Here is a 57,671-nt window from a genome sequence, read left to right as displayed (position 1 = left end):
AGGTGCAGCACGTCGTAGAAGAATTCGTCCTCGTTGTCCCATAGCCCCGTGTTGCATCCTTCGTCGCAACTGACGGCTTCCGAGATATACAGAAAGTGCTCGAAAAACTTCACCGCGATCTCGACGTATGCATCGTTCGTCATCGCGAGTTCGAGTCCGATCTGCATCAGGTCGAGCGCATACGAGGCCATCCATGCGGTGCCGTCGGCCTGATCGATGCGGCCGCCCGTCGGCAGCGGCGAAGAGCGGTCGAAGATGCCGATGTTGTCGAGCCCGAGAAAACCGCCCTGAAAGATGTTGCGGTCGTCGGCGTCCTTGCGGTTGACCCACCACGAGAAATTCAACAGCAACTTGTGGAACATCACTTCGAGAAACGCGTGATCGCCGACGCCCGTCAACTCGCGGTCGAGTTCATACACGCGCCACGTCGCCCACGCATGGACGGGCGGATTCGCATCGCCGAACGCCCACTCGTACGCGGGCAACTGGCCGTTCGGATGCATGTAGCGCTCTTTCACGAGCAGCAGCAATTGTTTCTTCGCGAAGTCGGGGTCGATCATCGCGAACGCGGCGGCATGAAACGCGAGATCCCACGATGCGTACCACGGATACTCCCACTTGTCGGGCATCGACACGATGTCGCCATTGCACATGTGCCGCCAGTCCGCATTGCGGCCATGCCTGCGCGGTTTCGGCGGCGTCGGCTGGCCGGGGTCGCCGTCGTGCCAGCGCGTCACGTCGAACTGATAGTACTGCTTGGTCCACAACATGCCCGCCAATGCCTGACGCTGCACGAGCCGCGCATCGGCGTCGTCGATGTCGTGCTGAAGCGCCGCATAGAACTCGTCGGCCTCTGCTTGCCGGCGCGCGAAGAGGGCGTCCATGTCGAGCGGCACGGTGTCGCGCACCGCTTCGGGACGCCAGCGCAGGTACAGCACCGAGCGCTCGAAAGGCTCGAATTGCAGATACACGTGTGCCGCGGCGCGCGTGCCCTTGTCGCGTCGGATGGCCTGTTCGTCGCCCGCGACGAGATAGTCGTTGAAGCCGTCCTTGTACGGTCCCGCGCCATCGATGCCGAAGATGCGCCGCACATTCGTTTCGTTCTCGCAGAAGAGCCATTCGACGGGCTGCTGCGCCGAAGCCGTGACGATCATCGTGCCGATCGATGGGTTGTGCGCGACGACGCGCGCGCCTGCGTCCTTATCCGGTTGCAGCGCGAGCGACGGCTTGCCGGATTTGCTGGACCACGCCCATCTGTTCCGAGCCCAGAACTGCGGCAGCACATGAAGCGTCGCGTGCCGCGATGCGCGATTCTCGACGGTCACGCGCATCACGATATCGTCGGGCGTGTGCTTCGCGTACTCGACGAATACGTCGAAGTAGCGGTTATCGTCGAACACGCCCGTATCGAGGATTTCGTATTCGGGCTGATCGGCGCCGCGCCGCGCGTTTTCGTCGATCAGATCCTGGTACGGGTACGCGTCGTGAGGATACTTGTACAGCATCTTCATGTACGAATGCGTCGGCGTGCCGTCGAGATAGAAGTAAAGCTCCTTCACGTCTTCGCCGTGATTGCCTTGCGCGTTCGTCAATCCGAACAGGCGTTCCTTGATGATGGGATCGTGCCCGTTCCACAGCGCGAGCGAGATGCACCAGTCGAGCGGGTCGTTGCCGAATCCCGCGATGCCATCCTCGCCCCAGCGGTACATGCGGCTGCGCGCGTGATCGTGCGGAAAGTAGTCCCACGCGGTGCCGTATTCGCTGTAGTCTTCGCGGACCGTACCCCATTGACGCTCGCTCAGATACGGTCCCCAGCGGCGCCACCCGTCGAGGTCCGGACCGTGTAGACGCGAGCCTTCCTTCGATTGCAGCAGATTGATTGCGCGTAGCGGTGGCATGGAACCTCCCGGCCCGAAATCGACCCTGCGGATAGATCGGTGCGTGAACGTCTGTGCTTTTCCATCGCGAGCGGCGTGTGTGGCAGGCATCTTCAGAGGCGCGCAACGGACCGCCGCCGGACGGCAACCTTGATGATAGGCGTCCCGCGCCTGCATGGCGACCCAACGGTCGGCCTTGTACGGCATACTTGAGCGAATTTCACCGAGCGGAGAACGTCGACAGCGGGCACGCCTAAAGAGCGACGCCCAATGGTGGGCGGTGAGATGGCGGGCTATCGCTCGCTGTCACGCGGGCCGCACGTATGGGAGCATGTCGCTAATGACGACTTCAGCGCACGTAAGCCGAACGTCGAGGCCGACATTCGGCAACAAATCCAGCTTGAGCAAGCCGCCTGGAACCAGCGCCAGCGACATTTCCATGATCGTCGCCTCTTCGAGCATCGCATTCACGTCAATCTCTGACGTGCGAACGTCCAGGCAATCAATCACGACGATGCGATCGGGGCGACCGTCAACAGGCGGCGGTCCATATCGGTTGTGGAGTACTTCGAGGCACACATCCACTACATCGCGCGTTTGCATACCGGGTAGCTGGTGACCGTCCACGCCTTCGCGACTCTCGCGCGTCCTTCGCATACAGAAAGAGCGCACCGCCGAATCGTGAAAGGATGAATAGCCGCCAAGGACCATTGCCAAGGTCTCGCCGTTGGTTGCCAGGTCCCACCCCCAAGTCTTTTCCGGGCTGTTCATCGCGTTCTACTCACTCACAGTTGATTGGTGACATCGGAGGGTGTGTATTGTCCCGCTTCCCATTGAAGAAGTTATGGCCATGCGGCTCGCCGTGGCTGGCGTGGAACTGCGCACAAAGGTTGCCTTCCGAATCGAAGTAGTCCACGTCCAATCCATTCGGATTGACGAGATAGCCCCCTGGCTCGTTGCCCGTCATGCCAACGCCCCGCGCTGCCAAATCATCAATGTTCCCGCTCACTTCGTCTGGGACGTACACGAATGGCTGCGCATCAGCGAGATCGATTGTGGCCGTGTCGGTGAACCCAGCAAGCGGTGTCGCAATGCTGCCATCCGGTAGAACATCGCCGGGATTGGCCGCCCAGATAGCGGGCCCATCTTCGGCGAGAAGGCGCGGCAGTGTACGTGAGACATATGAGCCCGCACGCGCGATTCGAGCTGTGCCCTTGAAAAGCTGGGACGGCGTGAATGTGACCGAACGCGGCTTCGGGTTTCCGTTTCCGCCGCTGCCCGCGCCCGTATAACGCGGCGGGTCGGGTATCGCCACGATATCGCCCGTCTCGATTGCGCGCTTGACCTTGAACACGACATCGGACGACGATGCATCAGCAATTCCGAGAAGGTTACAAAGCTGCTGCATCAACCTATCGTCACGCGTCCACTTGAACGCGTCGGACAGGAACGCTTTCGCGGAATCGGCGGCGCGCCGCTTGTCGGTGTCTCGCAAAAACGCATCGCGACGGAGGCGCAATGTCAACGAGCGATCGGCCAGCCTGATTTCATTACCCACCTTTCCTCCATGCGACAGGACAGAGCGGGTATACCTAGCACAGTGTCACAGCCTGTTTGCAAATCATCGTCAAGGCAGGACGTCCATGCATAGTGTTCAGGAAGCTTACCGAGCCGGAGGGCGGATTCCCGGGGAAAAGCGATTTCCGTGCTCTGTCACAGACCGCATTCGAAACGAAGCTGATCGAAACACACGCATTAAAGGTGAAACTCACCGGCTCAGAGACAAGTACGAGGGAGCGCGAGCGCCGACGCAACGAAGCCGTGTAAATGCAACCAGCTAACCGGCTACGAAACACCGGCGAATCCGGCAAGTCCGCAAATGAGAAATGCGTTCGGACAGGCGCTTTGGTTTACGATGGGTAAGTTGGGTGGTAATGATCGTGTTCGGAGAACGTCGATATGGCTGCAGACCTCGCACACTCCTGGTTGACCTTCAGCGCGCCCGTCGCAGCAGCCCGAGCGGCTCGCCGTCCGCTCGTGGCGCTGGAATCGACGATCATCGCGCACGGCATGCCGTACCCAGAGAACGTGCGCACTGCGCGCGAAGTCGAGGCCCTGATCCGCGAACTGGGCGCCGAGCCCGCGACGATTGCCGTGATGGACGGACGAATCCGCATCGGCCTTTCAGACGACGAGCTGGAACGGCTCGGCCGCTCGGACGGCGTGCACAAGGTCAGCCGCCGCGATCTGCCCGCCGTGCTCGCGAGCGGCGAAACGGGCGCGACGACGGTTGCGGGCACGATGATCTGCGCGGCGCTCGCGGGCATCGAAGTATTCGTCACGGGCGGCATCGGCGGCGTGCATCGCGGCGCCTCCGAGACCTTCGACATTTCCGCCGATCTGCAAGAACTGGCGAAGACCTCGGTGGCGGTGGTATGCGCGGGTGCGAAGTCGATCCTCGACATCGGACTCACGCTCGAATATCTGGAAACGCACGGCGTGCCCGTGCTCAGTTGCGAGCAGGACAATTTCGCGGCGTTCTACACGCGCGACAGCGGCTTTCGCGCGGACTACAGGCTCGACGATGCGCATGAGCAGGCACGCTTCATCCGCACGAAATGGGACCTGGGGCTGGCGGGCGGCGTCGTGTTGAGCACGCCCGTGCCGGAAGCGGCGGCGATGCCGTCCGAAGAGATCGACGCAATCACACGCCAGGCGCTTGCGGATGCCGCCACACAGGGCATTAGCGGCAAGGCCGTGACGCCTTTTCTGCTGGCTCGCATCAAGGCGCTGACGGGCGGGCGCAGCCTCGCGACGAACATCGCGCTCGTGAAGCACAACGCGGAAGTGGGAGCGAGGCTGGCGTTGGCGCTGTCGCGAGCGGACCAGGGCCCGCCTGCATAGTCACCGTTGCCGCGAGCGACCTTCACCTTCGTATCGTCCGCGCGGCCATCTACGCGCGTCTTGCTCGCGCAATGGTTTTGCCCGCCCGCACAATGCCATCGCCGTTCAGCTTCTTTTCACCGCATCACAGTGTCGATGCACAGGCGCGGTATCCGTGAATGACGGACTGGGCACGCGCATTGCTCAGCAACGTCGGCGGATGCGTGACAAAAAAGGTCCGTGCAGAACCCGGACATGAGCCGTGCCGGATCGACCGTGTGTCGAACGCCGCGCAGCCGGTTTTCATTAGTGGCCTTATATGGCGATTGCCGCGACGCGAGCGGATAATCGTCGGACAGCCCCGGATGGTGGACAGCGGGGCTTGCTTGATTGTGGGGTGGACACATGAAAGCTCACGGTCGCAAAAGCCTGATTTGCGCGGTGCTGATCGCCGTACTGTATGTTGGTTGCAGCGGCGGCGGGGGTGGAGACAGCACCAGCTCTGGCAGCGGTTCGGGATCGGGCACCGCGGGAAATCCGCCGGCGACCGCGGCTCCAACGGTGGATGTCGTCACCTATCACAACGACATCGCGCGCACGGGCACGCAATTGCACGAAACGAAGCTGACACCCGCGAACGTGAATTCGTCCACTTTCGGTAAGATCAACAACTTGCCCGTCGATGGCAAGGTCGACGCCGAGCCGCTCTATCTGGCGAACGTAACGATTGCGGGCGGCACGCGCAACGTGCTGTATGTCGCGACAGAGAACGACAGCGTCTATGCGTTCGACGCCGATACGGGCGCGCAGCTTTGGAAAGTCTCGGCGCTCAGCAACGGCGAAACGCCGAGCGATGCCCTTAACTGCTTCCAGATTTCGCCGATCATCGGCATCACTTCGACACCCGTGATCGATCGCGGGCGCGGGCCGAATGGCGCGATGTATCTGGTGGCGATGTCGAAGGATGCGTCGGGCAACTATCACCAGCGCATTCACGCGCTCGACCTCACGACGGGCGCCGAGCTGTTCGGCGGTCCGGCGACGATCAGTGCGTCGTCCCCCGGCAGCGGCCCGAACAGTTCGGGCAGCACGCTCACGTTCGATCCGAAGCAGTACGCGGAGCGCCAGTCATTGCTGCTGCTGAACGGCAATGTCTACACGGGCTGGACGTCCCACTGCGATATCCCGCCGTATAACGGCTGGGTGATCTCCTATAGCGCGGACACGCTGCAGCAAACGGGCGTGCTGAACCTCACGCCGAACGGCGCGGGAGGCGCGATCTGGATGAGCGGCGCGGGCATGGCGTCGGACGGGCAGTCGATCTATTTCCTCGACGGCAACGGCACGTTCGATACGACGCTCGACGCGAATGGTTTCCCGGTGAACGGCAACTTCGGCAACGCGTTCATCAAGCTGGGCGCGGCCAATCCCCCGAAGGTCATGGACTATTTCGTCATGTCGAACACCTTGACGGAATCGCAAGCCGACGAGGACCTGGGCTCGGGCGGCGCGCTCGTGTTGCCGGATCTGACCGACGCGAGCGGTGCTGTCCGTCACCTCGCGCTCGGGGCCGGCAAGGACGCGATCATCTATGTGGTCAATCGCGATTCGATGGGCAAGTTCAACCCGAGCGCCAACAATCTTTTTCAGCAGATCAGCGGACAACTGACGGGACCTGAGTTCGGCATGCCCGCGTATTTCAACAATACGGTTTACTTCGGCTCGGTCGGCGACAGCATCAAGGCCTTCGGCGTGAGCGGCACAGGGCTGACGGCGACTCCGACCAGCCGCACGCCGACGAGCTTCAGCATGCCCGGCGCGACGCCGAGCATTTCCGCGAACGGCAATGCAAACGGAATCGTGTGGGCGCTCGAGAACGGTGATATCGCCGTGCTGCATGCGTACGACGCGACGAATCTCGCGGTCGAGCTGTACAACAGCAACCAGGCCGCGGGCGCGCGCGATCAGTTCGGCGCGGGCAACAAGTTCATCACGCCGATGATCGCGAACGGCAAGGTGTATGTGGGCACGCAAAACAGCGTGGCAGTGTTCGGATTGCTAGGCGGGGGCTGAACGGTCGCGATGACCACGGGCATCACGCGCTTTCGCGCACGACCAGTTCGAAGCCGAGATCGACGACGGGCGACGCGACCGGCTCGTTGCCGATCATCGACAGCAGCAGGCTGGACGCGATGCGTCCGACTTCCGCTCGCGGCGTGCGTACGGTGGTCAGGCGCGGCACGCAATCCGCGGCGCCCGCCAGATCGTTGAAGCCGACTATCGCCACGCGCTCCGGAATCGCGATGCCTTGCCGTCGGGCTTCGAACAGCGCGCCTTGCGCGAGGTCGTCATTGCCGAAGAAGATGCCGTCCACGTCCGGGCGCCGTTGCAGCAACTGGCGGAACAGATCGCATCCGAGCCCGATCGACGACGGCGACGGCGTGAGCACTTCGAGGTCGGGGTCGTACAGGCCCTTGCGCTGCAGCGTCTCGCGAAAGCCCTCTCCGCGCTGCATCATCCGCGAGTCGAGCTGCGCGGCGACAAACGCATTGTGGCGACAGCCGCGCGCAATCAGATGCTCCGCGACCGCTTCGCCGGCGCGGGCCTGCGAAAAGCCGACGCAATGCACGCCCTCGGCCTCTTCGAGTTCCATGATGTGCACGCAAGGCACGCCGCTCGCGTCGATCAGGCGGCGCGCGCTCTCGGTCCGGTCGAAGCCGGTGACGATCAGGCCGCTTGGCGGCGACGCGAGGTAGTGGCGGATCAGGTCTTCCTCGGCGTTGCGCGAGTAGTGCGAATTGCCGATCAGGATTTCGTAGCCGCGCGGACGCAACGCCGTGTGGATCGATTCGAGCACGTCGACAAAGACCGCGTTCGACAGCGACGGAATCACGACGGCCACGGCATCGCTGCGGGACGACGCGAGCGCGCGGGCGGCGGGGTTGGTGACGTAGTTCAGTTCCGCCGCGGCGGCTTTGACCCGTTGCACATAATCGGGTCCGACCGAGCCCAGGCCGCGCAGTGCGCGCGACGCCGTAATCGTGCTGACGCCAGCAAGCCGGGCGACCGCTTCGAGGGTCGGCCGGCCCGTGCTTCGGGTTTTCCTGAGTGTCGATGTCGCCATAATCGATTTAGGATAGCGCTGTCTTGCGTCCCGCGCAACAGCGTTCCTTCGACGGCTTCGAGCCGCCGTGCAACGCGAGCGCCAAGGGTCACGGGACATAATTTTTGTGCGTATGAGATAGCGCTATCTCAATAGCTGAAAGGAGTCGCATATGATCGGACACGTTTCATCGCTCGTTGTCATGGGTGTCGCCGGATGCGGCAAAAGCAGCGTCGCGCAGGCGCTCGCGGCCCGTCTCGGCGGGGTGCTGATCGAAGGCGACGCGTTTCATCCGCAAGCGAACGTCGACAAGATGAAACGCGGCATTCCGCTCACCGACGAGGATCGCGCGGGCTGGCTCGACCGCCTCGCGGAAGAACTCGAACGCGTCGCGAGCCGTGGAGAGCGTGCCGTGCTCGCGTGCTCGGCGCTTAAAGAGCGCTATCGCAACCGGCTGCGCAACGCGACATCGTCGCTTGGCTTCGTGTTTCTCGACCTGCCGCAACGCGAGGCCTTGCGGCGCGTGGCGCAGCGTGACAGCCACTTCATGCCCGCGTCGCTCGTCGAAAGCCAGTTCGCCACGCTCGAGCGCCCGGTTGCCGAGCCGTTGACGTTGACGCTCGACGGGACCCGTTCGCTTCCCAGCCTCGTCACGGAGGCGGCCGCGTGGTGCGGCAGCTCGCGGTTGCACCCTGCCATTATGCAGCCTGCGTGAGATAGCGCTGTCCCAAACTTCTGCTTCGTGGCCCGGCCGACAGGGCCACAACGATAACTTTTCAAGGAGACCATGATGGCAATCGCATCAGGGCAACGCGTTCCCAACCGGCGCTGGGTCATCGGCCTGCTGCTGGGCATCGGCGTGCTCATCAATTACTTCGACCGGATCAATCTGTCGGTGGCGGCGCCGCAGATGAAAGAGGCGTTCAATCTGTCGCCGGCCGATATGGGCCTGCTGTTCAGCGCGTTCTTCTGGCCGTATGCGTTGCTGCAAGTGCCCGCTGGACTCTTTCTCGACCGCTTCGGCGTGACGCGCGTCGGCCGTTGGGGCGCGTTCCTGTGGGGCCTCGCGTCGGCCATCACCGTTTTCGCGAGCGGATTCGGCGGCGTGTTCGCGGCGCGCGCGGTGCTGGGCATCGCGGAAGCGCCTGGCTTTCCCGTCAGCTCGAAGGCCACGGGCTACTGGTTTCCGCGCAAGGAGCGCGCGCTCGCGACGGCGATTTTCGATGCAGCCGCCAAGTTCTCGAATGTGATCGGCGTGCCGCTCGTCGCCGTCGTCGTCGTGAATGCGGGGTGGCGATGGGGATTCGGCGTGACGGCGCTGCTGAGCTTTGCGTATTTCATCGCGTTCCTCGTCATCTATCGCGATCCGAGCAAGGACAGCAAGCTCTCTCCCGCTGAACTCGACTACATCCAGAAGGGTGGCGCGACGCCCGAAGGCACCTCGGGCGCAAGCGTGTTCGGCATGCTCGGCTACCTGCTGACGAAGACCAAGGTCTGGGGCCTGACGATCGGCTTTGCCGCCTACGGCTACTCGTTCTATCTGTTCCTGACCTGGCTGCCGGGTTATCTCGTCCAGACCATGCACATGAGCATCCTCAAGTCGGCGGGCTTCGCGGCGATTCCGTGGGCCGTGGCGACGGTGACGGACCTGGTCGTCGGCGGCTGGCTGATCGACCATCTGATCGCGCGCGGCAAGGACGAAACGCGCGTGCGCAAGGCGGTGCTGGTGACGGGCATGCTGTTCGGCCTCGCTGTCTTCGGCGCGACGCAGACGACGAATCCCGGATGGGCGATCTTGTGGATCTCGATTGCGCTCGGCGGTCTTGCGGCGGCTGCGCCCGTCGGCTGGTCGCTTCCGTCGCTGATTGCGCCGAAGGGCGGCGTCGGCACCGTTGGCGGCATCATGAACTTCGCCAACAACCTGATGGGCGTGGCCGCGCCCATCGTCACGGGCTTCATCGTCGGCGCGACGAACTCCTTCGCCAACGCGTTCCTCGTGGCGGGCGTCATCCTGGCCGTCGGCATCGTGTCGTTCGTGTTCGTGATGGGGCGCATCGAAGCGATTCCCGAACCGGACGATACCGACGAAGCGACGGGCCGCACCGCGACGAAAACGTCGACGCCGGCGGGTTGAGCCGCGCGACGCAGCGACGCAGCGGCGCGAAATTACATCGGTTTGAAAGCCTGATCGACTGGCAGGCACAGAACAACGAATCAATAACAGCCTCGATGAGGCATCTGGAGAAAAACGCAATGAAAAAGAACCGTCAACGGCGCCTCGCAGGTCTGGCGGCAGTTGCTTCCGTTGCTACGGCAGCGCATGCACCCGCGTTCGCGCAAAGCAGCGTGACGCTGTACGGCATCGTCGATAACGGCATCGGTTATCAGTCGAGCTCGACGACGCTCGGTTCGACATCGGGCGGCCACTCGGCGTTCAAGATGATCACGGGCGTGTGGGCAGGCAGCCGCTTCGGCCTGAAGGGCGCGGAGGACCTGGGCGGCGGCACGAAGGCCATCTTCACGCTGGAAGAGGGCTTCAGCGCGAACAGCGGCGCGATGTCGACGACCAACCTGATGTTCAGCCGCCAGGCGTTTGTCGGCGTGACGAACGGCACGTATGGCACGCTGACGGCGGGCCGTCAATATGCGTCGTACTACCAGCTGCTGTCGCCGTATAGCCCGACGACGTGGCTCACGGGCTTCTACGGCGCGCACCCGGGCGACGTGGATGGCCTCGACACGATCTATCGCGCGAACAACACGCTGCTGTACATGTCGCCGCAACTCTATGGCTTCAAGTTCAGCGGCTCGTATTCGCTGGCGGGCGTGCCGGGCAGCGTGAACCAGGGCTCGACGTGGAGCACGGCGATCCAGTATGCGCAGGGTCCTGTCGGTATTGCAGTCGGCTTCTCGCGCATCAACAACTCGACGGTCGGCGGCGGCGCATTCGGCACGGACTCGACGACGTCGAACGCAGGCGCGCAGACGGGCGTCTCGGCTGTGACGAACGGCTATCGCACGGCGCAGGCGCAACAGCGCTTCGCAGTCGGCGCGGGTTATACGTTCAACAGCCAGTTCGACATCACGGCGACGTACACGAACGTGCAGTACATCCCGGGCGCCGGCTCGTCGTTCCGCGACGAGGCGATCTGGAACACGGGCGGCATCGTGCTGCACTGGAAGCCGACGGCCGCATGGGACTTCGCGACGGGCTACAGCTACACGCGCGCGACGAAGGCCAACGGCATCACCAGCAGCGCGCAGTACCAGCAGTTCAACCTGTCCGAGTACTACTCACTGTCGAAGCGCACGGGCCTGTATGCACTGGAGGCGTATCAGCGCGCGAACGGCCAGACGCTCGGCAATAACGGCGCAGGCAACATCATCAACGCGACGGCGACGCTCGGCGACGGCTTCAACTCGACGCCTTCGTCATCGCGCAGCATGGTCGGCGTGGGCGTGGGTATCGTGCATCGGTTCTGATGCCGCTCGTCGCATTCGAAGCAGCACAAGCAAAGTAGTACGGAGCGCCGCGCTTGCGGCGCTTTGCATTTCACGCACGCATCATTCGATGTCAGAAGCAGGACCCACACTCCCGACTCGTCAACGATGCTCTGGACGCCCGGCGCCAAGTGATTCGAGAAGCGGCCTGAGCGCATCGAGTTCCGAGCCGAAGCCGCTCCAGTCTCCTGCTTTTAGCCGTTCGAGCGCGTGGTTATAGTGCGCGAGCGCTTCGCGGGCGCGCTCGTCCGCCGTGCCCGGAGGCTGCGCTGCCGTTGGCGAGGTTTGCTCGAAGAGCGCTGCGAGGGCTTGCGCGAGGGTCTCCTGCATCACGACACGGTCCCCGTACGCGGCGATGATCCGCTTCAGTTCGGGCAACTGCCCCGACGCTGCGCGCAGATAGAGCGGCGACACATAGAGTATCGAATTCTCGATCGGCACGACGACGAGATGCCCGCGAATGACGCGCGAGCCCATCTGGTTCCACAGCGAAATCTGCTGCGAGATCTCGGTGTTCTGCTGGATGCGCGCCTCGATCTGGAACGGCCCGTACACCAGCTTGTCTTTCGGGAACGTGTAGACGATCAGCTTGCCGTACTCGGGCGGATCGCAACGCGCCGCAAGCCAGGCAATCATGTTTTCGCGCTGACTGGGCACCATCGGCAGCAGCAGGACGAACTCGGCGCGTGCCTCGCCGGGCAGCCGCATGATCATGTAGTACGGCGCCATCCGCGCGCCCTGGGCGTTGCCCGCATCGATACCGCCAGGCTCGCGCGGAAATTGCCACAGGTCCTCGCGGTTGTAAAAGACCTCCGGCGCTTCCATATGGTAGGTGCGATAAAGCTGCGCCTGAATCAGAAAGAGATCTTCCGGGTAGCGGATATGCTGCCGCAGGTCTTGCGGCATCGCATCGAGTGGCTTGAAGAGTCCGGGAAAGATGCGCTGCCAGGTCCGCAAGATGGGATCGGCAGGATCGCTGACATAGAAATCGACCGTGCCGTTATAGGCATCCACGACCACCTTGACCGCATTGCGGATGTAGTTGGTGCCATCGCCGGTGGCAGGCTGCGAGTACGGATACCAGCGGCTGACCGTGTACGCATCCAGTATCCAGAAGAGCCGCCCGCCGCTCACGACGATATACGGATCGTGATCCAGGCTCAGGAACGGCGCGATCGTGCGCACCCGGTCCAGAATGTTGCGGTGGAAAAGAATCCGGCTCGTGTCCGTGATGTAGCTGGTCAGCAGAATGTTGGGATCGGCGAACTGCCACGCAAAGAGGAAGCGTCGCGCGTTGCTGCCGATGCCGACTCCGTCGCGACCGCTATAAGCCGCGTACACGTTTTCCTTCCCGTGGGGGAAGTCGAATTCCGGCACGCTGCCTTTCACGATCACATAGTCCTGCTCGCCTTGACCGAAATAGAGGCGCGGCTCGCGAACCGCCAGGCCGCCATTGGCAACGGGCGGAATGTCCTGCAGATAGAACGACGGCAATCCTTCGGCCGATTTCTCGGTGACGGGCGACATCACAACGCCATTGCCATGCGTGAACAGCAGATGCAGGTTCACCCAGGTCTGCGCATTGGTTGAAAGCATCGACGTTTCGAGTTCGCGCGCGGAGAGCATCACCTGTCTGTAGCCGGCGTCGAGCCGGTAGCGGTCGATGTCCACGGAAAGAAACCGGTAGTACGTCCTGATCTCCTGCAACTGCGCATAGGTATCCATCAACGGCTGCACATCCCACAGGCGGATGTTATCGATGGTTGGGCGATTGGCCTGCAGTTCGGCCGGATTCAATCCCTGTTCAGCGGCAAAAGGCCTCGCCGTGATTTGCGTGAGACCGTAGGCCTGCCGGGTCAGCGCGATATTGTGCTTGATATAGGGCGTCTCCAGCGTGAGTTCGCTCGGCTTGACATAGAACCGTTGATAAAGCGCCGGATAGATCACGGCGAATACGAACGAGCCGCCGAACACCAGCAGCGCCGATGCCACGGCAATACGATAGCTGCGCCTTCGCATGTTGGCCCATGAAGCGATGGATGCGGCGGCGGCAAGACCCATGAGCAGCCACAGCACCGGCAACCCGACGTGGATGTCGGTATAGCCCGCGCCGACGACGACGCCGTTGTCGTCATAGAGCAGCAGAAACCGGTCGAGCCAATAAGACCCGGCCTTTGCCGCAAAGAACAGCGCGAGCAGCGCTGAGCCATGCATCGCGGCGGCTCGCGAGAGGCCGCGTGGCGGCTGTTCTACCGCGATGTCGCCGCGCACGCCATAGATCACTCCCGCAACGATGGCGCTGCAAAAGAGCACGCGCAGCAGCCAGTTCTTGAACGCCACATAGACGGGCAGCGAGAAGACATAGAAGCCGATGTCGTTGCCGAAGATGGGATCGCGTTCGCCAAACGGCACCTGACGAAGATAGCGAAGCACGAGGTCCCAGTTCGAGGCTTCGAAGGCTGCGAGCAGCAGCCCGAGCAGCGCGGCGGCGCCGATGATAGCCCAGTGCCAGCCGATGCGCGGCATGACGCGGCCGGTACGTTCGTCGACGATCTCCAGCGTCGCCGACGAGGGATCGAACCGCCTTGCATAACGATGCGCGAGCAGCCCGGATAGTCCGATCGCTGCTGACGAGACGACGAACACGGCGGCGAACAGGAGCACTCTGGCGTCGAGGACCGTCCAGAAGACGCGGGCGTAGCCGATCGAAGCAAACCACATCCAGTCGACCAGAACACGCGTGAGGCGCCCGATGACGATCAGGCCGACGATGACAGCGGCAACGGTGATCGCGGCGCGTCGGATGCGCACGCGGGAGCTCACTTGCGAGGGCATCGTCCCTCCTTTGCCGGCTTATATGTACGACCAGTGCGCGACCCGCTCGATCGGACAGTTGCTCGCCGTTGACGACCACCCATCGCTGCGCGTCGCGCACGATCAGATTGTAGACCGCCCATTACGCAGCCGCTGCGCGCGATGCGAAGCCGTCGCAAAGCAGTGCAGCATGCGCGGCGGCACTTGTCCCGTTGTTAGGGACATGCGCATATGTTCTGGCGTTCCGGCGGGAATCTTGACAGTGCTGACGTGAATGCGGACCGCGCTTTTTTCGCTTTGCACCATCGTGGCCGCAGCGCCGCCCTAATCGTAACTACCGATGTAGTACGTCGAATGCCGATGGTACTGTTGTGCGCGCACCCTTAATAGCTGCAACGTGTCTGGCAGATGTCGCTCCCCGATCGTAAAGAATTGGAGAACAGAACATGTCCAAGAACAAGATGTGGCGGGACCTGTATCGCGTCATCGCGACGGGTACGGCGGTAGCAGGACTTGGCCTCGCGGCCACGGCGTATGCAGCAGCGGACCCGATCAAGATCGGGGTCATCAGCGAGGAGTCCGCGGTGGCGGGCGCTTCGATCAGCAAGTCCGCGCAACTCGCGGCGGACGAGATCAACGCCCACGGCGGCGTCGACGGCAGACCCATCCAGATCATCGCCTACGACGATCACTCGTCGGCCTCCGACGGCGTGCGCGCATTCCAGCGCGCCGCGAATCAGGACAAGGTGGTGGCCGTGATCGGCAGCTACATCAGCGAGGTGGCGCTCGCGATGGAGCCCTGGTCCGCGCGTCTGAAGATGCCGTTCATCACGCCGGGCGCGGCGAGCAACGACATCTCGAAGCAGGTCCACAACGACTACGATCACTACAAGTACACCTTCCACGGCTGGATGACGTCGGCGTTCATCGCGCAGTCGATCTGCGATTTCTCGCACGACGTACTGGTCGGCCAGTTCAAGATGAAGACGACGGTCGTGATGAGCGAGGACGCCGCGTGGACCAAGCCGCTCGACGATCGTTACCTCGAATGCCTGCCGAAGGCGGGGCTTCAGGTGCTCGATCACATCCGCTTCAATCCTGACACGTCAGACTTCACGCCGATCTTCAACCAGATCGAGAGCAAGCATCCGGACACCATCACGACGGGCATCAGCCACGTCGGCGTGCAGCCCACGGTGCAATGGCACGACCAGCAGGTGCCCATTCCGATGACGGGACAAAGCTCGCAGGCCACGACCACGAGCTTCTGGAAGGACACCAACGGCGCGACGGAAGGGGTTATCACGGCATCGGCAGCGGCGCCCGGCGTCGCGATGACGCCGAAGACGGTGCCGTTCGTCGATGCGTATCAGAAGAAATTCGGCGTGTCGCCTGCGTATTGCGGCTTCACGAGCTATGACCTCGTCTACATCCTCGCGGATGCGATCAGGCGCAACAAAGGCTCGACCGATCCCGACAAGATGGTCGATGCGCTCGAGAAAACGGACTACGTGGGCACGATCGGCCGCTGGCAGTTCTACGGCAAGAACGATCAGTTCACTCACGCGCTGAAGTACGGGCCGGGCTACATCACGGGCATCAACCTGCAATGGCAGGACGGCAAGCAGGTGGCGATCTGGCCGAAGTCGGTGGCGAACGGCACGGTCAAGTTCCCGGCCTTCGTCAAGGTGCAGCAGGCGTCCGCGAACTAGCCGCGCGACGGTGATGCAAGCTGCGGTGCTTCGGCGCCGCAGCGACGGTTCACGCGTTCGGCGACGCAAGCGCGATCCGTCACGAAAGGTATTGCATCCGTACCTCATCGACAATCAAAGGCCGGGCATGCTGCCACTGCAGATTCTTATCGACGGCTTTGCAATCAGTTCGCTCTATGCGTTGGGCGCAATCGGCTTCACGCTGATCTTCGGCGTGTCCGGCGTGCTCAATCTCGCGCATGGCGGCGTGATGCTGGTGGCAGCGCTGATGGGCTGGGTGCTCGCGGGCGAAGCGGGCCTCGGCACGTACCTTGGTACGCTGCTCGGCGTGCTGTCGGGAATGGTGGCCGCGTACATCACGTATCTGATGGTCGTGCGACCCATCCAGCGGTCGGAGGCGATTCCGCGCGAGGAGAAGGAGATCTTCGTGCTGACGGGCACGCTGCTGTGGGGCATCATGATCCAGCAGGGCATGGCGTGGCTCTTCACCGACAACCCCGTGACGATGCGTCCGCTCATCAGGGGCGTGGCGAACATCGCGGGCGTGCGCACGCCGTTCAACGAGATCATGATCGCCGTCGTGTGCTGGGTCGTGATCGGTTTGCTCTGGCTGTTCGTGAACCGCACGCGGGTGGGCAAGGCACTGCTCGCGGCGTCGATGAACCCGCGCGGCCTGACGCTGCTCGGCTTCGAGCTTTCGCGCATCTACCTGCTCGCATGGACCATCTACGGCGTGCTGGCGGGCATCGCGGGCGTGCTGCTCGCGTCGTTCCTCGGCGTGAGCACGAACAACGTGGGACAGCTGACGGCGAGCGCTTTCTCGATCGTCGTGCTCGGCGGACTCGGCAGCGTGTCGGGCTCGCTGATGGCAGCGTACGTCGTCGGCTATCTGGAGACGATCACCGCCTATCTCGTCGCGCCCACGCTGCGGCCGTTGCCCGCGCTGATTCTGCTGGTGCTCGTCGTGTACGTCAGACCGCAAGGCTTTCTCGGACGGCGCTAACCGCACAGATCATCATGACCGCTCCTTTCCGTTCGCGCGCAGTGTGGGCCATCGTGCTCGTCGCCATCGCGGCGACGCTGCCCTGGTGGCTGTCGGGCTACATACTCGGCGTGCTCACCGTCGGGTTCTATTTCGGTGTGTTCGCGATGTCGTGGGACCTGCTGTTCGGATTCGCGGGCGAGGTCAACTTCGGTCCCACGTTCCTGATCGGCCTCGGCGCCTACACGGCTGCGATACTCGACGCGAACTGGGGCGCGCCCATTGCAGTTTGCGTTGCGGCAGGCGGGCTCGTAGCGCTGATCGGCGGGCTGCTGCTCGCGGTGCCCGCGCTGCGTTTGCGCGGACCGTACTTCGGCCTCGTCACGCTGGTCGCGGTGCTTCTGCTGCAAAACTCGATCGTGATTTTCGCGGGCGTCACGGGCGGCGAGATCGGCATGATGGTGCCCGACGTGATGTCGGTGGATGCGTCGCATAACTACTGGATCGCGGTCGTCTTCCTGATCGTCTGCGCGATCATGCTGTTCGGGCTGTCGCGTTCCGCGATCGGCCTGATCCTGCAGGCGAGCGGTCAGGACACGATCGGCGCGCAGGCGCTCGGCTTCAACGTGACCAAGCACAAGCTCGCGGCGTTCTGCATCAGCGCGGTGTTCTCCGGCGTCGCGGGCGCGATGCTCGTGTTCTACCAGGGCACCGCGTCCGTCAGCACGGTGGTGGATATCGGCATCGGCGTGCAGATCATCATCGCAGCCGTGCTGGGCGGCCGCCGCACGATACTCGGCGCCGTGCTCGGCTCGATCTTCCTGATCGTTGCGGGCGAATTTCTGCGTCCGCTCGGGCAGATCAACACTTTCGTGGTCGCCGCCGTCGCGCTCGCCGTGATTCTGTTCTTCCCGGACGGGCTGCTCGGCAACGTGCTGCGCGTGAGGGAGCGAGAATGAGCGATTCACCCCGTCTCGCCGTACGCGGGCTCACCAAGCGCTTTGGCGGGCTCGTCGCGGTGAAGGATATCGGCTTCGACATCCGGCCCGGCGAAATTCTCGGCCTGATCGGCCCGAACGGCTCGGGCAAGTCGACCGTGATGAAACTGATCATGGGCATCGAGCGGCCCAATGCGGGATCGGTGAAGGTCGACGGGGTCGAGATGGCGGGCTGGGCGCCGCACCGGATCGCGCGCGCGGGCGTGGGCATCGTGTTCCAGCACTCGCGGCCGCTGCACCGGCAAACCGTGCTCGAGCACATCAAGCTCGCGCTCTTGCCCGATTCGCTGATGAAGCTCGCCGCCGATCCACACGTCAACCGGCGCGCGCGGGAGATCGCCGAGCGCGTTGGCCTCGGGGCCGTGATGCAGCGTCACCCGGCGACGCTGCCTTTCGCCGACCTGCGTCGCATGGAGATGGCGAAGGCGATCGCGCGCGATCCGAAAGTCGTGCTCGTCGACGAGCCGTTCGCGGGTCTGACGGCAGCGGAATCGGTGGCGTTCTCCGAGCTGATTCGAGGCTTTCGCGCCGAAGGGCGCGCGGTGCTGCTCGTCGATCACAACGTGAAGAGCCTCTCTGCGCTTGCCGACCGTGTGCTCGCGATGTACCTCGGCGAGCACGTCGCCGAGGGCACGGCCGACGAGGTCATGCAGAACGAAACCGTGCGCCGCGTCTATCTGGGCGGCAAGATCGAGACGCGCGAGAGGCCGCCCGGCGACATGAGCGCGAGGCCGCAGGTGCTTCAGGTCGAGAACGTCGGCGTGCTGTACGGCAAGGCGCGCGCGCTCGACAGCGTGAGCCTTCATGTGCACGAGGGCGAGTTCGTGTCGGTCGTGGGGCTCAACGGCGCGGGCAAGACCACGCTCTTCAACGCGATCTCGGGGCTCGTGCCTTATCAGGGGACGATCCGTTTCGGCGGACAGGAGCTGAAAGGGATGAGCGGCGCGGCGATCGCGCGCGCGGGCGTCGTGCAATGCCCGGAGACGCGCGAGCTGTTCGGCGACATGACGGTGCGCGAGAACCTCGACCTGGGCGGCTACCATCTCGCCGACGCGGTACGCGCGGAACAGCTCGCGTGGCTCTTCGATCTGTTTCCGATCCTCAAGTCGCGCCAGGGACAAACGGCCCGCACGCTGTCGGGCGGCGAGCAGCAGATGCTTGCCATCGCGCGTGCGCTGATGATGCAGCCGAAGTTGCTGATTCTCGACGAGCCGACGCTCGGCCTCGCCCCTGTGATTCTGGAGCAGTTGTCGCGTGCGATGGAGAAGCTACAGAAGACGACGCCCATCACGGTGCTGCTCGGCGAGCAGAACGTCACGTTCGCGCTCCCTCACGCGGACCGCGTGTATGTGCTCGAGCACGCGCGCATCGTCTGGGAAGGCACGCCGTCACGCTTCGAGCGCGAAATGGGCCGTGGCTTTCTCGAAGCGGTTCCGGCCGAACCTTCGCAGATGGACGGATGCGATGCGCGGGTGAAGATCAGCGGGTGATCCGGGCCCGCGCTCGTCGGCTATGCGAGCGCGTTGAAGCAAGGCGACGAGGTGAGCGCGCCTGCGATGCTGGAACCGGAACGCTCGTCGCGAGCGGATCATATCGGCCGGTCATACGTATCCGGTCAATGCTGAAACCACTTGTTCAAACCTCGTCATCTGCGAACACGCCGTTCTCGGGTTCCGCATCGGTTTCGTCGACGCACTGCACATGCCATTGCCCGACGATGGGCGCACGATGCGCATGCCGATACCAGAGCGCGTGGCCCGATTCGCCTTCGAACGGACCTTCCGCCGAAGTCAGATCTAGCGCCGACAGCTCGCAAAATGGATGCACGCCCGCGGCGTCATAGACTCGCGTGCCGCTCTTCGAAGAGATCAGCGTCCCCCATCGTGGAACATCGATCACGGCATGTCCCTCGCGCGACCATTTACGCGTTTCGCGGTCGAGCCAGAGGATCGCATAGACGGCGGGATCGGCGCATTCGAATGTATCGAGGTGGATGGTGATTCTCATCGATGGCTCCTTCACGGGCAGGATTCAGGACTCTTGCAACGCTCGCATCATCGGGACATGACCCATTCGATTAGCGTATGTGCGTCTTGCGCGGAAAGCGGGCTGGCACGGATCACATCGAAGCCCGCCTGGTTGGCTGACAGCTTCAATCTATCGCGCGACGCATCGGGGCCCTTGAGGCAGGTCAATGGATACCGTGAGAGCAGCGCGATGGCTGGTGATCGCGAGCGTGTCAAAACACCGCGTCGGACAGCGTATGTCTGGGCGCATGCCCGACCTGCGGGCCGCGTCCGACGCGCAGCAGCAACTGCGGTAGCGCTTCGACGTACGGCAGTGCAGCAGAAGCTGATTCGAAGCATGCGACGCGGAAGGCGCGAGCTTGCAAGTTGGATCCGCGCGCAGCGACGCGACGACGGCATGGCCGTAGAACCTTGCTGCAAAACACGCATGCGCTCAACGCGCTGATCGAGGCATCATGGAGCGCACTGGCCGCACTGGCGCTTGCGCATTCGCCGGCGCGTCATGCCTGTCTCCTTCCGACGGGTCTTGTCTCGTGTCGCCTGTGCGGGACTGCGGGCGCGGCGTTTTCGATTTCGCTCCAGAAGTCGCACAGGCCGGGATGCACGGCGTCGCGCCAGCGCTCGCCCGTAAAGAGATCGTAGTGATTGCAGCGTGGAACGGTGATCTTCCCGCCCGCCCGCGCTCGCGACGTGTTGCACAGGTCGTGCGCGCAATGCGTTTGCCCTTCGCCCGCGATGTCGTCGTGATCGCCTTCTATCGTGCACAGGGGTGTATCGCGAAGCGCGTCCGTCGTCACGTGCCGTCCCGCGACCGACCACGTCTGGCGCGGCAGCAGATGTTCATGAAACACGACGCGAATAATGTCGAGGAAATAGCATTCCGCCATGTCCAGCACGGCGGCGTACTCGTTCAGCGAACGTAACGCGTTCAGCGCGCCGGGCATGTCGCCTGCGAGCCAGCTCGCCCAGTAACGGCCCTCGAGGCGCAGATGCCGTTCCGGGTGCGCGGCGTTGATGGCCGCCTGCTGCACGAAGCCCGGATACACGCGCCGTCCGGCTCCGCGATACGGCGCCGGCACGGCGTCGATCGCGTTGGTGCGAAACCAGTCGAGCGTGTGCGAACGGGCGAAGCGGTCGATGAGCGTCGGATGCAGACGCGTATCGATCGGCCCTCCCAGCAGCGCGACGCTGGCGAATGGAGCGTCCTGCGAGCTTGCGAGCAAGGCGGCCGCCGCGAGCGCCGGCACCGTCGCCTGGCAGACGGCCATGACGTGCACGGGCGTTCCGTGCGCGCGAGCGGCGCGCATGAAGCGTTCGAGCGCGAGCACGTAATCGTCGAGCGGCAGAGGGCCGGCTTCGGGCGGCACGTCGCGGGCGTCGGCCCAGTCGGTGATATAGACGTCGCGGTGTTCGAGAAGCGTTTCGATCGTTTCCCGCATCATCACGGCGTGATGACCGGCGAGCGGCGAGCAGAGCATGACGGGCCACTTTCCGGCCGGCTCCGGCCCGATGCGGTTACGCGTGAATTTGCGCAGCGTGCCGACGGGCAGCGTGTCGGCGCCGGATTCATCGACGGGAATCCGGCGACCGTCGCTCGTGACAGCATCGATCGCGAACGGCGGCGCCTGCTCGAACGCGCATGTGGATCTGAGCATCCAGTGGCGGAACGCACTCGCCGCTTCGGTGGGCATCACCCAAGGCGCTTGCACGATGGGCGCACACGCGGATTCTTCCGGCAGCCTTTCGGCCATCGCCCGGGTCAGGCGTCGTTGTGCATCGATGAGGGCGTACCACATGATCGGCTCTGTGCATCCGTCGATAGCGCAGGTAGCGTTGCATACGGCTCAAAGCTTGAGCATACATCGCGTGCAGCGTCTGGACGAGCGCGACGCCGCGACTGCTGCGCACGCGCTCGCGTGTCCGTGCGCGGCGCGCGGGTGCCATGAGCGCGCGCGGGGCGCGTGGACGGACGGCGGGTAGGGCTCGCCGGGCAGGCGGCCGAGGATGCGCGGCGTCACATCGTCGACCATCGGGAACCGTGGCAAAGCCAGCAACGTCGAAGACTTTTCGACGCGACGGGCGCTGAGCGTGAACCCCGCGATATAGCCGAATTCGCGCGCCATGCGCATGATGTCGACGTCGCAAATGCCGAATGGCCAGGCGAGCATGTCGGCGTGCGCAATCGCGTCGCCGATACGCACAAGCTCCGATGCGAAGCGGCGTGTTTTCACAACGACACTAGGATTTGCGGACCCACGTCTCGCCTTCCTTGTCATATGAACGTTTGACGGCCGCCCACGCGATCCTGTGAGCCGCCTCTTCGCGGCGCGGATCGGCGGCATGCGCTTCGAACGCGTGATTGAACGCGGCGCGATAGATATCCTGGGCATGAGAGGGAAGGTGGTCCCGGACGGAAGCCGGAAGCTCCTCGTTTGTCTGATATGGCATCGCATCTCCTGTTGGACAGGTCGTGAACACGTGACATGCCTCGACAGAAACCCTTGATGCTCTCGCTTCGCGTCTCCGCAAGACACGTCAAGCATCTCGCTGCCCGCGCCGACCCCGTTTCCGTCCGAACGGGGCACGCCAGAAGCGGCCCGCTTTTCAAATGCATTTGACAATAGACGACAAGCTAATTATCTGTCGGTGCATCAGCGTGTGCAGTCTGCGTCGCAAACTTCATTCCACATGGGCGGCCGGCTCGCCCGCGCGTCGACATCGCGGTTGTTCATGCTGTTCGCGTTTTCCGGAGTGCCATGTACAAGACTTCGATCTTTCGCGTCAGACTGCTCCTGCTTTTGCTGGTGACGCTGGCTGCACTGTCGAGCGGGGCCGTTGGACAGGGATCACCACAGACACCACCGCGAACGACTACGCCGGACAGCCTCGCCGTCGGGGTGGTCGAAGGAGGCTGGCCCCCGATTTTGATCGTGAACAACGGTCAGCTGTCCGGCGCCGCATTCGATTTCCTGAAGGCCGTACTGGACCCGTCGACGCAGGTGCGGGCGCAAATCTTTCCGGACTTCGAATCACTGAACACGGCCGTATGCGCGGGCTCTGTGGATATCGTTCTCGGCCTCCAGGGGCCAGGCAGAGCCAGACCCTGCCTGATTCTTTCCGATGCGTATTTCGATTCCGATGTGCTGGTGGTCGGGCGCGCGTCGGATGCGGCGGCAGGCAGCATGCTCCCACGTCTCGCCGGCAAGCGCATCGCCACGGAAGCAGGCTCTTACATCGAGCGGGTATCGCACGAACGCTACCCGGATTCCGTCTTCGTGCACGTGTCCAATCCGCAAGCCGGCCTGCACGCGGTGCTGCACAACGATGCCGACGTCTATATCACGCTGGCGCCCGTTGTCGAATACGCGCTGTCGCAGCCCGAGTTTGCCGGACTGGCGGAAATCAATCGCTACCGGGAAACCGAAAGCGGCATCCATTTCGGCTTTCCTCGCGAGAGGCAAACGCTGCGCGACACGCTCAACGAGCGGCTGAACGCGCTGCCTGCCGATACCCGCGAGCGTATCGTGAGCCGCTGGATGAGCACGGGGCCCATCCAGCGGGAGATCGCGGCGCCTTTCTTTCTGACCGGTGACGAGCGCGCCTATCTGCGCTCGCTGCCCCCGCTGCGCGTAGCGGTCGATACGGGTCTGGCGCCCTACGCGTATGTCGACGACAGCGGCGAGCCGCACGGCATGGCGCTGGACTATCTCCGTTATCTGGCGGACAAACTGGGGATCGCCTTCGTGCGCCAGCGCCCGCCCGACTTCGCCGCCACGGTGGATGCGCTGCAATCAGGCAGGCTGGATCTCATCGCCGTCGCGGTGCCGGGCGATTCCGCGCTGCATGGCATTCCCGTGTCGCGTCCGTATGCGACGTTCCCCGTCGTCGTCGTAGGCGCGAGAGATACGCCCGCCATCGGCCAGATGCGCGAACTCAACAGCAAGCGCGTGGCCGTCACCGAGGGCGGCGGTCTGCGCTCGCTGGTGGTATCGGCGGCTCCGCAGGCGCGCATCATTGGCGTTCCGGATATCGAAACCGGCATGAATGCCGTCGCCCAGGGAACGGCCGATGTCTACGTGGACGATCTGGCGGCCGCTGACTACATGCTGCATCGCATGCATGGCGGCAATCTTCGCGTCATCGGCTCCAATGGCGCTCCACTACAGACGGGAATCGCGATGACGCCGGCGCTGGCCGCCCGGCTCATGCCGCTTGTCAATCGCGCGCTGGCTTCGATGCCCGACACCGAGCGGCTGGCGATCCAGAACCGCTACTTCGCCGCGAACTACGTGCTCGGTCCGTCGTGGCGAGACATCGCCGCGCGGATTGCGCCCTTCGCGATCGCGATGCTGGTGGTCATGGCCGTGTTGTGGCGCTCGCGGCGACTGCTGCGTAAAGAGGCGCAGGTGCGCCGCGAAGCCGAACTCCGGTTGCTCGACGTGACGAGCCAGTTGCCGGCGACGGCCTTCCAGTTTCGACGCGAGAAGAATCGAGATCCAGGTTACACGTGGATGAGCGGAAATACCGTTGAACTGTTCGGCAAGACCAGCGCCGAACTGCAAGGCGCCGGGACCATTTTGTCGTCCATCCACCCTGATGACCGGGACCCGCTTTTAGCGGATCTTCAGGACGCCAGCGAGACCTCGATGGGCGTCAGCCGCGAGGTCCGCGTGCAGCGCCATGACGCGTTCAGATGGACGCGGCTGCACGCGGTGCCGCAGAGAGCCGGCAATGGAGATGTCGTCTGGAACGGTTATTGGAGCGATGCGGAGCAGGAGCACGAATACGCAGCCGCGCTTGCGGCAGCCCGCGATGCGGCCGAGCAGGCGTCTCGCGCGAAGAGCGACTTTCTCGCGACGATGAGCCACGAAATACGCACGCCGATGAGCGCCGTGCTGGGCCTCATCGAATTGCTGGCTCACAGCAATCTACGCCCCGATCAGACCGACAAGGTTAAGCTGATCTCGCAGGCCGCCGAATCGTTGTTGCAGATACTGAACGACATTCTGGACTACTCGAAGATCGAAGCGGGCAAGATCGTTCTCGAGCGTGCGCCCGTCGATATTCGCGAACTCTGCACGAGCAGCCTTGGCCTGCTTTTCTGGCGTGCGCAGGAAAAAGGCCTGAGGCTCGGGCTGCGCATCGACGCGGCCGTGGCGCCCGTGGTGTGGAGCGACGGCGTACGGCTGCGGCAGATTCTCTTCAATCTGCTCAGCAACGCGATCAAGTTCACCGCCGAGGGCAGCGTCCGGCTCGACGTCGAACTGACGAACGAAGCCGATGGCGTGCAAACCGTCGTGTGGCGCGTCACCGATACGGGCATCGGCGTCAGTGCGGGCCAGCAGGCGCAGTTGTTCCAGCCATTCGTGCAAGCGGAAGCGTCGACGACGCGGCGCTTCGGCGGCACGGGCCTCGGGCTGTCGATCTGCCGGCGCCTCGTGGATATGCTGGGCGGCACCATCGGCATGGAAGGCGAGGTCGGCCGTGGCACGCGGGTGGAGTTTCGTGTGCCGCTCGAAGTCTGTCAGCGGGAGTTTCAGTGCTGTCCACTTGGCGGCGTAACGGTTGGTCTGCATGTCCGCGACGCCTATGTGCTGCGCAGCCTGACGGAAGCCGTGCGCACGCTCGGAGGCGCCGTGGTGACGCTGGAGCCGAACGAGCCCCTCGGCGCCGCCGGCATGTTGCCAGCGCAGTGTCAGCTGATCATCGACGACTATCTGACGGCAGAAGGACTGCCTTCGGACGAACTTCTCGCGCACGGTCGACGCGAGGCGGCCGTTCACGAGCAGACGGGGGGCGTGCCCGTCATTCCCACGACGGCCGCGCCCAAATCGAGCGGATATCTGCGGGTGGGGGACGTCTGTTATCTGGGCGTTTATCCCGTCACGTTGCAGGGCGTTTCCGCCGTCTGCAACGCCGCGCTGCACGGCGATGCGGAATTCGGCCTGGAGTCGCCTGCATCGGCATTCACGCCGATTGCGCCGCGCAGTCGCGAAGAAGCGTTGCGCCAGCACGTTCTGATTCTGGTTGCCGAAGACAACCCGATCAACCGTCATCTGCTCCGCCAGCAGCTTGAACTCCTCGGTTGCACGTGCGATGCCGTCGAAGACGGCGCACAAGCGCTGGACGCATTGGAGTCGGCGGACTACGCGTTGTTGATCACCGACTGCCATATGCCGAAGATGGATGGCTACACGCTCGCGACGCGCATACGCGCCCGGGAACATGGCGCGCGCCGGATGCCCATTGTCGGACTGACGGCGAGCGTCGGGCGTGAAGAGCGCGGCGAATGCGTTGCCGCCGGGATGGACGAATGCCTTTACAAGCCGGCAAAGCTCAGCGATCTGGTCGCTTGCATTGCCCGGTTCGCGCCTCAGTGCCTGCCGGGTTCCGAGGCATCGGCGAGCCGCGACGGGCCCTCGCCGAATGCCGGCGTGTCCGAAGCCGATGCAGGCCCAGGTTCCGGAGCGGTTGCCGTCGAGATGGACTCAGGTTTCGCAGCCGTGACGACCGAGGCAAGCGCTCTGCCGGATCTCGACTGGTCCGCCATCAACCAGAGTTTCGGCAGCAGCGGGCGCGACGAGGCGCTAATTGCAGTCATCGTCCAGACGATGGTCTCGGACGCGCACGAACTGCAACGTCTGCTGGGCGAACCCGACACCGAGCCGGCCGCGCTGCGGCAGTGGATTCATCGCGTCGACGGCGGCGCGTCGGTGCTCCGGTACGAACCGCTGAAGCGCGCGCTGCAAACGTTCCGCGCCAGCGTCCGGACGGGCGATCCGGCGCAGTACGTCTCGGCGGGCGAACGGATGCTGCACGAGTTGCGGGAGATTGCCGATCATCTCGCGCGTCAGTGATACGGCACTGGGGAATCCTGCGTAGCGCGCGCGACGGCATAAGTGGCCGCCTGCACGCGCGAGCTGAGCTTCAGCTTACGCAGAATGTGCTGCACGTGAATCTTGACGGTTGTTTCCGCAATGTTCATCGCGCGCGCGATCTCCTTGTTCGTGCGTCCCTGTGCGACTTGCGCGAGGATTTGCTCTTCGCGCGGCGACAGATTGCGGATCGGGTCTTCATCGGACGATGCTTTTTCGTCCTTGCCTTGCAACGACTGAAACGCGGTGACGAGCTTGCTGGTCATCTCCGGGCTGACCGTCGATTCGCCTGCCATCGTTCGCACGATCGCCGTGGCCATCACATCGCTGTCGACGGTCTTCAGCAAATAGCCGCGCGCGCCGCCGCGCAGCGCGGCAGCCAGATCGCTTTCGTCCTCGCTCACGGTCAGCATCAGCGCGCGCGCCCGCGGCGCCGCTTCGAGAAGCCCCGGCAGCGCATCCACGCCGTTGACGCCGGGCAGATGATTGTCGAGCAGGATGATGTCCGGTTGCGTTTCGGCGGCGCGCCGATAGGCCTCGCCGGCATCGCCCGCCTCGGCGACCACTTCGAAGCGCGAGTCGGCTCTCAACAGCGCGATGACGCCGCGCCGGAACAGCGTGTGATCGTCGACCACGAGTACGCGGATCAATGTCGGGTCTGTCATGCTGCCAGCCTCCTGCGTTCGGGCAAGGTGAGTACGATGCGCGTTCCCGATCCGGGCATCGAGTCGATTGAAACGGCCGCGCCGATGCGCTCGGCCCGTTCGTGCATGATCCTCAAGCCGATATGGCGATCGTTTTGCACAGCGCCGCTGACGAAGCCGCAGCCGTTGTCGCGGACCGTCACGCGCCATTGCGGTTCCTGCTGCACGTCGAGCCACACTTCGGTTGCGTGAGCGTGCTTGCGTATGTTCGACAGCGCTTCCTGAACGACGTGCAGCACCTGCACCTGAACGTCGGCCGGCAGCGGCACGCCGTGTCCTTCGACGGACAGATGCGTCGCGAGCCCCGTCTGATGCCCGAACTTTTGCAACGTCGTGCGCAGCGCGGGAATGATGTCTTCGCCGCTCGTGCGCGTGCGGAAGTTCAACAACAGCTCGCGCACGTCGGACAGGCTCTCGTGAATGCCGGCATCGAGTTCGCACACCGTCCGCTCGACATGCGGCTCGTCCGCATGTTTGATCGCGCCGCGCAACAGGCCGATCTGGATCTTCATGAAGGCAAGGCTTTGCGCGATCGAGTCGTGCATTTCGCGCGCAAGCAGATTGCGCTCGGCGGCGACGGCCGCCTCGCGTTCCAGCGCACCCGCGCGCAGGCCTTCGAGCGCGACGGCAAGATGACTTCCCATCGTTTCGATCAGCACGCGGTCCTCGTCGGTCAGCGTCGCGGGGGCGTTGAAGAACAGATCCAGCTCGCCGACCATCCGGTCCTGCAATTTGACAGGCACGCCGATCACGGTGCTGAAACCGGCTTTCGAGCAGTGCCCGAGCGAGCCCGGATGGTCGGGGCGGATAGGAATCACACGTGTGCTCGCCTGCCTGTGCTGCTGGCCGCAATGGCAGCCGCCCGTCGGAATGCACTTTTCGCTTTCGGAAATCTCCGTCGGCAGGCCGTCGGACGCCACGAGCAGGTAGCGCTGATTGGCTTCGTCGGTCCATCGCACGGCCGTCGCATCGGCTTTCACCGCCAGCCGCGCCAGTCTCGCAAAGCCGCTTGCGAGTTCGTCGAACGTCGCCGCGTGCGCGGCGAACGCGCTTGCCTCGTAGAGCGTGCTGAGCCGGGCATTTTGCGCGGCGAGCCGTTCGGTCTTTTCCTCGACTTTCACCTCCAGGTTCTGGTAAAGCTCCTGGAGCGTTTCGGCCATCCGGTTAAAGCCTTCGGACAGCGTGCCGAATTCGTCGTTCGAGTCGACTTTGACGCGCGCCGTCAGATCGCCTTCCCGCACGCGCGCGAGTCCCGTCTTGAGCCGTTCGAGCGGATTGAACACGAAGATATAGGCGGAATAGAGCAGCGTGACCGCACTTGCAATCGTCAAGCCGATCATGAAAACCTGCAGCATGTTCAGGATCGCGGTCAGATAGGACACGCGCCCTTCGATGGCCGACACGAGCCGATCGATATGCTTGACGAAATCCTCGGCCTCGGTGGCCGCCTGCGCCGAGTCGGGCGCGGGGGAAGCGGTCCAGTGGCTGCGCACCACGGTCCATGCGCGCTGCACGTCAGCGAAGGCGGCCGTCGAGCCTGCGTCGTGCGGCACGAACAGTGGCCGTGCCGGATCGCCGTTGCGCAACAGCGCGACGCTTTGCTCGAACCGATCGGCTTGTGCCTTGATGTGCGCGGGATCGCCGAGCGCCAGCGTTTGCGCGAGCCGCCAGGTTTGCATGCGCATGCGGCCCGCTTCGTTGACGGCGGCCGCGCCGCCTTCGAGCTGCCAGCTTGCCCATAGCGTGTAGCCGATCGAAACGGACGCTGCAAGCAGCAGCAAACCGCCGATGATGCCTAGCTTCGCCGCGAGAGTCTGGAATTTTTTCATCGATGTCGGTGGGTTGTCCGGAACCGTCGGGACGGGAATGTGGCTGACGGTCGACATCCATAGCCTTCCGACAATGTGCCTTCGCCTGGTCGAGAGAAGTTTGATCCAGATCAAGCGTTTGCTGGTTGTGTCGTCAGACTGGTTGCGCTGGTGAGATCAGGCGGCAAAGCGGTTGGGCGTGACCTGGCGTGTCGAGCGCGCGTAACCCGGGACGGAAGTAGTCACTACGCGTGCGCGAACAGTCCGAGCGGACGATGCGTGACGGCAACCGACACGATCAGCAGATATAGCGCGAGCGCGCATCCGAAACTCACGCATTGGACGAACCGCGTGCGGCCGTGTTTCAGCGCAAACGATCCAGCCACGATATAAGCGACGAGCATGAGCAGCTTGGCGCCGAGCCATGTGTCCCGTACGGGACTCAGATGCAGCATGAGCCACAACGTGACGCCGGCTGCCAGCAGTGACGTGTCGATCACATAGCTGAGCCGGCGCCAGCCGGGACGCGTCGGCCAGGCTTGCCCGATCAGTACAGCCGCGCCGCGCGTCGCGAACAGCAGGCCGCTGCCGGTGACGAACGACACATGAGCGAGCTTCACATACGGATAAAGTTCGATCAGCGGCATGGCATGGGCAAGGGCTTCGATAGAGCAGGGTTACTGGACGAGCGGCGTTGCAGCCGCTTCGATATCGACGCCGATGATATCCGCATGCGCGGCCTCGAGGCCGACATACTGACGCACGGCTGTCGAAAACGCCAACTGTCGCAGCGTCCGCGCGACGGCTGCGCGCACCGTCTCGAAGTCTTGCAGCGCGCCGGGCTTGCGCGCGAGAACCTCCACCACGTGCAGACCAAAGCGGCTATGCACGAGCCGAGGCAACACGCCGATCTCCGTCTGGCCAAAAAGTTGTGCGGCAAATTCGGGCGCGCATTCGTCGGCGGCGAGCCACCCCAGATCGCCGCCCGTAGCGCCGCTTGGGCAATTCGACAACTCGGCCGCCGCGCGGGCGAAACGGTCATCTTTGCCTGCATCGCTGCATCGCACGTCGAGCAGACACGCTTCCGCCCGCTGACGAAGCGCGTTGACGTCCACGCCTTGCGTCACGGCGAACAGCACGTGCCGGGCGTGCACGCGTTCGCCCACCGCATAGCGGGCGGGATGCGCGGCGTAGTACCGGCGGCACGCGTCGTCGGCCGGTTCCGGCACGTGCAGCATTCGTTCGAGCAGCGCGTCGATGGCGGCCGTCGCCGCGGCGCTGGTCGCGCCGTCCGCGGATGCGGGGTCGTCCGCATCGAGCAGTCCTTGCGTGATGGCCGCCTGCCGCAACAGTTCGGTGCAGGCGCGTTGGCGCAGCGTTCCGCTGTCGAGTTCTTCGTCCGGACGATGAAGCGCGACGCCATTGATCGTTGCGACGTCCGGCAGATCGTTCTGCATGTTCGACTCCCTGAGTTCAGAGCTTGCGGGCCGACTGACCATGCGAGGGCAGGTTAAGCCGACGCGAACGCACGAGCTGGTAAGGCCGGAACACGTAGGCCACCGATGCGAACCCGCTCCACACGTGCACGAGCCGGCTGAACGGGAACAGCAGGAAGATCGTCATGCCGAGCACGATGTGCAGCCTGAACGGCCACTCGACGCCGAGCAGCCCGCTCGCATCCGGGCGGAACGTCACGATCCGCTGGGCCCAGTCGGCGAGCACGAGCATCGTGTGCGCGTCCGCGCGGTCGGCGAACGAAAAGGGCAGCGTGATCAGGCCGAGGCACAGTTGCAGCCACAGGATCACGAGGATCGCGATATCCGTGCGGCGACTGGTGAGCCGGATGCGCGGATCGGACAGGCGCCGGTGAAGGAGCAGTGTCAGTCCGACGAAGCAGATGAGTCCCGCCGTTCCGCCCGAAACGATCGCGAGCAATTGCTTGTGCTGCGCGCTGATGAACGGCTCATAGAGCGCATGCGGCGTCAGCAGGCCGACGGTGTGCCCGAACAGCAGGAACAGAATGCCGATGTGAAACAGATTGCTGCCCCAGCGTAGCTGCCCGGCCCGCAAGAGCTGCGACGAATCGCTCTTCCACGTGTACTGGTCGCGATCGAAGCGGATAAGACTGCCCAACAGGAACACGGCGAGGCACAGGTACGGATAGACGCCGAAGAAGAAGTTGTGCACGGGGTTCATGCCGATGCTCCTTGCTCAGGTTGCGCATGAGGTTGCGTATGAAGTTGCGTATGAGGTTGCATGCGAGACTGCGTTTGAAGAGGCGAGTGCGCGTTTCTGACGATGCGCACGGGTTGTGGCTCGCCGGGGCGTCGCTGGCCCTGGGACGAGCAGCCGTCGAAGGCGGCGGGCTCGCTCCATGTTTCGTCGAGGCCCGGCTCTTGCGGCAACTCGACCGCGCGCGCCGGTTCTCCCGCGAGATCGAGCAGCGCGGCCAGCACGCCCGCATAAGCGCTTTGCCGACGGATCAATGCGCTGTACAGGTTGCGCAGGATATGCGCGACTTCGCCGAGCAGGCCCTTCGCGGATTCTGGCGGCTGCGTCGATGCGTATTCGAGCAGCACGGTCAGGTGATCGGGCAGTTCATCCGACGCGAGATAAAGCCCCGCCTGCTCGTAGGTCTGGATCAGATCGATCATCGCCGGGCCGCGCTCGCGCGAGTCGCCATGCACGTGCTCGAACAGATGCAGCGCGGTGCCGCGGCCGCGATCGAACAAATCGACGTAAGCGGCCTCGGTGTCGAAGCCGTCGTCGCGCAGCAGCGTGTCGATGAGCGAGTCGATCTCGCCAAGCCGTTGCTCGCAGAGCGTGTCTTGCGCATGCAGCGCGTCGCGCATTTCGGGCAGGGCCGCTCGCAACGCCGCATCCGGATAGTCGAGCAGATGCGCGAGCACGCGCAGCGTCGTCTCGAGCGAAGGCTGACCGGTATAGATAGTGGACATCGCTCAGACCTCCACGCGAATCGGAATCGTGCGCTTCTTATCGCTTCCGAACAGGCTCGTTTCCGTCACGCCCTCCGAACAGCCATTGCCGAAGCTGAACCCGCAACCACCGCGCACATTGAACGCGTTCTCCGCATATTCGCGGTGCGATGTCGGAATCACGAAGCGGTCTTCGTAGTTCGCGATGGCCATCACGCGATACATCTCGTCGACTTCCGTGACGCTGAGCCCGACCTGCTGGAGCACCGCATGGTTTTCGCGTCCATCGACGTGGCGGCCCCGCTGCCACGCGCGCATCGCCAGCATGCGTTCGAGCGCGCGCACGACGGGCTCCGTGTCGCCGGCTGTGAGCAGGTTCGCGAGATATCGGACGGGAACGCGCAACTGGCTCACGTCCGGGATTTCGCCGTTCGCGCTCACGTGCCCGGCGTTCGCGGCGGCCGTGATGGGCGAGAGGGGCGGCACATACCAGACCATCGGCAGCGTGCGGTACTCGGGGTGCAGCGGCAGCGCGACCTGCCACTCGACGGCCATCTTGTAGACAGGGCTCGCGCGCGCCGCGTCGAGCCAGTTCTGCGGCACGCCGTCCTTGAGCGCCTGTGCGATCACGGCGGGATCATGCGGATCGAGAAAGACGCCGAGCTGCGCCTGATACAGGTCCTTGTCGTGCTCGACGCTCGCCGCCTGTTCGATGCGATCGGCGTCATACAGCAGCACGCCCAGATAGCGGATGCGCCCGACGCAGGTTTCCGAGCAGACGGTCGGCTGGCCGGCCTCGATGCGCGGATAGCAGAAGATGCATTTCTCCGCCTTGCCGCTCTTCCAGTTGTAGTAGATCTTCTTGTACGGGCAACCGCTCACGCACATGCGCCAGCCCCGGCACTTGTCCTGATCGATCAGCACGATGCCGTCCTCTTCGCGCTTGTAGATCGAGCCCGACGGGCACGACGCGACGCACGCCGGGTTCAGGCAGTGCTCGCACAGGCGCGGCAGATACATCATGAAGGTGTTTTCGAACTGGCCGTAGATGTCCTTCTGGATATCGTCGAAATTGCGGTCCTTGCTGCGCTTGCTGAATTCGCCGCCCAGAATCTCTTCCCAGTTGGGCCCCCAGACGATCTTCTCCATGCGCTGCCCGGTGATCAGGCTACGCGGTCGCGCAGTGGGCGCCGCCTTCATGTCGGGCGCGCGATGCAGATGGTCGTAGTCGAACGTGAAGGGCTCGTAGTAGTCGTCGATCTGCGGCAGATTCGGGTTCGCGAAGATCTTCATCAGCAGCTTCCACTTCGCGCCCTGACGCGGCGCGATCGAACCGTCCGCGCGGCGCTCCCAGCCGCCATTCCACTTGTCCTGGTTTTCCCATTCCTTCGGGTAGCCGATACCCGGCTTCGTCTCGACATTGTTGAACCATGCATACTCGACGCCCGGCCGGCTGGTCCACACGTTCTTGCAGGTCACGCTGCAGGTATGGCATCCGATGCACTTGTCGAGATTCAGCACCATGCCGATCTGTGCGCGTACTTTCATCATTGACTCCTTCTGTTCGTCGGCGGGTCAGGGGTTTTCGCCCCGGGTCCGGCATGCCCGCGCGAGTTCGTCATTGCGTGGGGTGTCCAGCCAGTCGACGTTCTTCATCTTGCGCACCACCACGAACTCGTCGCGGTTCGTGCCGATCGTGCCGTAGTAGTTGAAGCCGTAGCTCAGTTGCGCGTAGCCGCCGATCATGTGCGTGGGCTTCAGGACGATGCGCGTGACGGAGTTGTGGATGCCGCCCCGTACGCCCGTGATCTCCGAGCCCGGCGTGTTGATGATCTTTTCCTGCGCGTGATACATCAGCACCATGCCGGGATTCACGCGCTGGCTGACCACCGCGCGCGCCGCGATCGCGCCGTTGACGTTGAACAGCTCGATCCAGTCGTTGTCCTCGATGCTGGCGCGCCGCGCGTCGTCTTCGCTCAGCCAGACGACGGGGCCGCCGCGATTCAGCGTGAGCATCAGCAGGTTGTCGCTGTACGTGCTGTGAATGCCCCATTTCTGGTGCGGCGTGATGAAGTTCAGCACGACCTCGGGATGACCGTTCGACTTGATCTCGTGGATACCCGATGTGGCCTTCAGGTCCACGGGCGGGCGATAGCTCGAAAAGCCTTCGCCGAACGCGATCATCCACGGATGATCCTGATAGAACTGCTGCCGGCCGGTGAGCGTGCGCCATGGAATCAGTTCATGCACGTTCGTGTAGCCCGCGTTGTAGCTGACGGTCTCGCTTTCGATGCCGCTCCAGGTCGGCGAGCTGATGATCTTGCGCGGTTGCGCCTGCACGTCGCGATAGCGGATCTTTTCGTCTTCGCGATAGAGCGCGAGGTGACGATGGTCGCGTCCGGTCGCCTTCGAGAGCGCTTCCCACGCCTTCACGGCGACATGTCCGTTCGTTTCGGGCGCGAGTTGCAGGATCACTTCGCACGCGTCGATGTCGGACACGATGCGCGGCATGCCCTTCGTCGAGCCTTCTGCTTGCGTGATGCCGTTGAGCTGGCCGAGCTGCGTCACTTCCGTTTCCGTCTTCCACGCGATGCCCTTGCCGCCGTTGCCCGCCTTGTTCATCAGCGGGCCGAGCGCGGTGAAGCGCTTGTACAGGTTCGGATAGTCGCGCTCGACCACGGCGACCTGCGGCGCGGTCTTGCCCGGAATCAGTTCGCATTCGCCCTTGTGCCACTCCTTCACGTCGAACGGTTGCGCGAGTTCGGCGGGCGAGTCGTGCATCAGCGGCGTGAGCACCACGTCCTGTTCGACGCCGAGATGGCCGACGCACACTTCGCTGAAGGCCTTCGCAAATCCCTTGTAGATCTCCCAGTCCGAGCGCGACTGCCAGACGGGATCGACGGCGGCCGAAAGCGGATGGATGAACGGATGCATGTCGCTGGTATTGAGGTCGTTCTTCTCGTACCAGCTTGCGGTGGGCAGTACGATGTCCGAGTACAGGCACGTCGTGCTCATGCGAAAGTCGAGCGTTACCAGCAGATCGAGCTTGCCTTCAGGCGCTTGTCCGTGCCACTTCACTTCGGTGGGCCGGGCGTCGCTGTCGCCGAGATCCTTGCCCTGCACGCCGTTTTCCGTTCCGAGCAGGTGCTTGCAGAAATACTCGTGACCCTTGCCCGACGAGCCGAGCAGGTTCGAGCGCCACACGAACATGTTGCGCGGCCAGTTCTCCGGCGCATCCGGGTCTTCGCAGCTCATCTGCAGACTGCCGTTGCGCAGCCCGTTCGCCACATAGTCTTTCGCTTCCATGCCCGCAGCGGCGGCGTCCTTCGAGAGATGCAGCGGGTTCGTCCGCAGTTGCGGCGCGCTCGGCAGCCATCCCATGCGTTCCGCGCGCACGTTGTAGTCGATCATGCTGCCGCCGTAGACCTGCCGGTCCGCGAGCGGCGAAACGATTTCCTCCATGTCGAGCTTCTCGTAGCGCCACTGGTCCGTGTGGGCATAGAAGAAGCTCGTGCTGTTCATCTGGCGCGGTGGCCGCGCCCAGTCGAGTGCGAAGGCGAGCGCCGTCCAGCCCGTCTGCGGACGCAGCTTCTCCTGGCCGACGTAATGCGCCCAGCCGCCGCCGCTCTTGCCGATGCAGCCGCACATCATCAGCAGGTTGATGACGCCGCGGTAGTTCATGTCGGCGTGATACCAGTGATTCATCGCCGCGCCGATGATCACCATCGAGCGGCCTTGCGTCTTGTCCGCATTGCTTGCGAATTCGCGCGCGACGGTGATGATCTGATCGCGCGGCACGCCTGTGATCGACTCGGCCCAGGCGGGCGTATAGGCGGCGTTGTCGTCGTAGCCGGACGCGCCGCTGCCGAGGCCCCGGTCGATGCCGTACTGTGCGGCCTGGAGGTCGAACACGGTCGCCACCAGCGCGTCGCGGCGTTCGCCTTCCTTGCCGAGCGGCAAGCGCACGGCGGGCACGCGGACATGATTGATCTGCCCGTTGAGCGGATTGGCCGTGAAGTGCGGCGACTCGACGCCGCCGAAGTAGGGCAGCGCGACATCGACGATCTCATGCGCCCGCTCGCCGTCTTCGAGCACGGAGAGCTTGAGCTTGACCTGAGCGTCGTGACGCGCTTCCTTGTCTTCGAGATTCCATTTACCGGTGTCGTCGCCATCCTGCGCGCCCCAGCGAAAGCCGATCGAGCCGTTCGGCAGCACCGCGCGCCCCGTCGTGTCGAACGCGATCGTTTTCCATTCGGGGTTGTTGCGCTGTCCGAGCGCGCCGTTGAAATCGCTTGCGCGCAGGTAGCGATCCGGCACGAGCGTCGTGCGCCCGTCGGGCAGCGTGTGCTCCTTGAGCATCACCAGCATCGGCAGGTCGGTGTAGCGTCGCGCGTAGTCGTCGAAATAGGCGCTGCGTGTCCTGAAGTAGAACTCGTTCAGCACCACGTGGCCGAACGCCATCGCGAGCGCCGCATCCGTGCCTTGCCGCGGATGCAGCCACAGGTCGGACAGCTTCGCGACTTCGCTGTAGTCCGGCGTCACGGCGACCGTCTTCGTGCCCTTGTAGCGGACTTCGGTGAAGAAGTGAGCGTCGGGCGTGCGTGTCTGCGGAACGTTGCTGCCCCACGCGATGATGTAAGAGGAGTTGTACCAGTCAGCCGACTCGGGCACGTCGGTCTGCTCGCCCCAGACTTGCGGGCTGGCGGGCGGCAGGTCGCAATACCAGTCGTAGAAGCTCATGCACACGCCGCCGATCAGGCTCAGATAGCGGCTCCCCGCTGCGTAGCTGACCATCGACATCGCCGGAATCGGCGAGAAGCCGATCACGCGGTCGGGGCCATGCTTCTTGATCGTGTAGACGTTGGCTGCGGCGATGAGCTGATTGACTTCGTCCCACGTGCTGCGCACGAAGCCGCCCATGCCGCGCACCTTCTGGTAGTCGCGCCGGGCATCCGTGTTCTCGACGATCGACGCCCATGCGTCGACAGGATCGCGATGCTCGCTGAGCGCCTCGCGCCAGCGCTTGAGCAGCCGGCCGCGCACCATCGGGTGCTTGATGCGGTTTGCGCTGTACAGATACCACGAATACGATGCGCCGCGCGCGCAGCCGCGCGGTTCGTGGTTTGGCATGTCCCAGCGCGTGCGCGGATAGTCGGTCTGCTGCGTTTCCCACGTGACGATGCCGCCCTTCACGTAGATCTTCCACGAGCACGAGCCCGTGCAGTTCACGCCGTGCGTGCTGCGCACGATCTTGTCGTGCGACCAGCGGTTCCGGTACGCGTCTTCCCAGGTGCGGTCTTCACCTGTCGTCAGGCCGTGGCTGTCCGCGAAGCGCTCCTTGGGCAGCGCGAAGTGGCTCAGTCGGTCGAGAAAGTGGCTCATATGATTGCGCTCCGGGGTTCAACAGGGCATCGGCGCGTTGCGGCGGGCGTAGTGCCACCAGGTCAGCGCGATGCAGATCAGGTAGAAGGCGATGAAGGTGTACAGCGCGGACTGCGGGCCGCCCGTGAGGGCGATCGAGCTGCCGTAGCTCTTCGGGATGAAGAAGCCGCCATAGGCCGCGATCGCCGCCGCGAAGCCGAGCGTGGCGGCCGCTTCCGTGTTGCCTTCCTTCGTTGCGCGCTGTACCGCGTCGCGGTCGTTGGCGTCGACTTCCTTCAGCTTCGAGGACAGGAAGATCACCGGGATCATGCGGAAGGTCGAGCCGTTGCCGATGCCCGTCGTCAGGAACAGCACGAGAAAGCTCACGAAGAAACCCGAGAAGGCGCCGCCCGACGGACCCGACGGCAGGAACCAGAGGACGCCGCCGACCGCGCATGCCATCACGACGAAGTTCCACAGCGTCACGCGCGCACCGCCGAGCTTGTCTGCGAGCCAGCCGCCGAACGGCCGGACGACGGCGCCGACCAGCGGTCCGAGCCACGCATACGCGAGGGGATTCACGCCCGGGAACTGGCTCTTGATCAGCAGCGGAAAACCCGCCGCGTAGCCGATGAACGAGCCGAACGTGCCGAGATAGAGGACGCACATCAGCCAGTTGTGCTTGCGCCGGAAAATGACGGCCTGCTCGGCAAACGACGCCTTGGCCTCCGCGAGGTCGTTCATGCCGAACCACGCCGCCACTGACGCAAGCGCGATCCACGGAACCCAGATGAACGCGGCGTTCTGCGTCCAGACGTTCGAGATGTGCCCGTCCTTGACAATGCTTTGCGGATCGCCGGCGAACACGCCGAAAATCCCCGCCGTCACGACGAGCGGGCTGAGGAACTGCACCACCGACACGCCCAGGTTGCCAAGCCCGGCATTGACGCCGAGCGCCGAGCCTTTGCGCTCGCGCGGGAAGAAGAAGCTGATGTTGGCCATGCTCGAGCTGAAGTTGCCGCCGCCGAAGCCGCAGAGCAACGCAAGCGAGAGCATGGTCGGATAGCTCGTGGACGTATCCTGCACCGCGATGCCGATGCCGACCGCGGGGATCAACAGCGATGCAGTCGAAATGGCCGTCCAGCGTCGACCGCCGACGAGCGGCACCATGAACGAATAGAAAATGCGCAGCGTCGCGCCGCTGAGCGCGGGCGCGGCGGCGAGCCAGAAGAGCTGGTTGGTCGAATAGCGGAACCCGAGCGTCGGCAGGCTCACGGCCACGACGCTCCACACCTGCCAGATCGCAAACGCGAGGAAGAGGGCAGGGACCGAGATCCACAGGTTCAGCTTGGCGACGGCTTCGCCCTCGCGTTCCCAGAACGCTTTGTCCTCGGGTGTCCAGATTTCGATCACGCGGCCGCGCCGCGCCGATAACGGTCTTGAACTCATCGTGCTTCTCCTTTGATACGTCCGGCGTGCGTGGCACGACCGGACTGCAAGTCTCTCGGCACGATTGTGTTCGTCCGGCATCGGGATGAATATCCGCCGGATGGTTAGTCGGAGCGTTCCGTTGGAACTAGGAAGAAGGGCCTATGCATAGTTCTTTCGAACTATGTCGATTGCGGAGTGCACGAAGGTTGGGATGGGTCAATGCGATGGACGGGATTTTCGGGGCCAGCGTCAGGGCGAGCGTCAGGGCTGTATCCATGCGCATTTGCTGGGTCGATTATCGACAGCATCTAATGGAAATTACGCAAATACGGTGCGTCAACCGGTTGAATAATCGCGGCCGGTTTAATCGAAGCCAAATACAGGCACCCGCCATCGCAAAAATTCGAAATCCTTCTATAGGACTGAACCGTCAGAAGGCTTCAAATAACGCTCAGCCAGTCGTCACCGCAATACGGCTGGCGAGTATGCTCCGATCGGCCTTGCCGCCCCGTCCGGGGCGGCTTTTTTGTTCCGCGATTTCAGCATCGCAGCAGGCCGGAGCGTGGAGCGACGCAAATGAGCGTTTGCAATGCAAAGCAGTAGAAATCGATCGCTCATAGCGCGCGAAATCGACATTCTTCTATATTTCGATGAAGACGGTTTCTTTACAGTCTGAATAACGCGCAGACACAAGCAAACGGACGCATTTGTCGCGTCGCGCAGCGGGGTGATGTATTCCTCGCGATCTTTACGCCCATCGGCACTCAGCTACTTTTCTTCAATCAGGCCCAATGTATGTTCGCTTCCAGGCAGTTCAGCCCAACATTGCGAAAGTGGTGTGAAGGCGTGGGTGGCGCTTCGATATTTCTGCTGCCGGCCTTTTTCCTGCTGTCGCTTGCGCTGCTCGGCGTTTTGAGTCTGCATGGCAAGACGACTCGCGCGATGGTGTCGACCGCGCTCGCATTGTCTGCGTCGATGGTTATCGTGACGGGGATGCTGCTGGCCGCGAGCGAACAGCTTCGGAGGACGCAGCTCGCCAATCTGCTGCGCATGCCGATACGCGGACTGGAGCCGTCGATGCAACACGCTGCGCAGATGTCGGGCGCGAAAGCTCAGGGATGCCAGGGAGAGTCGCCGGATTGCGCGCTGTGCGCGATGGGCGGCGGCAGCCTGCGCCTTGCCTGCGAGCACCGCGGCTGTTGCGATGGCGAGAGCGCATGCAATGCCTCATTTACATCGCCAAAGAAGGGCTTTATTCACATTTCTGTTCACAATGAACAGCGCAAGTTCGATTCGCGGATTTCTCAATAAAACCAGGCATGTCTTACAATGTAAAGGGCCGTATACCCAACCCGCGGAGATTGTGATGAACCATGCTGTTCGTCTGTTCGATCTGTCGAGGCAAATACCAACGGCTCTTCATTCGGTGCGCTCATGAGCGGCACGACGCGTAACGTCCGGGTCGTGCTGGCTGACGACCACCCGATCGTCCTTTTGGCCATCTCCGACACGTTCGCCGACATACCGGGCTACACGGTAGCTGCAACGGCCCACTCGGGCGCGGAACTGGTTCGCCTGCTCGAAAAAGAACCCGCCGACCTCATCATCACCGATCTCGTGATGCAGGGCGACGAGCAGGTCGAGCTCGACGGGCTGCGTCTCGTCAGCATGCTTCGGCGCGCGCATCCGGAGATTCCGCTCGTGGTCTTTACGATGGTCACGAGCGGCGGCATGTTTCACGAACTCTGCAAGATGGGCGTTGCCGCGATCGTGAGCAAGGAAGAGCCGACCTCCGAACTTGCGCAGATCTGCATGCGGGCTTTGGTCAGCAAGGAAACGGTCATTTCGCCGAAGATCCAGCAGCGTCTCGCGCGCGAAGGCGCGCGGACGAAGGACCTCGGCCGCGAGCAGAAGCTTTCGCCGCGTGAACTCGAAGTGGTGCGCCTCTTCGCGCAAGGTCTCTCCGTGACCGAGATCGCGCGCACGTTGAGCCGCTCGGTGCCGACCGTCGCGACGCAGAAGCGCTCGGCCATGCGCAAGCTGCACGTCGAGAATCACGCTGAGCTCGTCAAATACGCAACCGAGATGGGACTTGCCTGATGGAGCGTCTCTTCGCCTCAGGGCAGGATTCGCCCCTCGAGATGCTGCGGATGCTCGAGCGCAATCTGAAGCGCGAGCGTCGCATCTTTTCCGTTGCCGTCGGATTGCTGATTGTCGCGGCGCTATCGGCGGCGATTGTCACCGGACTCACGCTGCTGAATACCTCGTTGAAGCGTGAACAGGAAGCGGCGCATCTGATGACGACCAACGTGAATGCAGCGATCGGCACCCAGCAAAGCATGTTGACGACGGGACGCCTGCTGCTCGAACTGAGCGGACAGGGTCTGCTCGGTGCACCCGTCAGGAAGAGCGACGACAGGTGCGTCGCCTGGCGGCGCGACCATAACGAAACGCGTATCCAGTTTGCCTGTGACGAAGCCGTTCAACTGCTCTCGCGCGGCAGCCGCACGCCGACGCTGCAATTCGGCCTGCTCGATGCAAGCGCGTCGTACGGATACGGCTTCTTCCCGGCAGATGCCAATGTGCGCGACCCGAATGGCGCAGACCGGCTCACGGTGCTGGCGCACTGGATAAAGGCAACCATGGCGGCGCGCGATATCGATGAACTCGATGCCGTGCGCGAGCGGCGCACGATGTGGTTCAAGGCACCGGCTTCGCTTGGCTTTCACGCTCATACGTTCATCGCGTTTTCGATTGTCGCAAAGGACGACCAGCCCTATGCGTTCGTCGCGACAAGAATCGATCTGGACCGTGTGGTTGCCGACTCGATACCGGATTCGATGGAGTCCGATGCCGCGTTGTTCGACCCGCAAGGCGAGATGCTGGCCGGCGACGCAGCCGCGAATGTCTTCTACGCGGAAAAACATCTTCGGCCGGGAGCGGCGGGCGTCTTTCGCTGGATTCCGGGGCATGGGTGGGGCGCGCGCTCGCAGCCGCTGATCTTCGACATCGGGCACATCGTGCTTTCGCTGCCTGTCTACAAGGATCTGGCAGCAAGGCGCACCGAAGCATTGGTCATTCTGGTCCTGACTCTGGCGTTGGTCGGCCTGCTGCTGGCGATGTACCGTTACTGGAATTATCGCTATCTCACGCGCACTTATGATCAGGCATGCCTCGCAGTGGAAGGCGAGATTCTCAACCACCTGCTGGTGCATTCGACGCCCGTCGGATTGTGCATCGTCCTGAAATACGACTTCCGGATCATTGCGGCGAATCAGATCGCGCGCACCGTGCTCGACCTGGGCGAAACGCCGACGCGATTGCCGCTCGGCTTGTGCGAAGCCTTCGAAAAGCGCGGCGTTTCGCCAACGTCGGTGCGTAGCGATGCAGGTATCGAACAGTTCGAATATTCGCAGCCGCGGCCCGGCGCGGACGATCTGCACCTGAAGATCGCGTTTGCGCCCGCCGTCGTCAACAAGACGGATGTGCTCTTCTGCGCAATCGCCGACATCACCGAGCAGCACGAGGTAGAAAGGCTCTTGCGCGCGGCGAAGGAAACGAGCGACAACATGGCAAAGGCCAAGCTCAATTTCTTCGCGTCGATGAGTCACGAGATCCGCACGCCGCTCGCGTCGCTCGTCGGCAATCTCGAACTGGTGGCGCTCGGCCCGCTCGCCGCCGAACAGGCCGCGCGGGTCCAGTCCATGCAGGCATCCGCGGGCGCGTTGTTGCAGGTCGTGAACGACGTCCTGGACTTCTCGAAGATGGATATCGGCGAGATGCGTCTCGCGGAAGACTGGGGTTGCATCCGCGAGCTGATTCTTCGCGTCATGATCGCGCACGCGCCGCTTGCGAACCGTCAGGGGTTGAAGCTCTTCGTCGTGATCGATCGCGCGTGTCCTGAGCGTCTGTGGTTCGATCCGATTCGCGTCTCGCAGATATTGAACAATCTGCTGGGCAATGCGCTCAAGTTCACGCACTTCGGCAAGATCGTGGTTCGCGCGGACTCGCGCGATGGAGCGCTTCAATTGAGCGTCGCGGATACGGGCGTGGGTATTCCCGACGAGTTGCGTCAAAGGCTCTTTCAGCCGTTTACGCAGGGCGAAGGGCACCGTCTCACGCAGGCGCGCGGAACAGGTCTTGGCCTTTCCATTTGCGCGCGGCTGTGCGAGCTGATGCGAGGGCGGATCGCGGTCGAAAGCATCGAAGGCGTCGGGACGCGCATCGCGGTTTCGCTGCCGTTGCGTAGCGAGGCGACGGCGGCGGGGCCGAGCGACGAACCGCTTGCGGGCCACGCGGCCATTTTGTGCCGTGCAATCGAATACCGCGAGTGGTTCGATTGCCTTTATGATCCGCGAGCCAGCTCGTTCACCTATGTCGACCCTGGCAATGGCGTGACGGAGCTCGACGGCTGCGAATATCTCATTGCGACCGATGAGTTTTCAGCAGCCGATATCGGGCGTGTCTGGCAAGACACGTCACGCGTGATCCGGATGACGCAAGACGGTCCGCTGGTCCCCGTGATTCGTGACGACGGCTCGCTCGAAGTGAGCATCTTCAGCGTGCGCGGTTTCAGGCAGGCGGTGCAGTCGCTGACGCGAGGACCGAGCGCGAGGGCGCGACTGTTCGAGCCTGCCGCGAGAGAGCACGCGGCGAGACCGCAAACGAACGAGATGCCAGCGGTTCTCGTCGCCGAAGACAACCTGCTGAATCGCGGGCTGCTGCGCGATCAGCTTCTGACGCTAGGCGCGAAAGTGATCGAAGCTGCCGACGGCGAGGAAGCGCTCGCGCTGCTCGGCAAACACCACGTCGATATCGTGCTGACGGATATGGACATGCCTGAGATGACGGGTGCCGAGCTGCTTGCCGCCATTCGTGCGAAAGAGCCGGATCTGCCCGTCTATGCGGTGAGCGCGAGCGCGAGTGCGCAGGACGTCGAGCAAGGACGCGCTCAGGGCTTTACCGACTACCTGACGAAGCCCGTTGCGCTATCGGTGCTGGCGGCCGTATTGGCACGTGCGCCCGAAACGCAGTACGACAAGGGTCCGGGCGACGATAACGACGAAGAACTGCCGCCCAGGTTTCCCCCTGTGCCCGCCGCTTACGTCCGGACGATCGTGCAGCAGACCGACCTGGATCTCGCTGCACTTCATCCGATTCGGGAGAGCCGCGACACGCAGGCGTTGCGCCACTGGGCGCATCGCGTGTCGGGCGGGCTGTCGGTGCTGGGGCCGTCGATGCTTCACGACCAGTGTCAGGAGCTTCGCGCGGCGATCCGGGAATCTGCGAACTGGTCGGAAGATGTCGAGACATTCGTATCGATCTTGCAGGCCGAGCTGACGGAACTGCGCGATCTTTATATGGCATCGCTCCACGATTAGCGGTTCGGCACGAATCATTGGGTTCACGGCAATTCAACCGATTTCTATATCGGCGGCACGTATGTCTCGCTAAAGTTCTGCTCTCGACCCACTCCATTTCCCAATGGCGATTACGCGCGGAATCTGCCGCGCGATAACGCCACACAAGCAATATGTCCCGTCCCATCTTTCGCCGACGCCGCATGGTCCGCATGCGCGTCAGTACTTTTCTTTTTCTGTCGGCGTGCGCTGTGCTTGCACTGTCATGCGCGGCCAAAGCGTTTGCCGCGTCGCGTGCGACTCACTATCCGACGCCGGAATCCGAACTGCGCAAGCTCACCATGGCGCAATCGACGAGTGACGATGCCAGAGCTTCGAATAAAGCCTACAGCGGGCGAGAGGAATGGGTGTGCGAGCCGGTTCAGGTAAGCGGAGCGTGCCGTCGCCGTGCGGGCAGTAAAACGTTGCCTCGCTGATGAGGCCTTTGTGTACAGTGCGCCCGCTCGTCCGGAGCGCCACGTCGAGGCTGAAACGCTATGCGGCGGCGAGAATCGGGATCAAGGTCTCGCCGTGCATCTTCTTCAACCGCATCAGCCGATACCCGTTCTTGTAGACGGGCTGCAGGCGGAAGCCATGTTTCTCTTCTATCTGCAACAGCACGCGTAGCTTCGATACGGTGCTGTCGATCGTGCGAGTCGGCGCCCTGAGTTCCCGGCCCCACACTACAGAGAAGATGTGCTCGCGCGACAACACCTTGTCGAGGTTCAAGAAGAACATCAACGCGAGGCGATATTGAGTGAGAGAGAGGAGCACGGGAATACCGTCGACCTTGACCATTTGCCGCGACGATTCGAATTCGTATGGCCCGACGCGAAACTCGCGCTGCGCCGTTTCTTCCGGATAAGCCCGGCGAAGCACTGCGCTTAGCCGTTCGCGGAATTCCGCGCGCCGCAATGGCAGCGCGACATAGTCATCGGCGCCGCAAGCGAGCGCGCGCACCACGCTCTGCTCGGAGACATCCGCCGACGCGAATATGACGGGCAGCCGGTCGCTTCGCACGTACCGCAATGAGCTGAGCAGGTCCGCGCCCGAGAGCGCCGATGCATGCCAGTCGAGCACCACCAGATGCACATTGGACTTGCCGAGCGCGGCCGACAGACTGAGGCCGTCAGTAAACTTCAGGCAGCAATGACCTGTTTCGATAATTGCCTGCTCGAGCAGATTCGCTTGAGCGAGGTCGCGCTGAAGAATGGCGACGCGCATGTATTCCGTCCTGACAACCTGATCGCGAGAGTCCATTAGGGGACGACTACGTCTGCATTGGCGGCTCTCAGGTCCGTCAGCCGATATCCGATCTTGTAGACCGATTGAATTTCGAATCCGCTACTGCCGTCGATTTTCAGCAGGCTCCTTATCCTCGATACGTGGCTGTCGATCGTTCGCGTCGCTTCGACGAATTCCCGTCCCCATATCGTGGCGAAAATATGGTCTCTCGACAGCAAGCGGCCGATGTTCGAAAACAGCAGTTCGGCCACGCGGAATTGCGTATCCGACAAGGTCACGCTCTCTCCCTGGAACGAGACCATAAGGCGGTTTCGATTGAATCGATAGGGGCCGAGCTGATACTCGGTGTCGTCGGTTGTCTGCGGGTAGGAACGGCGCAACAGCGCATCGACGCGAAGCCGGAACAGCGAAAGATTGACGGGCAGTCCGATGTAGTCGTCCGCGCCGAGCGTGAGCGCTCGCATTGCGCTTTCGTCCGAGTTGTCCCGGGAAGCGAATATGACGGGCATACGCGTGTCGCCCGTCGCGCGGATATTCCTCAACATGTCTGCGCCGGAAAGCCGTCCAACACGCCAGTCGAGCACCAGCAGGTCGACGGAAGAACGAGACAACATTCGCAACATGCTCAAGCCATCTTCCTGGCGCGTGCACGTATGACCTGCATCGACGAGGCTGACTTCCAGATGCTTTGCAAGAGCGGCATCGCTCTGCAATATCGCTATATGCATGAGTAGTTTTTGATTTTATTTAAACAATTCCGATGCCTCGGGCCCGCGCAACGATGCGCCTGCTAGATCGCTGACGCGGGGGGCTTTGTATTGGCCACGCCGGACGGCGCGGGTATCGGCGCGCGTATCCGCGCACCCATTTCACGATGCAAGGCGGTACAGTCCTCACCGTATAGCGTTTCGAATACGTTCTGAAACACGCCCGTATCGCGCCATGCCATGAAGCGCCGGTGACACGTCTGGTAGGGAGGATATCGACGCGGCATGCTGGCCCATGTCGCGCCGTGAACGATGACCCACAAGGCGCCGTTGAGCACGGCGCGCGTGTTCGCCAATGGCCGGCCACGCGAAGCCGGCCGGGGACGCAACTCCGGCAGCAGTCGCGAAACGCGCTCCCACTCTTCATCGGTCAGCTCGCGGAAAAAAGGCATTTGACTCTCCTTTCAAGACCGTATGAACGTTAACTGTCAGGCGAGCGGGCGCATATCGAATTCATTCGAATTTCACTCGCTGCGCAATCAGCGAAGCAGATTGAAGATCCAGAGGCTCGCCGTCACGCCGAGCACCAGACCCATCGCGCGCCCGATCAGCATGCTGTCGATATCCTGATCGAGCAGGAAGGGGCTGCGGCGATCCCGCAGCAACGTGCGCAGCAGCAGCGGGCGCGGAAACACGATGCATGCGGCCGCGCCGACGCCGATCAATATCTGCCGCGCGCCCAGGCTGCCATTCAATGCGGGAGCCGGCAACGCAGGGATCACCATCAGGATCGTGAGGGTGACGATTGCAGTGAGAAACAACCCACTGAACATCTTGTCGACAGAGTGTCCGAACATGTTTTTACTCCTTGCGTTCCGTTCTTTCGGCGATCAGCTGCAGCATGTGACCATTGATACGCGCGACGACTTCCGACCAGTCGCATCCGAAGGGCCGGCGGAATAGCCGCATCGTCGGATACCACGGACTGTCTTCGCGCGTGTAGTGCCAGCGCCAGTCGCCATATGACGGGAGCATCAGCCACACGGGTTTGCCCATTGCGCCCGCGACGTGCGCGACGGACGTATCGACGGTCAGCACCAGATCGAGCGCCTCGACTGCGCTGGCCGTCTCGGCCATCGTGTTCAGGCTCACGCCGACGTCGTGGAAATTCGGCAGCTTCTTCGCGTAGTCCGCCACCTCGTCGGCTCCCGCGCCTTTTTGCAGGCTGAAGAACTCGACGCCCTCGAGCATGAACAGACTGTCGAGCGCGGAGAGCGATGGCATCGACCGCTGATGATCGTTCTCGTGCGTGGGATTGCCCTTGAACACGATGCCCACCTTCAGCTTGTCCGCACCGACCTGAGGAAGCTTCGAAGGCGTGCCTCGCGGCGCGTGCAGGTACGGAACCGTCGCGGGCAACGCCTCCAGGTCGAGCGGCAGATGCGCGGGAATCGCATGCGGAAACACCCAGTAGTCGAGCGCCGGCAATGCGCCGATCTGCTCGACGCTGAGCACGTCATCCGGCTCGCACGACGCCTTGTAGAGATCGAGCAGCGGCGTCTGGCACACGACGGTCACACGCCGCGCGCCACACTGTTCGCGGAAGATCTTCGCGAAGCGCAGAAAGAAGATCTCGTCGCCCAAACCGAACTCGCTCCAGATTGCAATGCTCTTTCCAGCGAGCGATTGGCCTGTCCATGCCGGCACCGTCGACGGCGGTTCAACGGTGGTGCGTCGCTTCCAGCCCATCGGGGCCATCAGGGCCTCGCGCCAAACGAAACCTTGCTGCAACTGGCCGCGCGAAATCGCATGCAACGCACGATAAAGGCGCGCCATATGCTCGCCGGGCAGGTGCTCGACACCCTGAGCCAAAAACGCGTCCGCTTCTTCAGGCACGTTCCAGCGCAGCATTTCGATCATCGTGCGGTGATAGGCTTCGAAGCGATACGGATACAACCGGACCGCGTCCTTGCATGCGGCAATGCTCTCACTGACGCTGCGCGCGCGCGATGCCGCCTCCAGTTGTGCGCCCAGTGAAGGAACGTCACGTTTGCGCAGCACGATCTCGATCGCGCATTCCGCGACGCCGTGCGCTGTCTGATCGACTTCGCGGCGCTCGTCGTCGTAGTGTTCGCGCACGAGCGCGATACGCTCGCACTCCGCCACGTGCGACATCTCGCGCACGAGATCGATCACGTTGATGGACCTGGGCAGTGCGTTCGACGGCTTGTGGACCGTGTAGCTCGCCTTGTGATTGCGGTTGAAGCGGCTCGGCCATTCGCCTTTGCCGTACAGGTCTTCGTCGGGCACCGTGACGATCGCATAGCCGCCCGGCTTCAGCAGGTCGAGCCAACGGGCCAATGCCTGACGAGGATGCTCCTGATCGGCGAGGCAATGGCTCGCATGCACGAAGTCCATCGACGCGTCTTGCAGCCCGGTGATCTTCACTGCATTGTCGTGCGGAACGATCCGGCGCACGCGGGGAAACAGGCGCATGTGAGCGCTCAGAGGATCGGCGCCCGGCCTGATATCGACACCCTCGCCGGAGAAATACCGCTGCACGAACACGGGTTCGCGCGAGCGGCGCAGCGCTGCTTTGCTCGTCTCTTTCACGATCGCCTCACGCTGCCTTCGAAACTTGCGCGGCTTCGATCTGCTCTTGCCAGAGCGCCTGCATGCGCTCGCCGAGAATCTCCGGGCGGCCCTTGAAAATGAGCTTCTCGATGGCCTTCGGACCCGCCAGCGAGCGAGCCAGTTCGCGACGCTCGCTCGGGTTGTCGATCAGGCGCAGTGCGGATGCCTTGTACTCTTCGGTGGTCTTCGCGATCATCCATTCCGGGAAGCCCAGGCGACGGAACATGCCCTCGTCGATATGCTCGTGCACTTCGCGTCCCGTCTTGCACACGCCGACGAGACCTGCCCACACCGTATCGACGATGCCGTTCGTGTTGCCGAACGGGAACGGATTGAGGAACAGGTCGCATTCGGCGATGACCTTCATGTAGTTCGCGTAGTTCTGGTGCTTGTGCACGACGGCCTTGTCGCCCATCAAACGGCGCACGAGGTTGCGCACTTGCGGGAACGTGAGACCCGTTGCCTGGCCGACGAGGAAATGGAACTCGACGGGCACGGATGCTTCGTTGGCAATCGCCGCGCACGTTTGCAGGAAGCCGGGATTCATCTTGATCGTCGTGCCCGCGACGGCGATTTTCACCGGACCCGATTTCGTCGCGCGCTTGCGCGGCAGATCGAGTTCGAGCATGGCTGCGGGCGGACGGTACGGCATGCCGTCGGAGGGCAGCTTCAGCAGTTTTTCGCTGAAGCACGCTTCGTCGCCGACATAGCCTTCTTCGACCACGACATAATCCATCGCGTGGCCGTGCGTGGTGGCGGGGTGGCCCAATGCCATCAGCTGCATCGGCGCGACGCGCAGACATGCGAGCGCCATCGTGATCGGGAACATGCCGACGCTCGGCATGTACATCATCTGCGCCTGACGCGCTTCGCTGACTTCGCGCACGTGGCGGACGTTCTCCCACAGATTGGCGCCCTGCACGGGGATGAACTCATGGAACACGGCCTTGCCCGCATCGTCGACACGTCCTTCGAAGCCCATGCCGACCAGATGGAACTTGTCGCGCATCGCGACCATCGTCTGCGAGTGCGTGCGGTAGATCGAGTGGTTCTTCGAGAACCATTCGAGCACGACGAGCACGACGGGCTTGCCGTCCACGACGGGCGCAGCCGCGCGCTGCACGTCATGCAGGCCGAGGCTCGCGAGCTTGCGGCGGATCAGCGTGTTGATCGGCTTCTTGATGTCGTGCTTGCCGGGCAAGTCCGCGTAGCTGCAGTGCATGTACATGTCGTGCAGCACGCCGATGGGCAACGCGTCGATGCTTTCGATCTGGTCGAGACGTTCGGGCAGCCAGCGCAGGATCAGTTCGCGCTTCTGGTGCGCGGACGGCGTGCCGAGGAAGCGCGAGGACAGGATCGTCGTCGCGAGGCTGGCCGTCGCGATCTTGTCGAAATTCCACAACGCGTCCCAGTCCAGACGCACTTCGGATTCCGGCATGTAGAACAGCTGGAACTTGCGGATGTACTCGTTGCGAAGCTGAATGGCGTTGCGCGCTTCCTCGTTCGTCCCCAGCGAGCGCAGCACGTGGTCGCCGTTGCGGAACGGGCTCGCGGCAAACAGACCCGCCAGCCAGCGCTGAAAGACGACGGCTTGCTTGAAGCCCGCGTCGGAGAAGCGGAACGACGGGTCGGTCATCAGCGTCGTAATCGCGGACGTGACGCGAATCAGCAAATGGTCGTCCATGATGTCGCGCGCTTCGCCCGACTGCGCCCAGCAATCGACATCCATCAGAATGCCGTAGTTCTGATTGATCTTCGCGAGCAGTTTGATCAGTTCGCGGCTCGCCCCTTCATAGTCGCGGCGGTAGCAGAGATATTCGAACTTGTTGATGCTGAATTTCATGATCTTCTTCCTGATGAATACGATGAGATGAGGACCGCTCGCCTTCAGGGGCGCGCGAGTGAACCGGTTAGTGATTCCATGTGACCGACAGCCAGTACTGAACGGGCTTCTTGCCTGGGTCGACCCATGAAGGCGAAGAGAATCCGAACGGCTTCGAAACAGACGCGGAAACCGTCGCGCCGATCGGCGTGAGCCAGTCGAGGCTCAGGCCGTAGCCTGCAAGCAGGCGGCTATTCGTGACGCCGGGGACGCCGGGATAGCTCAGTTCCCAGTTCGGCCACGGCGAATGATTGACGCGGCCATAAGCGAAGTCGGTGAATACGCCAGCCTGAAGCTGATGACCGACAGCGACGGGAATGCGCTTGTAGAGCCCCAGATTGACCACGGCGCCGTCGTCGAGCGAACCTTCGTCTGCGCGGTAGGCGCGTACGGCGTCCGGCCCGCCGATGCCGAGCTTTTCGCTGGCGTCGAGATTGCGGCTTGCCAGTTGCCCGTTCACGCGGCCGGACAGGAACAGGTCGCCGCTCGGGTTGAGGCCATACGTCGCGAATGTGTTGGCCGTCAGCTTCGCGTAGTTGCCGGAGACATGCGTGACGTCGTCGGCGAAGGAGTCGTTGCGCTCGTGTCCGAGCGTGAGCGCGCCTTGCGCGCTCCAGATGTTCGTGCGCAGTTGTTTGGCGCGATCGCCGTTGTCGGCCTGCATCAACAGTTGCACCGAATCGATCTTGCTGTGCTGGCTCGGATAGCCCGGCCCCATGTCGACGCCCGTCTGGCTGTGCAGAAGCGAAACGCCGCCCCATACGTTGCGGTCGAGTCCACGCGTGAACGGAAACAGCACGCCGGCCTGCGCGACATTCGCGACGCCCGTCATCGCTGCCACGGTGTTGATCGAGTACTGTTGACGCGTGAAGCCGCCCGTCACGCGCAGACCGTCGTCGAGTATGGGCATGCTGCCCGTGATCGAGCCCGTCCACATCTTCTTGTCGGTGGCCATCAGCGTGAACGCGTAGCTCTCCCCCGCGCGGAAATAGTTGTTCGCTGAGGCCGTCATACCGAAGCGGTAAGAGCCCGTCGACGGAATGCCCTTGTTGTCCATGATCAGGTCAGCCGACACAGGCTTGCCCAATTCCGCGATGCTGAACACGACGTTCGCGTCGCCGACGTCCGCACCCGGCGCGAAATGCGGCGCGCTTTCGATCGCGACGCCGGGCACGTCCTGGAGCAATTCCGTCGTGCGTTCGAGCCGGGCGGTGCGCAACAGACACACGCCTTCAATCGTTTCCTTGCCGCACAGTGCGTGTGTGATCAGACGTTGAAGGCGTGCATCGGCGACGCGCGACTTGTTCTTGACCGTGATCTGCCGGATGCGACCGGGAAAGACCGTGAATTTCGCGACGCCGCCGTTCTGCGCGATGCGCCAGTCGTCGTCGGTCATCAGCACGGTGGCGATGGGAAAGCCGCCCTGACGCATCGCGGCCGTGAGCACGTCGGACCAGCGGTTGACTTCGTCGAGTGTTTTCGGAGCGCTGCCGAGCTTGCTTATTTCAGCGTTCATCAACTGCGTGACGACGATTGCGTCTCCGCCACCTGCGGGCACCACTTTCACCGTGACGGGTGCTTGCGCGACGGGACTCGCGCTTACGGTTGCAACAGGCTCTGCATTCACCAGTCCCGCCAGAATCAGCGAGCCCGCGCAGAGCGTGTGTCCGATGGTGATACCAAGATTATTTTTGCGCGCCGACATTACCCACTAATCCTTGCATTGAACAAAACGCCCAGACGTTGCGCTCTGGTGTTTTGCTCACTCAGGATTGCGCAGGGCCAACGATGCAAAGGTTAATTTTTTGGTCTCTGGAATCGAATAGAAGAAGTTCTAAAGTTGCGTCGTTGGAGAAAAAATCTGAGCGAGCGGTGAGGGCGGCTTTGCTGCGACAGGGTGCCGCATACGCCGCTATGCTGCGGCGTTGCCTCGCGCGATGTTTGCGGCCGGAAGCAGTAAGCCCGACACGTGGCCGGGCTTTGTATCGAATGGAATGAATGTCGGCGATGCGCTGATCCGCGAACTGTCAGCAAGGAACCGTCATGCGAGCGGCAACGCTTCTGCGGGCTCTTCCGTCGACGGTTCGCTTGGACGTGTTGCGCGAACCCGTTCTTCCCACAGCGCCTGCATGCGCTCGCCGAGAATCTCCGGGCGGCCTGTGAAAATGAGCTTCTCGACGGCTTTCGGACCGGCCACTTGACCGGCCAGTTCGCGACGCTCGGCCGGGTTGTCGATCAGACGCAGCGCGGCGGCCTTGTATTCGTCGTTTGTCTTCGCGATCATCCATTCCGGAAAGCCCAGGCGGCGGAACATCCCTTCGTCGATATGCTCGTGCACTTCGCGCCCCGTCTTGCACACGCCGACGAGACCCGCCCACACGGTATCGACGATGCCGTTCGTGTTGCCGAACGGGAACGGGTTGAGGAACAGGTCGCACTCCGCGATCACCTTCATGTAGTTCGCGTAGTTCTGGTGCTTGTGCACGACGGCCTTGTCGCCCATCATGCGGCGCACCAGGCTGCACACCTGCGGATAGATCACGCCTGTTGCCTGGCCGACGAGAAAATGAAACTCGACGGGTACGGACGCTTCGTTGGCGATGTCCGCGCACGTCTGCAGGAAGCGCGGGTTGAGCTTGATAGTCGTACCGGCGACGGCGATTTTCACGGGGCCCGATTTCGTCGCGCGCTTGCTGGGCAGATCGAGTTCGAGCATGGCTGCGGGCGGACGGTACGGCATGCCGTCGGAGGGCAGCTTCAGCAGCTTTTCGCTGAAGCACGCTTCGTCGCCGACGTAGTCTTCTTCGACCACGACATAATCCATCGCATGGCCGTGCGTGGTAGCGGGGTGGCCCAATGCCATCAGCTGCATCGGCGCGACGCGCAGACATGCGAGCACCATCGTGATCGGGAACATGCCGACGCTCGGCATATACATCATCTGCGCCTGACGTTCTTCGCTGACTTCGCGCACCTGGCGCGCGTTCTCCCAGAGAGCGTTGCCCTTGAACGGAATGAACTCGTGAAAGACTTCGCGGCCCGAGTCGTCGACGCGGTCTTCGAAGCCCATGCCGACGAGATGAAACTTGTCGCGCATCGCGACCATCGTCTGCGAGTGCGTGCGGTAGATCGAGTGATTCTTCGAGAACCATTCGAGCACGACGAGCACGACGGGCTTGCCGTCCATCACCGGCACGGCCTTGCGCTGGACGTCTTGCAGGCCGAGGCTCGCGAGCTTGCGGCGAATCAGCGTGTTGATCGGCTTTTTGATGTCGTGCTTGCCGGGCAAGTCCGCGTAGCTACAGTGCATGTACATCGAGTGCAGCACGCCTGTGGGCAGCGAGTCGAGGCTTTCGATCTGATCGAGCTTGTCGGGCAACCAGCGCAGGATCAGTTCGCGCTTCTGATGCGCGGACGGGGTGGCGAGAAAGCGCGAGGACAGGATCGTCATCGCGAGGCCCGCAGCGGCCGTCTTGTCGAGATTCCACAGCGCGTCCCAATCGAGGCGAACCTCCGACTCGGGCAGATAGAAGAGCTGGAATTTGCGCAGCGCCTCGTTGCGCAATTGGAGCGAGTTGCGCGCTTCCTCGTCGCACCCGAACGAACGCAGAATGTGATCGGCGTTGCGGAACGGGCTCGCGGCGAAGATTCCGGCAAGCCAGCGCTGGAATGGCTGGACCCGTTTGAAGCCTTCTTCTGAGAACCGATACGAGGGGTCGCTGACAAGGGCCGTGATCGCCGCCGCGAGACGTGACAGCAGATGATCGTCGAGAATGTCGCGCGCCTCTCCCGACTGCGCCCAGCCATCGACTCCCTTGAGATAACCATAATTGTCGTCGAGCAGTTTCAGCAGCTTCAGCAGTTCGCGGCTGGCCGGCTCCTTGTCGCGGCGAAAACAAAGGTACTCAAACTTGTTGATGCTGAAAGTCATGGTCGTGTGCCTCAGGAAGGGCGAGGCGGCGAGCTGGCAATGTGATCCGCTTCCGCCTGAATGGATGGGGCAGTTCGGGTTGCGTCGAACCGTCGGGAGAAATACTAGGATTTCGGCCGCGCGGATCGAATAGAAGAAGTTCTAATTTGCCGGCGAATTGAACCGGATCGAACCAGACCGAAGCGCTAGAACGCAGCGAATGGGCCGACGCCTTCCGCTGTTTTCTTTCCCGCTATCGCCATGAAAACCGTGCGGCCGTAATAGAACGGCAAGCCCCAGTCGAAAAGCGTTGGCATGCCGGCGTCGGCAGCGAAACTGTCCATTGCGTACATGCCGTTCCCTGTCATCGTGACGGCATTGGCGACGTTGAAGTCGACGGTGGTGCTGTTTCCGTTGCGCCCTTGAATCACAGCGGAATAGCTTTGCGTCGAAGACGGGCAATAGAAAGAATTTCCCGAGCACTGCGGGATATCGTCCGTAAAGAAGAGCCCGTTCGAGCCGCTGTCGAGGAAGGCCGTCAACGTCTTGCCATTGAAAACGGTGACGAAATTGCCGTAGTTGTCGACGGAATAGATTTTCGCTGACCCCAAAGCGTTGTTTGCCTGCGTGTCGATGCCGAATGTCAATGTGCCCGTCACCGTGCTGCTTCCTGTTGCGGGGACGCTGGGAAGGCTGATCGACGCGCCGTTGTTGTCCGTCGCAAACAGGCTGATGGGGTTCGCCACCTGACTGCTTTCGGGGACCGTCGAAGGCGCGCACGAACTCGCATTGGCGAGGCACCCGAAATACTGGCCGGAACTCGTGGACGACGCGCAATTCGCGCCGCAGTCGTTGGTGTGGATGCCGATGCCCAGGACGCCATTGGCGTGCATGGCGGCGGGTGTGTCGAGGTTGGCGACACCGTTGGAAGCGCATTGAGCGCTGGCGGAACCGGCGAAGGACGGATCGGCGACGAGCTGGATCGGCGCGTTCGCGGCGATCTCGCCGGCCAGCTTGATGTCCGCGCTGACGACAGGTCCCCATGCCGCACCAGGGCCGAATATTGAGCATTCCGTTAACGTGCCGCCCGCCGCGGCCGTGCTTGGCGGCAGAGGAAGCGTCAGCGCGGACGCCATCACGCGCAGGCCATTCGATGCCGTATCGACCTGGATGTTGTCGATGGTCTGGCAGTTCGACGTGCCCGGCACGCAGATGATCACTGACGTGTAGAGCATGTTCCTTGCGTTATACGCGTTGGGGCCGACCGTCACTGCTATCTGGTTTTGCGCTGGTCCGTTCTTGCCGGATGGCTGGCTGGTTGAAGTTGAGTTGTCGGCGCTGCTGCCACCGCCGCCACAGGCCGCGAGGATGCCGAGAAGAAGGCACAGTGCCGCATTCAATATGAACTTCTGCATGAACGTTTCTTTTGGGAAATTAGCGATCGCGACAAAGGAAGCGATTGCGGTGGGGAATGTAGAGAGGGGACGCTGGTTGCGTCGATGCATCAGCCGATGAATCGGTGTTGATTGGCATCGTCCGTGATGGCATTGCCGCCTGGCCGTTGAACCACGCCTTGTGGTCACTATTTGACCGCAATCGGGTAGCGATTGAATTAGAAAAAATTCGAATTCGCTGGGATTGCGAATGTGCTTAATGCGGGTCGGATTGCGGTGAATGAATTTATTTGCGGGAATGGTTCCGCGCAAAAAGAAATGGCCCGATCAGCGTGAGCCGAGCGGGCCATCCCGGTCAGACGTGGCTGACCATGTTGTTGAAGTCCGGCACGTGGCCGGACTTTAGGGCTTGCTTCTCCTGAAGCGGGCTGCCGCGCATTACGCCAAACATCTTCCGGGCGATCGCCCGGGTTGAGAGTGGCTCAGTACGCTTGCCCTGGCTCGCACGGTGGACGCGTCATGCATGCGTTCACCGGCTTGCCCTCCGGGATCAGCTGCCCGACTGGGCGGTTGCCTTGGCCGGGGCCGCTGCCTTGCCGGCATCGGCCGCGTTCGCCGTCTTTGCCGCCTTCGTCCCGCCCAGTCCATGCTTGAGCCAACCGTGCGCCTTCACGACATACGGCTTGCCGTCCTTCAGGCCGCTCTCCGTATAGAAGAACTCGTGCGTCTGCATGTTGACCGACAGGTCGGCCTTCGTCTTCGACGACTTGTCTTCGAACGCGAAGTGCTTCACGCCGTCGGCGCCATCACGGTACTGCATGTGACGCAACAGCTCGCCCGCACGGGTCATCAGCGTTGCATCGGCGGAGCTGGTGGCTTCGTCCATCGTCACCTGGTCCAGCGTCGCGTCGGCCCAGAACACGGCATCGCCCGATTCCAGCGTCAGCGGTTGCGCCTCCTCCAGATACCAGTGAGCGAAGTGGGCCGCGAGCAGGTAGTTCACTCCGCCAACGATGCCGATTCCACCGAGCACACCGGCCACCGTTGCGCCGGAGCCGCCGTGCGAGCTGCCCGTTGCGCCACCGTTGCCACTGTTGTTTTCGGTGTTGCCGCCATTGTCCTTACCGTTGCTGGTAATGACCGTGATGTTGCCGTTGTCGATGATGACCGTCGTCGCATTGCCGCTGGTGTGGATCGAGCTGTTCGGGTCCACGACCACGCCAGTGGCGTTCGTCGAATTGCCGGCAATGGTTGTCGTACCGTTGTCGGACGTGTTGATCGAGCCGTTCGGGTCGACGATCACGCCATCACCGTTGGTCGAGTTGCCGCTGATGTTGGTCGTGCCGTTGTCACTGGTGTTGATGTCACCGTTGATCACCGTGCCGTTTCCGTCGGTCGAGTTGCCCGAGATGTTGGTCGAGCCGTTGCCCGAGGTATTGATCGAGCCGTTCGGGTCAACGATCACGCCATCACCGTTGGTCGAGTTGC

General features: G+C 63.0%; 41 protein-coding genes and 1 pseudogene (1 of these 42 running past the window's edge). 13 read left to right on the top strand and 29 right to left on the bottom strand.

All coding sequences use genetic code 11. The annotated features are described in order from the left end of the window. The 3 genes from BN2476_RS27930 to BN2476_RS27920 all read right to left on the bottom strand — a co-directional run. Positions 1 to 1,898, bottom strand: partial view of an MGH1-like glycoside hydrolase domain-containing protein gene (locus tag BN2476_RS27930; RefSeq protein WP_087737458.1) — the 5' portion only. Its footprint begins 844 nt before the window's first position; the window shows 1,898 of its 2,742 coding nt (coding positions 1-1,898); the start codon lies at positions 1,896 to 1,898; its stop codon lies off the left edge, out of view. A gap of 285 nt (positions 1,899 to 2,183) precedes the next feature. Continuing rightward, positions 2,184 to 2,648, bottom strand: a complete 465-nt coding sequence (locus BN2476_RS27925) for a DUF3638 domain-containing protein (protein WP_087737457.1) — start codon at positions 2,646 to 2,648, stop codon at positions 2,184 to 2,186. 10 nt (positions 2,649 to 2,658) lie between these two features. Beyond that, complete coding sequence (locus BN2476_RS27920; RefSeq protein ID WP_143811059.1) at positions 2,659 to 3,435, bottom strand: hypothetical protein; 777 nt, start codon at positions 3,433 to 3,435, stop codon at positions 2,659 to 2,661. A 401-nt stretch (positions 3,436 to 3,836) separates the two neighbouring features. On the opposite strand from BN2476_RS27920, the gene BN2476_RS27915 reads away from it, so the two are divergent. Together BN2476_RS27915 and BN2476_RS27910 are read left to right on the top strand one after the other, a co-directional pair. After that, positions 3,837 to 4,781 (top strand): pseudouridine-5'-phosphate glycosidase, encoded by a 945-nt coding sequence (locus BN2476_RS27915; protein WP_087737455.1) that lies wholly within the window; start codon positions 3,837 to 3,839, stop codon positions 4,779 to 4,781. A 384-nt stretch (positions 4,782 to 5,165) separates the two neighbouring features. Further along, positions 5,166 to 6,833 (top strand): PQQ-binding-like beta-propeller repeat protein, encoded by a 1,668-nt coding sequence (locus BN2476_RS27910; protein WP_087737454.1) that lies wholly within the window; start codon positions 5,166 to 5,168, stop codon positions 6,831 to 6,833. A gap of 22 nt (positions 6,834 to 6,855) precedes the next feature. Here BN2476_RS27910 and gntR read toward each other — a convergent pair whose 3' ends face one another. Next, the gene (gene gntR / locus BN2476_RS27905; protein WP_087737453.1) at positions 6,856 to 7,884 is read right to left on the bottom strand and encodes an HTH-type transcriptional regulator GntR; all 1,029 of its coding nucleotides are present in this window, start codon (positions 7,882 to 7,884) and stop codon (positions 6,856 to 6,858) included. 151 nt (positions 7,885 to 8,035) lie between these two features. Here gntR and BN2476_RS27900 point away from each other — a divergent pair, with 151 nt between their 5' ends. From BN2476_RS27900 to BN2476_RS27890, 3 genes are all read left to right on the top strand, one after another. After that, positions 8,036 to 8,578 (top strand): gluconokinase, encoded by a 543-nt coding sequence (locus tag BN2476_RS27900; RefSeq protein ID WP_087737452.1) that lies wholly within the window; start codon positions 8,036 to 8,038, stop codon positions 8,576 to 8,578. 75 nt (positions 8,579 to 8,653) lie between these two features. Further along, a complete protein-coding gene (locus BN2476_RS27895) occupies positions 8,654 to 9,997 on the top strand; it encodes an MFS transporter (RefSeq protein WP_087737451.1) in 1,344 nt (447 codons plus the stop codon). Between the two features lie 119 nt (positions 9,998 to 10,116). Further along, a complete protein-coding gene (locus BN2476_RS27890) occupies positions 10,117 to 11,346 on the top strand; it encodes a porin (RefSeq protein ID WP_087737531.1) in 1,230 nt (409 codons plus the stop codon). Positions 11,347 to 11,466: 120 nt separating this feature from the next. Here the strand turns inward: BN2476_RS27890 and BN2476_RS27885 are convergent, their stop codons facing one another. After that, on the bottom strand, positions 11,467 to 14,199 hold the full coding sequence (locus BN2476_RS27885) for a UPF0182 family membrane protein (protein ID WP_087737450.1): 2,733 nt from the start codon (positions 14,197 to 14,199) through the stop codon (positions 11,467 to 11,469). Between the two features lie 425 nt (positions 14,200 to 14,624). On the opposite strand from BN2476_RS27885, the gene BN2476_RS27880 reads away from it, so the two are divergent. The 4 genes from BN2476_RS27880 (at position 14,625) to BN2476_RS27865 (ending at position 19,360) form a co-directional block, all read left to right on the top strand. After that, positions 14,625 to 15,890 carry an ABC transporter substrate-binding protein gene (locus BN2476_RS27880; RefSeq protein WP_087737449.1) on the top strand — a complete coding sequence of 422 codons (1,266 nt, stop codon included), beginning with the start codon at positions 14,625 to 14,627 and terminating at the stop codon, positions 15,888 to 15,890. Positions 15,891 to 16,017: 127 nt separating this feature from the next. Next, complete coding sequence (locus BN2476_RS27875) at positions 16,018 to 16,893, top strand: branched-chain amino acid ABC transporter permease (RefSeq protein WP_087737448.1); 876 nt, start codon at positions 16,018 to 16,020, stop codon at positions 16,891 to 16,893. A gap of 14 nt (positions 16,894 to 16,907) precedes the next feature. Then, the gene (locus tag BN2476_RS27870; protein ID WP_087737447.1) at positions 16,908 to 17,831 is read left to right on the top strand and encodes a branched-chain amino acid ABC transporter permease; all 924 of its coding nucleotides are present in this window, start codon (positions 16,908 to 16,910) and stop codon (positions 17,829 to 17,831) included. Next, positions 17,828 to 19,360, top strand: a complete 1,533-nt coding sequence (locus tag BN2476_RS27865) for an ATP-binding cassette domain-containing protein (protein WP_087737446.1) — start codon at positions 17,828 to 17,830, stop codon at positions 19,358 to 19,360. The genes BN2476_RS27870 and BN2476_RS27865 overlap by 4 nt, the downstream gene beginning before the upstream one ends. Before the next feature lie 145 nt (positions 19,361 to 19,505). On the opposite strand, the gene BN2476_RS27860 is transcribed toward BN2476_RS27865, so the two are convergent. The 4 genes from BN2476_RS27860 to BN2476_RS27845 all read right to left on the bottom strand — a co-directional run bounded on the left by BN2476_RS27860 (position 19,506) and on the right by BN2476_RS27845 (position 22,345). Then, positions 19,506 to 19,877 (bottom strand): DUF3564 domain-containing protein, encoded by a 372-nt coding sequence (locus tag BN2476_RS27860; RefSeq protein WP_087737445.1) that lies wholly within the window; start codon positions 19,875 to 19,877, stop codon positions 19,506 to 19,508. Between the two features lie 520 nt (positions 19,878 to 20,397). Then, positions 20,398 to 21,693, bottom strand: a complete 1,296-nt coding sequence (phaZ, locus tag BN2476_RS27855; RefSeq protein ID WP_087737444.1) for a polyhydroxyalkanoate depolymerase — start codon at positions 21,691 to 21,693, stop codon at positions 20,398 to 20,400. 48 nt (positions 21,694 to 21,741) lie between these two features. Then, positions 21,742 to 22,128, bottom strand: a complete 387-nt coding sequence (locus BN2476_RS27850; RefSeq protein WP_087737443.1) for a polysaccharide deacetylase family protein — start codon at positions 22,126 to 22,128, stop codon at positions 21,742 to 21,744. A gap of 7 nt (positions 22,129 to 22,135) precedes the next feature. Next, complete coding sequence (locus BN2476_RS27845; protein WP_087737442.1) at positions 22,136 to 22,345, bottom strand: ChaB family protein; 210 nt, start codon at positions 22,343 to 22,345, stop codon at positions 22,136 to 22,138. A gap of 308 nt (positions 22,346 to 22,653) precedes the next feature. On the opposite strand from BN2476_RS27845, the gene BN2476_RS27840 reads away from it, so the two are divergent. Next, positions 22,654 to 26,754, top strand: coding sequence for an ATP-binding protein (locus tag BN2476_RS27840; RefSeq protein WP_087737441.1), 4,101 nt, complete (start codon positions 22,654 to 22,656; stop codon positions 26,752 to 26,754). Here BN2476_RS27840 and BN2476_RS27835 read toward each other — a convergent pair. The 10 genes from BN2476_RS27835 to BN2476_RS46610 all read right to left on the bottom strand — a co-directional run bounded on the left by BN2476_RS27835 (position 26,748) and on the right by BN2476_RS46610 (position 39,936). Continuing rightward, entirely contained in the window at positions 26,748 to 27,437 is a 690-nt protein-coding gene (locus BN2476_RS27835; RefSeq protein ID WP_087737440.1) for a response regulator, read from the bottom strand. The two genes, BN2476_RS27840 and BN2476_RS27835, sit on opposite strands and share 7 nt — an antisense overlap. Beyond that, positions 27,434 to 29,362, bottom strand: coding sequence for a type IV pili methyl-accepting chemotaxis transducer N-terminal domain-containing protein (locus BN2476_RS27830; protein ID WP_235850991.1), 1,929 nt, complete (start codon positions 29,360 to 29,362; stop codon positions 27,434 to 27,436). The genes BN2476_RS27835 and BN2476_RS27830 overlap by 4 nt, the downstream gene beginning before the upstream one ends. Positions 29,363 to 29,529: 167 nt before the next feature. After that, a complete protein-coding gene (locus BN2476_RS27825; RefSeq protein WP_087737439.1) occupies positions 29,530 to 29,931 on the bottom strand; it encodes a SirB2 family protein in 402 nt (133 codons plus the stop codon). 30 nt (positions 29,932 to 29,961) lie between these two features. Further along, positions 29,962 to 30,741, bottom strand: a complete 780-nt coding sequence (locus BN2476_RS27820; RefSeq protein ID WP_087737438.1) for a peptidylprolyl isomerase — start codon at positions 30,739 to 30,741, stop codon at positions 29,962 to 29,964. A gap of 16 nt (positions 30,742 to 30,757) precedes the next feature. Beyond that, on the bottom strand, positions 30,758 to 31,480 hold the full coding sequence (gene narI, locus BN2476_RS27815) for a respiratory nitrate reductase subunit gamma (protein ID WP_087737437.1): 723 nt from the start codon (positions 31,478 to 31,480) through the stop codon (positions 30,758 to 30,760). Beyond that, positions 31,477 to 32,241 (bottom strand): nitrate reductase molybdenum cofactor assembly chaperone, encoded by a 765-nt coding sequence (gene narJ / locus BN2476_RS27810; protein WP_173819676.1) that lies wholly within the window; start codon positions 32,239 to 32,241, stop codon positions 31,477 to 31,479. The genes narI and narJ overlap by 4 nt, the downstream gene beginning before the upstream one ends. A 3-nt stretch (positions 32,242 to 32,244) precedes the next feature. Further along, positions 32,245 to 33,768 carry a nitrate reductase subunit beta gene (gene narH, locus BN2476_RS27805; RefSeq protein WP_087737436.1) on the bottom strand — a complete coding sequence of 508 codons (1,524 nt, stop codon included), beginning with the start codon at positions 33,766 to 33,768 and terminating at the stop codon, positions 32,245 to 32,247. Between the two features lie 27 nt (positions 33,769 to 33,795). Then, entirely contained in the window at positions 33,796 to 37,602 is a 3,807-nt protein-coding gene (locus BN2476_RS27800) for a nitrate reductase subunit alpha (protein ID WP_087737435.1), read from the bottom strand. A gap of 18 nt (positions 37,603 to 37,620) precedes the next feature. Further along, complete coding sequence (locus tag BN2476_RS27795) at positions 37,621 to 39,030, bottom strand: NarK family nitrate/nitrite MFS transporter (protein ID WP_087737434.1); 1,410 nt, start codon at positions 39,028 to 39,030, stop codon at positions 37,621 to 37,623. Between the two features lie 750 nt (positions 39,031 to 39,780). After that, on the bottom strand, positions 39,781 to 39,936 hold the full coding sequence (locus BN2476_RS46610) for a hypothetical protein (RefSeq protein ID WP_160111761.1): 156 nt from the start codon (positions 39,934 to 39,936) through the stop codon (positions 39,781 to 39,783). 69 nt (positions 39,937 to 40,005) lie between these two features. Here BN2476_RS46610 and BN2476_RS27790 point away from each other — a divergent pair, with 69 nt between their 5' ends. The 3 genes from BN2476_RS27790 to BN2476_RS27780 all read left to right on the top strand — a co-directional run bounded on the left by BN2476_RS27790 (position 40,006) and on the right by BN2476_RS27780 (position 44,393). Continuing rightward, the gene (locus tag BN2476_RS27790; protein ID WP_143811058.1) at positions 40,006 to 40,323 is read left to right on the top strand and encodes a hypothetical protein; all 318 of its coding nucleotides are present in this window, start codon (positions 40,006 to 40,008) and stop codon (positions 40,321 to 40,323) included. A gap of 123 nt (positions 40,324 to 40,446) precedes the next feature. Continuing rightward, positions 40,447 to 41,112, top strand: coding sequence for a response regulator (locus tag BN2476_RS27785; RefSeq protein WP_087737432.1), 666 nt, complete (start codon positions 40,447 to 40,449; stop codon positions 41,110 to 41,112). Beyond that, a complete protein-coding gene (locus BN2476_RS27780) occupies positions 41,112 to 44,393 on the top strand; it encodes a hybrid sensor histidine kinase/response regulator (protein WP_087737431.1) in 3,282 nt (1,093 codons plus the stop codon). The genes BN2476_RS27785 and BN2476_RS27780 overlap by 1 nt, the downstream gene beginning before the upstream one ends. Before the next feature lie 513 nt (positions 44,394 to 44,906). Here BN2476_RS27780 and BN2476_RS27775 read toward each other — a convergent pair. The 10 genes and pseudogenes from BN2476_RS27775 to BN2476_RS46605 form a co-directional block, all read right to left on the bottom strand. Next, positions 44,907 to 45,635, bottom strand: coding sequence for a response regulator transcription factor (locus BN2476_RS27775; RefSeq protein WP_087737528.1), 729 nt, complete (start codon positions 45,633 to 45,635; stop codon positions 44,907 to 44,909). Between the two features lie 35 nt (positions 45,636 to 45,670). Then, positions 45,671 to 46,384, bottom strand: a complete 714-nt coding sequence (locus BN2476_RS27770; RefSeq protein WP_087737430.1) for a response regulator transcription factor — start codon at positions 46,382 to 46,384, stop codon at positions 45,671 to 45,673. A gap of 62 nt (positions 46,385 to 46,446) precedes the next feature. Further along, positions 46,447 to 46,815 (bottom strand): transposase, encoded by a 369-nt coding sequence (locus tag BN2476_RS45745; RefSeq protein WP_143811057.1) that lies wholly within the window; start codon positions 46,813 to 46,815, stop codon positions 46,447 to 46,449. Positions 46,816 to 46,902: 87 nt separating this feature from the next. Next, the gene (locus BN2476_RS27760) at positions 46,903 to 47,220 is read right to left on the bottom strand and encodes a hypothetical protein (protein ID WP_087737429.1); all 318 of its coding nucleotides are present in this window, start codon (positions 47,218 to 47,220) and stop codon (positions 46,903 to 46,905) included. A 4-nt stretch (positions 47,221 to 47,224) separates the two neighbouring features. Further along, entirely contained in the window at positions 47,225 to 48,976 is a 1,752-nt protein-coding gene (locus tag BN2476_RS27755) for a methyltransferase domain-containing protein (RefSeq protein ID WP_087737428.1), read from the bottom strand. A 7-nt stretch (positions 48,977 to 48,983) separates the two neighbouring features. Further along, positions 48,984 to 50,840 carry a peptide transporter gene (locus BN2476_RS27750; RefSeq protein WP_087737427.1) on the bottom strand — a complete coding sequence of 619 codons (1,857 nt, stop codon included), beginning with the start codon at positions 50,838 to 50,840 and terminating at the stop codon, positions 48,984 to 48,986. A gap of 67 nt (positions 50,841 to 50,907) precedes the next feature. Beyond that, on the bottom strand, positions 50,908 to 52,584 hold the full coding sequence (locus tag BN2476_RS27745) for a ShlB/FhaC/HecB family hemolysin secretion/activation protein (protein ID WP_087737426.1): 1,677 nt from the start codon (positions 52,582 to 52,584) through the stop codon (positions 50,908 to 50,910). Between the two features lie 336 nt (positions 52,585 to 52,920). Then, positions 52,921 to 54,810 (bottom strand): peptide transporter, encoded by a 1,890-nt coding sequence (locus BN2476_RS27740; RefSeq protein ID WP_087737425.1) that lies wholly within the window; start codon positions 54,808 to 54,810, stop codon positions 52,921 to 52,923. A 185-nt stretch (positions 54,811 to 54,995) separates the two neighbouring features. Then, on the bottom strand, positions 54,996 to 56,495 hold the full coding sequence (locus BN2476_RS27735; protein ID WP_143811056.1) for a DUF3443 domain-containing protein: 1,500 nt from the start codon (positions 56,493 to 56,495) through the stop codon (positions 54,996 to 54,998). A 238-nt stretch (positions 56,496 to 56,733) separates the two neighbouring features. Continuing rightward, a pseudogene (locus tag BN2476_RS46605) lies at positions 56,734 to 57,671 on the bottom strand (hypothetical protein); the annotation flags it as partial.

It is taken from the genome of Paraburkholderia piptadeniae (genome assembly GCF_900007165.1).
In the GTDB taxonomy this organism is placed as follows: Bacteria; Pseudomonadota; Gammaproteobacteria; order Burkholderiales; family Burkholderiaceae; genus Paraburkholderia; species Paraburkholderia piptadeniae.
Note: the sequence above shows the minus strand (reverse complement) of the source record. Positions and strands in the feature narration are given on the sequence as shown.

What these genes read in the sequence shown, in the direction of transcription:
- BN2476_RS27925 (WP_087737457.1), bottom strand. Translation starts at nt 2,648, where the DNA reads ATGAACAGCCCGGAAAAGACTTGGGGGTGGGACCTGGCAACCAACGGC.
- BN2476_RS27845 (WP_087737442.1), bottom strand. Translation starts at nt 22,345, where the DNA reads ATGCCATATCAGACAAACGAGGAGCTTCCGGCTTCCGTCCGGGACCAC.
- BN2476_RS27895 (WP_087737451.1), top strand. Translation starts at nt 8,654, where the DNA reads ATGGCAATCGCATCAGGGCAACGCGTTCCCAACCGGCGCTGGGTCATC.
- BN2476_RS27885 (WP_087737450.1), bottom strand. Translation starts at nt 14,199, where the DNA reads ATGCCCTCGCAAGTGAGCTCCCGCGTGCGCATCCGACGCGCCGCGATC.
- BN2476_RS27750 (WP_087737427.1), bottom strand. Translation starts at nt 50,840, where the DNA reads ATGAAATTCAGCATCAACAAGTTCGAATATCTCTGCTACCGCCGCGAC.
- BN2476_RS27775 (WP_087737528.1), bottom strand. Translation starts at nt 45,635, where the DNA reads ATGCGCGTCGCCATTCTTCAGCGCGACCTCGCTCAAGCGAATCTGCTC.
- BN2476_RS45745 (WP_143811057.1), bottom strand. Translation starts at nt 46,815, where the DNA reads ATGCCTTTTTTCCGCGAGCTGACCGATGAAGAGTGGGAGCGCGTTTCG.
- BN2476_RS27870 (WP_087737447.1), top strand. Translation starts at nt 16,908, where the DNA reads ATGACCGCTCCTTTCCGTTCGCGCGCAGTGTGGGCCATCGTGCTCGTC.
- BN2476_RS27760 (WP_087737429.1), bottom strand. Translation starts at nt 47,220, where the DNA reads ATGTTCGGACACTCTGTCGACAAGATGTTCAGTGGGTTGTTTCTCACT.
- narI (WP_087737437.1), bottom strand. Translation starts at nt 31,480, where the DNA reads ATGAACCCCGTGCACAACTTCTTCTTCGGCGTCTATCCGTACCTGTGC.
- BN2476_RS27860 (WP_087737445.1), bottom strand. Translation starts at nt 19,877, where the DNA reads ATGAGAATCACCATCCACCTCGATACATTCGAATGCGCCGATCCCGCC.
- BN2476_RS27830 (WP_235850991.1), bottom strand. Translation starts at nt 29,362, where the DNA reads ATGTCGACCGTCAGCCACATTCCCGTCCCGACGGTTCCGGACAACCCA.
- BN2476_RS27795 (WP_087737434.1), bottom strand. Translation starts at nt 39,030, where the DNA reads ATGAGTTCAAGACCGTTATCGGCGCGGCGCGGCCGCGTGATCGAAATC.
- BN2476_RS27745 (WP_087737426.1), bottom strand. Translation starts at nt 52,584, where the DNA reads ATGTCGGCGCGCAAAAATAATCTTGGTATCACCATCGGACACACGCTC.
- BN2476_RS27915 (WP_087737455.1), top strand. Translation starts at nt 3,837, where the DNA reads ATGGCTGCAGACCTCGCACACTCCTGGTTGACCTTCAGCGCGCCCGTC.
- BN2476_RS27880 (WP_087737449.1), top strand. Translation starts at nt 14,625, where the DNA reads ATGTCCAAGAACAAGATGTGGCGGGACCTGTATCGCGTCATCGCGACG.
- BN2476_RS27740 (WP_087737425.1), bottom strand. Translation starts at nt 54,810, where the DNA reads ATGACTTTCAGCATCAACAAGTTTGAGTACCTTTGTTTTCGCCGCGAC.
- BN2476_RS27825 (WP_087737439.1), bottom strand. Translation starts at nt 29,931, where the DNA reads ATGCCGCTGATCGAACTTTATCCGTATGTGAAGCTCGCTCATGTGTCG.
- BN2476_RS27790 (WP_143811058.1), top strand. Translation starts at nt 40,006, where the DNA reads ATGCTGCTGGCCGCGAGCGAACAGCTTCGGAGGACGCAGCTCGCCAAT.
- BN2476_RS27840 (WP_087737441.1), top strand. Translation starts at nt 22,654, where the DNA reads ATGTACAAGACTTCGATCTTTCGCGTCAGACTGCTCCTGCTTTTGCTG.
- narJ (WP_173819676.1), bottom strand. Translation starts at nt 32,241, where the DNA reads ATGTCCACTATCTATACCGGTCAGCCTTCGCTCGAGACGACGCTGCGC.
- BN2476_RS27890 (WP_087737531.1), top strand. Translation starts at nt 10,117, where the DNA reads ATGAAAAAGAACCGTCAACGGCGCCTCGCAGGTCTGGCGGCAGTTGCT.
- BN2476_RS27900 (WP_087737452.1), top strand. Translation starts at nt 8,036, where the DNA reads ATGATCGGACACGTTTCATCGCTCGTTGTCATGGGTGTCGCCGGATGC.
- BN2476_RS27820 (WP_087737438.1), bottom strand. Translation starts at nt 30,741, where the DNA reads ATGCAGAACGATCTGCCGGACGTCGCAACGATCAATGGCGTCGCGCTT.
- BN2476_RS27800 (WP_087737435.1), bottom strand. Translation starts at nt 37,602, where the DNA reads ATGAGCCACTTTCTCGACCGACTGAGCCACTTCGCGCTGCCCAAGGAG.
- BN2476_RS27770 (WP_087737430.1), bottom strand. Translation starts at nt 46,384, where the DNA reads ATGCATATAGCGATATTGCAGAGCGATGCCGCTCTTGCAAAGCATCTG.
- BN2476_RS27875 (WP_087737448.1), top strand. Translation starts at nt 16,018, where the DNA reads ATGCTGCCACTGCAGATTCTTATCGACGGCTTTGCAATCAGTTCGCTC.
- narH (WP_087737436.1), bottom strand. Translation starts at nt 33,768, where the DNA reads ATGAAAGTACGCGCACAGATCGGCATGGTGCTGAATCTCGACAAGTGC.
- BN2476_RS46610 (WP_160111761.1), bottom strand. Translation starts at nt 39,936, where the DNA reads ATGCAGACTCAAAACGCCGAGCAGCGCAAGCGACAGCAGGAAAAAGGC.
- BN2476_RS27865 (WP_087737446.1), top strand. Translation starts at nt 17,828, where the DNA reads ATGAGCGATTCACCCCGTCTCGCCGTACGCGGGCTCACCAAGCGCTTT.
- BN2476_RS27835 (WP_087737440.1), bottom strand. Translation starts at nt 27,437, where the DNA reads ATGACAGACCCGACATTGATCCGCGTACTCGTGGTCGACGATCACACG.
- BN2476_RS27785 (WP_087737432.1), top strand. Translation starts at nt 40,447, where the DNA reads ATGAGCGGCACGACGCGTAACGTCCGGGTCGTGCTGGCTGACGACCAC.
- gntR (WP_087737453.1), bottom strand. Translation starts at nt 7,884, where the DNA reads ATGGCGACATCGACACTCAGGAAAACCCGAAGCACGGGCCGGCCGACC.
- BN2476_RS27910 (WP_087737454.1), top strand. Translation starts at nt 5,166, where the DNA reads ATGAAAGCTCACGGTCGCAAAAGCCTGATTTGCGCGGTGCTGATCGCC.
- BN2476_RS27780 (WP_087737431.1), top strand. Translation starts at nt 41,112, where the DNA reads ATGGAGCGTCTCTTCGCCTCAGGGCAGGATTCGCCCCTCGAGATGCTG.
- phaZ (WP_087737444.1), bottom strand. Translation starts at nt 21,693, where the DNA reads ATGTGGTACGCCCTCATCGATGCACAACGACGCCTGACCCGGGCGATG.